Here is a 57,671-nt window from a genome sequence, read left to right on the forward strand (position 1 = left end):
GCGCATGCACCATGCGGTGTTTGGTGCTTTTGTGCACATGGCCAGCATACTTCAGCATGGCTTTATCAAACCACAGGTTATAGACATAGTTCCAGACGGTGGCAATCACTGAGAACACAATGCCCAACAGTCCAATTTTGGCCATGTCGAACCCAAATCCCTGACTCAGCACCAGGGTGATGAGCACCAGCGCAATCAGTTCAAAACCGACGGCATGACGAATTCTGTCCCAATGCGTACGCATACTCTTAACCTCTTAGTGAAAAACGTAACCGGGGGATATACTAAGTTAAATACAGATAGATAAAAGTTAGTTACTATCGTAATAACAGATAGGTTAAGGGTTTTAAATTGGACTTCTCTCTTGAACAGCTCAGGGCATTTGTCACCGCGGCGGAAACGGGGTCGTTTTCGGCCGCGGCCCGCAAGCTGGGTAAAGCGCAGTCGGTTATCAGCACAGCTATCGCTAATCTGGAGACGGATTTCAACCTGATACTGTTTGATCGCAGCGGTAAATGGCCGGTGCTGACACCTAATGGTGACGCCTTACTGGTTAAAGCCAGGCGGGTGCTGGCACAGTGCGGGGAGCTGCAAGTGGCTGCCGACAGTTTTCAGCAGGGGGTGGAGCCCAAGTTAACCCTGGTGGTGGAATCAATGGCGATGATCCCGGCACTGGCAGACACGTTGCAGCAGTTTGAATCCAGCTTTCCGTTCGTGGAGGTAGAAATTCTGACTGTAGGCATGGGCGATGTGGTGAAACTGCTCAATGAAGGCCGGGCACAGCTGGCGCTTATGGTGCAGTTGTCTTTCCTGCATTCTGATATCGCTGTCCATGGCCTGGGACAGATTGATGTCTGGTGTGTGGCGGCCAGTAATCATCCACTGGCGGCACTGCAACAGGTGGATTGGCCGGATCTCAGACAATACCGGCAAATATTACTGACAGGCCGCTATGGTCAGGACAGCGAAGAATGGCGGGTTTCTGATGCTATCTGGCGAACCGAGCACATTCTGTCTGCGCTGGAACTGGTTCAGCGAGGGATCGGCTGGACAGTATTACCCGCTGACATGGTCAGAGACAGAGTGCTGGCCGGGCAGGTCGTCAGACTGGAACCTGCCTTTGAGGCACAGGCATGGAAGCAACCGATAGATCTGGCATGGAGCAGCCGGCATGCTTTGGGTCCGGCGGGCAAAGCGCTGCTGACTATGATGAAAACCATGAAACTGTCCTGACAGAAACTGGACGGCTGAATGGTATCTGCACTGAAAAAGAGGAATGCGCTGACATTTTAAGCTAAACAAAGAAATCTATCTGGCTTGGCCTGCAGTCTTGTGCATTCGGTGGAGTATTTCCCTTTTTATCCTGTAATCCAAAATAACTTCTTGTTTTTGATGTACTATCAGGCAAAAATAACACCCATATCACATCATTCTATCTTATAACCAGGAGGAACACACAATGAGCACATTCAATACTAAATGTCTGCGTCCTGCTGGTGTTAAGGATCACACTTCCCATCAGCACTGAGATCATCGATCTTAGTTACTTTTTACAGTAATACACTCTGTAAATGGGCCGCGGATACGTCTGTCGCGGCTAGTATGTTGTCAGCCTGAAAACGGTCGTATTTGCGTCCCTCCATTTTATCAACCTGGAGAGCACACTTATGCGCCAATCAGTCTATTTACGTTTTGCTGTTTTACTTATCCGTCTTGATTTACACCGTGAAGAAGAAGCATGGCGTCGCGAGCACCGACGTATGCAGGTTCATCTGCCACATTTATCGCCACATATTCTCAAAGATATGGGCATCGACAAAGACCTGCGTGTGGATTCAGCCCTGGTCAGTCTGCGAGTCAGCCGTAAAACACGTCATCTGAGGCGAGCGTTGAGGTGGCGAAGTCTGACGTAATCTCTGGCCTTACTCTGCGGAGTAAGGTCTGAAGAACACTGATAGCCCCCATTTAGATGGGGGCTTTTTTTCAGTTTGGAAAAATAGGGTTAAGGGCAAGGATTCGAATAGGTGATGCCAACTTGTTCTAAGTCTGCCAGGACGTCTGCACTGAGTTCCACCGACAGGCTGTCGATGTTGGCCTCAAGCTGAGACAGGCTGGTTGCACCAATCAGGGTTGAGGCATTAAACGGCTGCTGGTTAACAAAGGCCAGGGCCATTTGCGCCGGATCCAGACCGTGTTTTCTTGCCACTTTGACATAGGCTTCCGTGGCAGCCACACCTTGCGGCGTGAAATAACGGACAAAGCGGTCAAACAGCGAACAGCGGGCACCGTCGGGTTTTTTGCCATTGAGGTACTTACCGCTTAGGGTGCCGAAGGCCATCGGAGAATAAGCCAGTAATTTTACCCCTTCATAATGGCTGATTTCAGCCAGACCTACTTCAAAGCTGCGGTTGAGCAGGTTATAGGGGTTCTGAATGGTCACCACCCGTGGCAGGTCATGCTTCTCAGCCAGGCGCAGGAAAGACATCACACCCCATGGGGTCTCGTTAGACAAGCCGATGTAGCGAATTTTGCCTGCCCGTACCAGTTCAGCCAGTGCCTCAAGTGAGTCTGTCAGCGTGACACCGGTATTGGCGTCGGGATAAGGGTAATTGAGCTTGCCAAAGCAATTGGTTTCTCGCTGGGGCCAGTGCAACTGATACAGATCGATATAGTCTGTTTGCAATCTTTCCAGGCTGTTTTCAACGGCTTCGTGAATATTTCGCCAGTCGAGTGCCATATTGTCGCGGATGTGGGGGACATTACGGGGGCCGGCGACTTTGGTCGCCAGAATCACTTGGTCGCGTTTACCTGATTTCTTCAGCCAGCTGCCGATATAGGCTTCGGTCAGCCCCTGAGTGTCAGCTTTCGGCGGTACCGGATACATTTCAGCGGTATCAATCAGGTTGATACCGCGCTCCAGAGCAAAATCAAGTTGGCTGTGTGCCTCGGCTTCAGTATTTTGCTCACCAAAAGTCATGGTGCCCAGGCCAATCTGGCTGACTTCAAGGTTTGAATGGGGGATCTTATGGTATTTCATTTGCCCTCCTTGGACCGCAAATTCTCCCTGACTATAACCTAGGAAAGGGTTACTGAGAAGCCGCAGTAAAATGAAGCAGTTATCTCATAGGCTGCACAGTCAAACCTTGCTGATACGCGAATGTTCGCACATAGTTAAAACAGTTCCCTTGAAAAGGAGTGATCATGAAACTGTCCCAATTCAGGCACTGGGTAAAGTCACCCGGAGAAGAGGTCCCTAAGTGCGTACTGACCAGTTATGCGGGTCGGGCTGATTATCTTATGGAAGTTGAATATAAACATCATCTTGAGCCATTAAAGGATGACGATGACAACATGCTGCATTTTCAGACTATGGAGCAGGTGAGGGATTTTCTGCGGCCACTTGGGATCAAGTCGATCACATTAAGGACGATTGATCCTCATGATGAATTCTCACTGGATGGTAAACCTGAGTGTTGCCAGGATGACATGACTATCAATGTATAGTCCGCTCTGTTATCAGAGCATAAAGTGGCGTTTGAGCAGTTCGGCGGTGAACTGGGTTTTGAGGTAAAAACCCCGGGGCAAGGTTTTGATCGGGTGGCCGTCTGCGCCGTAAGCATCGGTCTGTACTCTGCTGTTGGCGGCTTTGGGTCTCAGCTGCAGGACTTCACCATGGCGGGCTGTAATCTGCTCCACTTTTCCCAGTACGATCAGTTCCATCAGCTCTTCCCAGTCCTGGCGTAACCGGGCTTCTTCGTCGGCAGATGGACTCCACAACAGAGGAGAGCCGACATGGCGTTCAGTCAGCGGGATTTCACGCTCACCTTCTACGGGGATCCACAGGACCCGGGCGAGTTTGTGCCGGATATGGCTGTTTTCCCAGTTCACGCCCTGCAAGCCAATCAGAGGGGCAACGCAGACAAAGGTGGTTTCCAGTGGTTTGCCCAGATGGCTGATGGGAATAGTTTTGAGTTCAATGCCCAAATTGGCGAAATCAGGGACGGGCTGGCTGCCTGCCGTTGCCCCCAGATGCCATTCCAGCAACTGGCCCACCCAGCCTTTATCCCGGCGCAGATCCGGTGGGGCGATTTGTCCTGCCAGCTCAGCCAGCTCACCCAGAGTAAAGCCGGCCAGCGCCTGTGCCCGGCTGAGGAGTTCTGATTCTGAGTTAGGAGCGGGTTGTCTGGAGATCGTCATTAGGATGAGTAACTTTTCAAAAACGTGGCTATGCATTTTAACACATTTGATGCTTTGTGCTGCTGAATGACTGTCGGCTTGATCAGACTGTTTGCGTAGGATCCTGGGATTAAGATATCCACAGGTACTTTTTTGAACAATGTGTCTACTGTGTGAGCTGGACGTATTCACAGGGTTTTGTGCAGTATTTAAACGCCTTTGCGATGATTATTTGACCATTAATCATCAGAGCGTGTGGATAAAGCCGAGGGTGGTTGATCTTTGACCAGTGGCAATGATCCTCTGGAAAGTCATTTAATCTGTAGCTGTATTTTAAATTCAATATCTACGTAAGTGATTGATTTTTAGTTATTTGTTGTTTTTTGTGCACTAGTGACGCAGTTGTTTGGATCCTGATTTATTGTTGATTAAATGGACAATAGGAGAGCTTCTACACACAACTATCCACAGAAAGCGTGAATAAATGTGGGAGAGGTCTCATTTCTTTGTTTATAACCTCTGAATTCCTCTTAAGTTATCCATAAAGTGAGTGCTAGGTAGGAAAAAACAGTGATTGATGACAATGAATGTTTACCCTGAGGCTAATTCTGTGAAAAAATCACTGTTAATTGATATTTTTACTTGAGGTCGTCCAGTGATTGATGGCGATGGATATCGCCCTAATGTGGGGATAGTTATCTGTAACAGCCATGGCCAGGTATTTTGGGCTCGACGATATGGACAACACTCTTGGCAGTTTCCACAAGGCGGTATTGATGAAGGGGAAACCCCGGAACAGGCCATGTACCGTGAACTGTATGAGGAAGTGGGTCTGACCAAAAAAGACGTCAGGATTCTGGCATCCAGCCGCCATTGGCTGCGATACAAGTTGCCTAAACGTCTGGTAAGGTGGGATTCCAAACCAGTTTGTATCGGACAAAAGCAAAAGTGGTTTTTGCTGAGTCTGGAATGCGATGAGTCTAAGGTGAACATGCAGCGTGGCAGTACACCGGAGTTCGATGGCTGGCGTTGGGTCAGCTACTGGTATCCGGTTCGTCAGGTTGTGTCCTTTAAACGGGACGTTTATCGCCGGGCGCTGAAAGAGTTCGCGGCGATGGCGATGCCTTTCAAGGAGCGCAAGGAACGCAAGTTAAAACGTAAACACAAGCGGAGTTAACCTAGGGAAAGTAACGCTTATGCTGACCCAGCTAAGAGAAATTGTAGAGAAAGTGGCCAGTGCTCCGACATTACTCGAGGCGCTGGATCTGCTGGTCGTCAGTATTTGCCAGGCAATGAAGACTGAGTGCTGCTCAGTCTACATTGTTCACGAACACCGCAAGCAATATATGCTCATGGCTACCCAGGGGCTGACCAAGCCTTCTTATCAGGTCGGGCTTGGGTTTGATGAAGGCCTGGTCGGTCTGGTTGGCCGTCAGGCTGAGCCTGTCAATGTGGCCGATGCGCGCCAGCACCCTAACTTCAAACATATCCCAGGGACCAACGAAGAAACCTTCCGCTCCTTTTTCGGCACACCCATTATCCATCAGCGTAAAGTCCTCGGTGTATTGGTTATCCAGCAACGCGATATGCGTGAATTCACTGAAAGTGAAGAGTCGTTCATGGTGACACTGGCCGCACAGCTGGCGGTAATTCTGGCGCATGCCAAAGCGCAGGGTATGTGGCCAGGCCAGCGTGACGGACTGCATTTAACCGGTTCGGCCGCATCGACCGGGGTTGCCATCGCCAAAGCCTGGTGGGATGACAACCAGCCTCGGTTGGAAGCTGTGTCACCGGCCTCCTGTCTGGACAGAGAGTTTGAACAGGAACGCCTGAGCATTGCCATTGAGATGGCGAGTAATGAATTTCGCCGGTTGCGAAAACGCTTTGACAGCGAGCTGCACAAAGACACCCTGGCGATTTTTGATCTTTTCAGCCACTTGCTCAATGATCCCATGCTGCGTAAGGATCTGTTTTCCAAAGTGGCGGGCGGCGATCAGGCCGAATGGGCCGTCAGGCAGACAGTGGAGGCCTACTCTGTCCGCTTTGCCAATATGAAGGATGATTATCTGCGTGAACGGGCGCACGATATTCGCGAACTTGGCCAGCGCCTGCTGTTTTTCCTCCATAACGAAGAGGGTGTCGAGCACCAGTGGGATGCCCCGATCGTATTGCTGACCCGAGAGCTGACAGCCGCTATGCTGGCCAGTATTCCGCGCGATAAACTGGCCGCTGTGGTGGCTCAGGAAGGTGCCGCCAACTCCCACGCGGCGATCCTTTCCCGGGCACTGGGCATTCCTGCCATCATGGGGGTCGATTTTGTACCGGAGAAAGTCCACAACGCCCTGGTGGTGGTCGACGGTTATCGCGGCGATCTGCTCATTGAACCCAACCGGCAGATTCTGGCCGAATACAAGCGGTTACTGAAAGAAGAAAATGAGCTGACGGCTCTGGTAGAACAAGATCTGGATAAAGCGACGGAAACGAAAGATCAAGAAAGGATCTATCTGCATCTGAATGCCGGATTAAGTGCTGACACCAATATTGCAGTCAATAAAGGGGTCGATGGTGTCGGTCTGTACCGGACTGAAGTGCCATTTCTGCTGCAGCGCAGTTTTCCGTCGGAAGAAGAACAGGCTGCTCAGTACCGCTCAATACTGGCCTCTTACCCGGGTAAATCTGTGGTAATGCGCACCTTAGACATAGGCGGCGATAAACCGTTGCCTTATCTGACCATTGAAGAAGATAATCCTTTCCTTGGCTGGCGCGGTATCCGTTTTACCCTGGATCATCCTGAAATTTTCCTTATTCAGGTCAGGGCCATGCTCAAGGCCAGTATTGGCCTTGATAACATGGACATACTCTTGCCTATGATTTCCGGCATTCCTGAGCTGGATGAATCCAAAGCATTGATTGAACGTGCTTTCAATGAAGTGTCTGTGTACGCTGCCAGCAAAGGACAAGTGCTCAAGCGACCCAGACTGGGCATTATGATCGAAGTCCCGTCGATCTTATATCAGCTGCCGGCCCTGAAAGGGCGGGTCGACTTTATTTCGGTAGGCAGCAACGACTTAACGCAATATTTATTAGCTGTCGACAGGAACAATTCTCGTGTGGCCAGTGTCTATGATACTTTCCATCCGGCAGTCATTCAGGCACTGAAGCACATTCAGGATACCAGCCATGCGTTATCAATCCCGGTGAGCGTGTGTGGCGAACTGGCCGGTGATCCACTCGGCGCCATACTCTTGGTTGGCATGGGATACCGCTCTTTAAGTATGAATACCCGCAACGTTGCCAAAATTAAATATGTCCTTCGGCATGCAACTTTGGCTGATATGAAGCAACTTTCTGATAAGGCGTTACAGGCGACTTTCGGCCATGATGTCAGGCAAATGGCAACAGAGTTTGTCGAACAACGTGGTATGGGTGGCTTCATCCGGGCAGGTAAGTGATGCCGGATATGTTATGGCTGCTCCTGATGTGTCTGGGGCTGGGGGCTGTGGTCGGTCTGCTGGCAGGTTTGCTGGGTATTGGCGGGGGATTATTAATTGTCCCCGCTTTAGTCTGGATGCTACCCCAAACTGGTATTGAACCTGGATTAGTAATGCATATTGCTTTGGCAACCTCGCTGGCCTGTATTGTGCTGACGTCCGGCTCTTCGGCGCGCAGCCATTTGCGGCTGGGGAATGTGGATGTCTCTTTGGTCAGGTTGCTCGCTCCGGGTATGGTGCTGGGGGGCATTGCCGGGAGTGCTGTGGCCGAGTGGGTGCCTGCGGATTGGCTGCCCCGGATATTTGCTGGTATTGTGCTTTTACTGGCGCTGCAAATGCTGCTCTCCTTGAAAGTCACAGGGCGTCATCCTATTCCGGGTCGGGTTGCAATCGCTGGCAGTGGCAGTGTGATTGGTCTGGTGGCCAGTTTAGCGGGGATAGGTGGTGGTTCGCTGATCGTACCTTATCTGAGCTGGTATGGCGTAGAAATGCGCCGTTCTATCGGGACAGCTGCTTTTTGCGGGTCCATTATTGCTATAGCGGGCATGGCCGGATTTATTGTGGCGGGCAGCGGTGATGACAGTTTGCCGCCATACAGTCTGGGCTATGTGTATCTGCCGGCGCTGATCGGTGTGGCTTGCACCTCTGTCCTGACTACTCGATATGGCGCGCGTATGGTCAGTCACTTACCGACTCCGACACTAAAAAAAATCTTTGCCATCTTTTTGTTATTTGTGGGTGGTAAAATGTTGTTTTAACTCGGGTCAGTCACGGGGACTGGCATGAGACTTTTCATTGTGGGTACATGCTGTACCGCCGTGAACTTCTTTATTGATTAACCACGAGTATGTTGAATGAGCCAAGGTTATCTGACATTTCCAAACTTTGACCCAATCCTGTTTCAAATCGGCCCGCTGGCGATCCGCTGGTACGGATTGATGTACCTGCTGGGTTTTGTATTCGCGCTCTGGCTGGCAAACCGTCGTGCAGATAAGCCAGGCAGTGGCTGGACACGAGATCAAGTCAGCGACCTGCTGTTTGTTGGTTTCCTGGGTGTCGTGATCGGCGGCCGTGTGGGCTATGTCCTGTTTTATAACTTCGAAGTGTTCCTGGCCGATCCGCTTTACTTATTTAAAGTCTGGACCGGAGGCATGTCGTTCCATGGTGGTTTGTTAGGCGTCATGACCGCTATGGTCTGGTATGCCCACCGCAATAGCCGGCGTTTCTTCGACGTGGCAGATTTTGTGGCGCCGTTAGTACCGTTTGGCCTGGGCGCTGGCAGGCTCGGAAACTTCATCAATGGTGAGCTCTGGGGCCGGGTAACAGATGCGCCTTGGGGCATGGTTTTCCCGACAGGCGGACCGCTGCCTCGCCATCCTTCTCAGTTATATGAGTTTTTCCTGGAAGGCCTGGTATTGCTGATCATCCTGAATGTCTTTATCCGTAAACCGCGTCCGGCGGGTGCCGTATCCGGGCTATTCCTGCTGGGTTACGGCTCGTTCAGATTCCTGGTTGAATACTGCCGTGAACCCGATGCTCAGCTTGGCCTGTTTGCCGGCTGGATCAGTATGGGGCAGATTCTGTCTCTGCCTATGGTGATAGGCGGTGCACTGCTGATGGTATGGGCCTATAAGCGGGCCGGTAATCACCGTACTGCTTAACAGTCGTATCAGGCAGCCCGTTGGCTGCCTGATTTGTGATTATGGTATGCTTGCAGACAGATTTTCTCCCGCTATTTTGGGTTAACAGAGACATGAAACAGTATTTAGATTTATGCCAGCGGATTATCAGTGAAGGTGAGTGGGTTGCCAATGAACGTACAGGCAAGCGTTGCCTGACGTTGATTAACGCTGATCTGACTTATGATGTTGCCAACAATCAGTTTCCGCTGATCACCACGCGTAAAAGTTACTGGAAAGCGGCGATTGCAGAACTGCTCGGCTATCTGCGAGGCTATGACAGTGCCGCACAGTTTCGTGCGATCGGTTGTAACACTTGGAATGCCAACGCGAATAACAATCAGGCATGGCTGAGTAATCCACACCGCAAAGGTACCGACGACATGGGCCGTGTGTACGGTGTGCAGGGCAGAAGCTGGCGCAAGCCCGATGGCAGCACCCTGGATCAACTGCGGAAAATTGTTGATGATTTGAGCCGTGGCCTCGATGATCGCGGTGAGATACTGACGTTTTATAACCCGGGTGAATTTGAAATGGGCTGCCTGCGTCCGTGTATGCACACTCATACATTTTCGCTGTTGGGTGACAGCCTGTATCTGACCAGCTACCAGCGTTCTTGTGATGTGCCGCTCGGGCTCAATTTTAATCAGATTCAGGTGTATACCCTGCTGGCTCTGATGGCGCAAATCACAGGCCATAAAGCCGGCAAGGCCTACCACAAGATTGTCAATGCGCATATCTATGAAGATCAATTGGCGTTGATGCGAGATGTTCAGCTTAAGCGAGATCCGTATCCATCGCCCCGGTTGGTGATTAACCCAGAGATTAAATCACTGGAAGATCTGGAAACCTGGGTCACTATGGATGATTTTAAAGTAGAAGATTATCAGCACCATGAGCCGATACAGTATCCGTTTTCAGTCTGATAAAAGATAAAACCAGAGCCTCACGAATGTGGGGCTTTTTTATGCCTGAAAGGGCGTTAAAGCTGCTAACGGCCAGCCTGAGTATTCACTCTTGTTGTTGGTGCGATAGGATAGGTGGTTATCATCAGATGAAAAAAATCCCTGCTCGCAGCGAGCAGGGATTTTTTAGTATTCACAAGGCTACTTATGCAGTTAAGGCCAGAATGCTGCCAGGGATAATGATAAAGACCAGTCCCAGATAGGCCGCCACGGTTGATTTGCTTTTCACTGCCAGCTCGCCCAGGTAGATAGCCCCCTTCAGCGGCAGTTCACGCAGGAACGGCAAGCCAAAGATCAGCAGGGTTGCCAGCACATTAAAGCACAGGTGCACCAGCGCAATTTGCAGGGCAAACACGGCATGGTCGCCAGAAATGGCTGTTGCAGCCAGCAGTGCGGTAATACAGGTGCCTATGTTGGCTCCCAGCGTAAATGGATACACATCGCGTACTTTCAGCACTCCGGTACCGACCAGAGGCACCATCAAACTGGTCGTTGTAGAGGACGACTGCACGAGTATGGTTACAATGGAACCTGACACGATACCGTGTACCGGGCCACGGCCAATCGCACTTTTCAGGATGTCACGGGCACGGCCAACCATCAGGCTGCGCATCAGTTTACCCATGACAGTAATTGCCAGGAAGATGAGCGCGATACCAAGCGCAATCATAATGACACCGCCCATGGTGCCCAATGATTCCAGTGGCGCTTTTACGGCGTTCACTGCCGGTTTTGTCAGGGGCTTAATGAAGTCCAGTCCCTTCATACTCATGTCACCGGTCGACATCAGGGGTGAAACCAGCCAGGCCGAAATTTTTTGCAGCAGGCCAAACATCATTTCCAGTGGCAGGAAGATCAGGACGGCCAGCAGATTGAAGAAATCATGTACCGTAGCAGCAGAAAATGCGCGGCGGAATTCATCTTTACAGCGGGCATGGCCCAGACTGACCAGTGTATTGGTCATAGTCGTACCAATATTGGCACCCATCACCATAGGAATCGCGGTTTCAACGGGCAGACCACCAGCAACAAGACCCACTATGATAGAGGTAACTGTACTGGAAGATTGGATGAGAGAAGTGGCTACCAGACCGATCATCAGGCCTGCAACAGGGTGTGAGGCAAATTCAAACAGGGTTTTGGCCTGCTCTCCTACCGACCACTTAAAGCCGCCGCTCACCAGGGAGACCGCGACCAGCAGCAGATAAAGCATGAAAACCAGGTTTGCCCAACGAACCCATCGCATGGAGCTTTGTATTGGCTCAGCTGTGGTGGCTTGGGTAGTCATATTCTGTTCTCCGTGACATTGTGATGTCATTTTGGTGTCAGTTTTTTGAATGTTGCCGCGATAGTAGAGAACGAATATTTCAGAAATATGACACAGCGAAGCCTTTCTGTCATACCAGAGGATTTTGTGGTCAGGAGCAAAGAATGGGATCAGGATCTATCTTTTAATCTATGGGCTTAAGGCTGTGATTTTTTTGATAAAACGTTTATTAGTATTGAAGAGAAGGATGTCGAAAAAAAACAGATAAAAAATTTGCCGGGTGGGTTTTCAGTGTCATAGTGGTGGCAGCTTACTCTGGAAAGTGTGCTGTCACTGACCTGGGATGATAGTTAAATACTGCGGGTATTACGGTGTATTACTGTCAATGGCTCGGTTTTCCCGAGCTGTTGACTCTAAACAAACGATTTCACAGAGATGTCAGTAGGCGTCTACACTGTTTCAACCGCACATCAATAAAAAGTGTGATTTTACAGTGAGTAGTAAGGAGCTGCGGTCAATGACCGATGTAATTCTGAAATTCTTTAAATTAGAGTCTGCCGGCGGCATCTTGCTGATTGTTGCGGCGGCTCTGGCCATGATTATTGCCAACTCGCCTTTGCAGTCAGTGTATGAGGGCGCATTACATACTTATATTGCAGGCCTGTCGGTTGAGCATTGGATTAACGATGGTTTGATGGCGATTTTCTTCCTGGTGATTGGCCTGGAAGTGAAGCGTGAACTGATCGAAGGTGCACTGAATACTAAAGAGAAAGCGATTTTTCCGGCCATCGCCGCATTGGGTGGCATGGTCGCACCGGCTTTAGTGTATGTGCTTTTTAACTATGCCGATCCTGTGGCGATTGGTGGCTGGGCAATCCCAGCTGCGACAGATATCGCATTTGCGTTGGGTATTATGGCCCTCTTGGGTAATCGGGTACCGGTTAGCCTGAAAGTCTTTTTGCTGGCATTAGCAATTATTGATGACCTGGGTGTCATTGTTATCATCGCCTTGTTCTACAGCAGTGATTTGTCTGCCATTGCGCTGGCTGTGGCATTTGCAGCTACCGCCGTGCTCTTTATTATGCATGCCCGTAATGTTACTAACCTGGTCTGGTATATTCTGGTCGGGCTGGTGCTCTGGTTCAGCGTACTGCAGTCGGGCGTGCATGCCACGCTGGCGGGTGTCGTGCTGGGCTTTGCTATCCCACTTCAGGGGCAGAATAAGCAGGGCAAAGAAATCTCGCCGCTCAAGACACTGGAGCATGGATTACATCCGTATGTCGCGTATCTGATATTGCCGCTGTTCGCCTTTGCGAATGCAGGAATTTCGCTGGCAGGCGTATCGGCAGAAGGTCTGACCGCGATGCTGCCACTGGGGATTGCGCTGGGCCTGTTTGTTGGTAAGCCGCTGGGTATTTTTATCGCGAGCTATCTGGCAGTGAGAATGGGGATAGCGCGTTTACCTGAAGGTACAGGCTTTAGTCAGATATTTGCGGTGTCAGTGCTGTGCGGTATCGGTTTTACTATGTCGATATTTATTTCGATGCTGGCATTCAGCGGTGCTGATCTCGAGCTGATTACTTATTCCAAGCTGGGTATTCTGATCGGTTCGACCACCGCAGCTGTTGTCGGCTATATACTGCTGCACCGTTCGCTTCCGGCCGCCAAGGCCGTTAAGGACAGTCAGACATCATCGTGATCCGGGACAGGGAGGTGTTTATGAAAGCATTAATTGTACTGGTATTGGGCCTGAGTTCGGCCGGTGCCTCAGCGGCGGCGGCTGACTACAGTCACTGCCAGCAGCAGCTTGATAATGAGCTGTGCAAAGCCTATCTTACCGGCTTTGCGCAGGGGGTGAATCTGAACCAGGAACGGCAGGACGATACGCCTACCGGTTTTCTGGCCCGGGCGCTGGAGCAACGTGCGGGTGAGCGTTCCCGCCATTTGGTGTCAGCGGAAACAGTGACAGAGATACAGGCGCAATAATCTTTTTCCCGTCCCAAGACTCAGTGTCTTTTCGGATAAAAAACACATAGGATAACCCCAGGCTGACAAGGCCTGGGGTTTTTTATTTGTTGAGTATCGAGGCCTACGACAGTGTCGCACCTGAATTACAATCACCTGTATTATTTCTGGATGGTCTGCAAGCAAGGGTCAGTGACCAAAGCGGCCGATGCATTATTTCTTGCTCCGCAGACAGTGACGGGCCAGATAAGAGCGCTTGAGGAAAGGCTGAACGGAAAGCTGACAAAAAGGGTTGGCCGCAACATTGAGCCCACAGAGCTGGGACAGCTGGTCTTTAAGTACGCCGACAAAATGTTTGATCTCAGTTATGAATTACTGGATATCGTGAATTATACCCAGCGCGAGAATCAGTTGCTGGAAGTCGGGGTCGCGGATGCGCTGTCAAAACGCCTGGTCAGTAAGATTTTGATGGCGGGTATCCCGGAAGATGAGCGCATACATTTGCGCTGCTACGAGTCGACGCATGAAATGCTGCTGGAGCAATTGTCTCAGCATAAGCTGGATATGATTTTGTCTGATTGCCCGGTGGACTCCACACAGAGCCCTGGGTTGTTCAGTAAAAAACTGGGCGAGTCAGGGATGAGCTTTTTCTGTTCGGATGCAGATAAGTCACTCAGTTTTCCTGCCTGCCTTGAAGAGTACAAGCTGCTGGTACCGGGACGCCGTACGGCTATGGGACGTAAACTGCATCATTGGTTTGATCAGCAGGGGATCACGCCCAACATATTGGGTGAGTTTGATGATGCGGCGTTAATGAAAGCGTTCGGCGCGTTTCGAAAATCTATGTTTGTGGCACCTTCGATTTATGCCGAAGAGATCGAACAGTCGCATACCGTACGCGAAGTGAAGCGAGTAAGAGCGATTCGGGAGGAATATTACGTTATTTTTGCAGAACGTATGATCATGCACCCTGCGGTGAAGAAAATTTGCGAAGCCGACTTCAGAAAATTGTTCAAATGACCGCCTTTTTCAGTGATAGAAGTCAATAGATAAATCACTGAAGTTCAAGCGGTGGAAAGATGGAAACCATAAAGTTACATCACAGTGCTCCTCAGGCAGTGTCTTTGCTTAAGGCTATGGCTAATGAGCGGCGGCTGCTGATTTTATGCTACTTGCTGGAAGGAGAGTTGTCGGTTGGAACGATGAGTGACCGTCTGGAATTAAGCCAGTCGGCCTTGTCACAGCACCTTGCCTGGCTAAGGCGCGATGGCCTGGTGGCGACACGTAAAGAGTCGCAGACTGTGTTCTACAGGCTGAGAAGCCAGGAAGTGAAGTCGATGATTCAGCTGTTGCAGCAAATGTACTGCTAGGCACTTATTACCAGCCTGGTACGAGACGTTAAAGTAAATAGCGGATATAAAAAAACCGGCCATAGCCGGTTTTTTTATTGCTGTAGCATCAATGCACTGAAATTACAGAGCGTTGATTTTTGCAGACAGGCGCGCTTTATGACGAGCAGCCTTGTTTTTGTGAACCAGGCCTTTAGTAGCCATACGGTCCATAACAGGTTGCATGTCAGCGAAGGCCTTAACGGCGGCTTCTTTATCGCCTGCTTCAATAGCAGCAACAACTTTTTTGAAGAAAGTGCGCATCATAGAACGACGGCTAGCGTTGTGCTGACGACGTTTTTCAGAAGTGATTGCACGTTTCTTAGCAGATTTGATATTTGCCAAGGGTGTAACTCCCAAATTCTTGGTATGGTGACAATTTAAGGCCGAGGAATATGCCTCTAAAACCGAACAATGTCAAATGATTTGTGCAAATAACAGCCGCGCCATTGAAATTGGCACTTGTGCATTAACACGGTTAATATGGCGGCAGATTCTACCAGCATTTGGCTCTGCAAGTCACCTTTCTGGGCCATCTTTTATGAGGTTTTTTTGTGAGTAAGCGTCTTTTGCGCTCCGGGCTGATTGTCAGCAGTATGACTTTAGTATCTCGCGTCATGGGTTTAGTGCGAGATGTAGTGGTAGCAAACCTGATGGGAGCCGGTGCGGCTGCCGATGTTTTTTTCTTCGCCAATAAGATCCCAAACTTTCTTCGCCGCCTGTTTGCGGAAGGGGCTTTCTCTCAGGCTTTCGTTCCCGTGCTGACCGAAGCTCATGCGGCGGGTGATAAAGATAAGACCCGTGAGCTTATCGCCCGGGTGTCCGGTACGCTGGGGGGCATAGTTACCTTGGTCACCCTTTTGGGCGTATTGGGTTCCGGGGTGATTACAGCCCTGTTTGGAGCAGGTTGGTTTATTGACTGGCTCAATGACGGGCCGGCAGCGCCGAAGTTTGAGCTGGCAAGCTTGTTGCTGAAAATCACTTTTCCTTACCTGTGGTTTATCACTCTGGTCGCTTTGTCGGGGGCCGTCCTCAATACCTTGGGGAAATTTGCCGTTTCTTCGTTTACCCCGGTATTTCTCAATATCTCCATCATTTTGTGTGCCTGGTGGGTATCACCGAATCTGGAACAGCCTGAAATCGGCCTGGCTCTGGGCGTTTTTCTGGGCGGTTTAGTACAGTTTCTGTTTCAGTTACCCTTTCTTTACCGGGAAGGGGTGCTGGTACGTCCACGCTGGGGATGGCGCGATCCCGGCGTGGTGAAAATCCGCACTCTGATGATCCCGGCCTTGTTCGGTGTGTCAGTGAGCCAGATTAACCTGTTGTTTGATACCTTCATCGCCAGCTTTCTGATGACGGGCTCTATCAGTTGGCTGTATTACTCAGACCGGCTGCTTGAATTTCCTTTGGGTCTGTTTGGGATTGCCATTGCGACCGTGATCCTGCCGGCCTTGTCGCGCAAGCATGTGGATCAGAACCGGGAGCATTTTGCCCACACAATGGACTGGGGGGTCAGAATGGTACTTCTGCTCGGTTTGCCTGCTATGCTGGGGCTAATGGTGCTGGCTAAGCCTATGCTGATGGTGCTTTTCATGCGGGGGGAATTTACCCCCAATGATGTCGAGCAGGCGGGCATGTCGCTGCTGGCTTATGCATCTGGCTTGCTGAACTTTATGCTAATCAAGGTGCTAGCGCCTGGTTACTATGCAAGGCAAGACACCCGTACCCCGGTGCGCTATGGTGTTATTGCTATGGTCACCAACATGGTATTCAATGCTATTTTTGCCTATTTCCTAGGTTATGTTGGTCTGGCGCTGGCAACAGCCTTATCAGCACTGGTCAACGCCGCACTTTTGTACCGCGGCCTGCACCGCGCCGGGGTGTACCGTATTTCACGTACTACGTTTGGATTTGTGGTCCGTCTGGTTATTGCCGGTGTGGCTATGGTGGGCGTGCTGTTATGGTTGTCGCCAGATATGGCGCACTGGCTGTCATTGGGTCTGGTTCAGCGTGTGTACTGGCTGACTGGCCTGATAGGGATTGGTGCCGTGACTTACCTGTTATCACTGACAGTGACAGGCGTCCGTTTGCACCACCTGCGTAGCGAAAGCTAAGGTGCGCGATACGGATCATGGCTGGCACGGAATTGCGGCAAAAAAGTACATCTTACGGCGCGCATGGTTTTAACCCTGTTGCGCTCTGGTATATAATCCGTCAGTTTTTGACTTTGGTAATGATTAGCTGCAGATGGAATTGATCCGAGGAATTCATAATATCCGGCCCGGTCACCACGGCTGTGTTCTGACAATTGGCAACTTTGACGGGGTCCATCAGGGCCATCTGGCCGTGCTGCGTCAGGTACTGGAGCAAGCCCGACGATTAGGGGTTCCTTCGACTGTGATGAGTTTCGAGCCTCAGCCTATGGAGCTCTTTGCCAAAGACAAGGCGCCGGCAAGGCTGACTCGCTTTCGCGACAAGTATCAGCAGCTCAGTCATGCAGGCATTGATCGCCTGTTGTGTGTCAATTTCAACGCCCGCTTTGCCGATATGGCGCCGGAAGATTTCGTCCGTCGCTTGTTGGTGGAACAATTGGGTGTTAAGTTTCTGGTTGTTGGTGACGACTTTCGCTTCGGTAAAGGCCGCAGCGGCGATTTTACCATGCTGGAAGCTGCCGGACGTGAATTCGGCTTTGAGGTTGTCAGTACCCAGAGTTACTGTGTGGATACTCAGCGAGTGAGCAGTACGGCAATCCGCGAAGCACTGGCCAGTGATGATCTGGCCTCAGCGGAGGCCATGCTGGGCCGCCCATACAGTATTACCGGCCGGGTGTCACATGGCCAGAAGCTGGGCCGGACCATAGGCTTCCCCACGGCCAATGTGCCGTTGAAGCGCCGGGTTTCACCGGTTTCCGGTGTGTATGCCGTTGAAGTGCTGGGGGTGGCGCAACAGCCATTGCCCGGGGTGGCGAATATCGGCCGCCGGCCGACAGTGAACGGCGAGCGTCAGCAACTGGAAGTCCATTTATTTGATTATCAGTCTGATATTTATGGTTGTCAGATTGAAGTGGTGCTACACCACAAACTACGAGATGAAATTAAATTCGCCTCCTTTGATGCGCTGAAAGCGCAAATCGAGCGTGATGCCCAGACTGCGCGGGTGTGGCTGTCTGAGCATCGTCAACATGTCCAACTTCGCCCAAGTAACGGAATTGAGAATCAATGAGCGACTATAAAGATACCCTGAACCTGCCTGAAACAGGGTTTCCGATGCGAGGCAACCTGGCGCAACGCGAGCCTGCAATGCTTAAGCGTTGGTATGACGAGGATCTCTACGGTGAAATCCGTAAAGCCAAGAAAGGTAAAAAATCTTTCGTACTGCATGACGGCCCTCCATATGCCAATGGTGATATTCATATTGGTCACGCACTGAACAAGATTCTCAAAGACATTATTATCAAGTCAAAGTCGATGTCCGGCTTTGACGCGCCTTACGTGCCAGGCTGGGATTGCCACGGTTTGCCGATCGAGTTAATGGTAGAGAAAAAAGTCGGTAAACCCGGCCATAAAGTCTCTGCCGCCGAGTTCCGCGAAAAATGCCGTGCGTATGCAGCCGGTCAGGTTGAAGGCCAGAAAGAAAGTTTTGTTCGCCTCGGGGTACTGGGTGAGTGGGACAAGCCTTACCGCACTATGGATTTTGCTACCGAAGCCAACATCATTCGTGCCTTGGGCAAAATTGCAGATAACGGCCACCTGCTGAAAGGTTTCAAACCTGTTCACTGGTGTACCGACTGTGGTTCAGCGCTGGCTGAAGCCGAAGTGGAATACAAAAACAAGGTCTCGCCGTCTATTGACGTGAAATTCAAAGCCGTTGATGAAGCTGAGGTGTTAAGCAAGTTTAATCTGGCCAGTGATCACCAGGGGCAGGGTGATGTGTCCATTGTTATCTGGACCACTACGCCTTGGACATTGCCGGCCAACCGTGCGGTAGCCGTCCGTGACGATCTGGAATATGTCCTGATCCAGGTGGAAGGCGAGCAGCCTCAACGTCTGATTGTGGCCGCTGAACTGGCAAAAGATGTGATGGATCGTGCCGGTATCGAGCATTTCCACAATCTGGGCTTCTGTAAGGGCATAGAGCTGGATCTGCTGCGCTTTAACCACCCGTTCTACAGCTTTGATGTGCCTGTGATTCTGGGTGATCACGTGACCACCGAATCCGGTACGGGCTGCGTGCACACAGCGCCTGGCCACGGCCAGGAAGACTTTGTTGTCGGTCAGAAGTACGGCCTGGAAGTGGCAAACCCGGTCGGCAGTAACGGCGTATACCTGCCGGATACCGAACTGTTTGCCGGTCAGCACGTCTTCAAAGCCAACGACGCAGTTGTCGAGACGCTGAAAGAACACGGTGCCTTGCTGCATCATCACTCTTATGAGCACAGCTATCCGCATTGCTGGCGTCACAAGACCCCAATCATCTTCCGTGCCACCCCGCAGTGGTTTATTTCCATGGATCAGAACGGTCTGCGTGCAAAAGCACTGGAAGAAATCAAAGGCGTTCAGTGGATGCCTGAGTGGGGCCAGAGCCGTATCGAGAGCATGGTTGAAGGTCGCCCTGAGTGGTGTATCTCGCGTCAGCGTACCTGGGGCGTACCAATTGCACTTTTCGTCCATAAAGAAACGCAGGAACTGCATCCGGACAGTCTGGCGCTGATTGAAAAAGTGGCCCAGTTGGTGGAAGAAAAAGGCATCCAGGCGTGGTGGGATCTCAACCCTGCCGAGATCATGGGTGAAGTCGATGCTGAGCAATACGAAAAAGTGTTGGACACCCTGGATGTCTGGTTCGACTCCGGTGCCACCCACTATGCCGTGGTTGATAATCGTGAAGAATTCAATGGCAGTTCGGCCGATCTTTACCTGGAAGGTTCTGATCAGCATCGTGGCTGGTTCCAGTCTTCGCTGATTTCATCGGTGGCGATGAAAAACAAGGCCCCTTATCGTCAGGTTCTGACCCACGGTTTCGTGGTTGATGGTCAGGGTCGTAAGATGTCGAAATCTATCGGTAACGTGGTTGCGCCAAAAGATGTTACCAATAAGCTGGGCGCTGATATCCTGCGTCTGTGGGTCGCATCGACTGACTACACCGGCGAAGTGGCGGTGTCAGATGAAATCCTCAAGCGCAGTGCTGATGCTTACCGTCGTATCCGTAATACAGCGCGTTTCTTGCTGGCCAACCTGAGTGGCTTCAACCCGGCCACCGACTGCGTGCCAGCGGAAGAGATGGTTGCGTTGGATCGCTGGGCAGTCGCGCAAGCGAAAGCGGCACAGGATGAAATCATCCAAGCTTACGATGAATACAATCTGCACACAGTGACCCAACGCCTGATGCACTTTTGTTCGATCGAAATGGGCTCTTTCTATCTCGATGTGATCAAAGATCGCCAGTACACCGCCAAGCGTGGTGGTCATGCCCAGCGCAGCTGCCAGACTGCTTTGTACTATATTGTCGAAGCTCTGGTTCGCTGGATGGCGCCTATCATGTCTTTCACCGCCGATGAAATCTGGAATGAGATGCCGGGTGAGCGTGATACCTTTGTCTTCACCGGCGAGTGGTTTGAAGGCCTGTTTGAGCTGTCTGAAAATGATGCTTTCAGCAACGAATTCTGGACTGAGATCCAGGCGGTTCGCGGCGCTGTGAACAAACTGCTGGAAGAAGCGCGTAACGAAAAACGCCTTGGCGGTGCGCTGCAGGCAGAGGTGACGCTGTTTGCCGAACCTGAGCTAGCGGACAAGCTGAACAGTCTGGAAAATGAGCTGCGCTTTGTACTGCTGACTTCTAAAGCCCAGGTGGCGTTGACTGACAGCAAGCCGGCAGAGGCGAAACCGACTGACGTGGCAGGTCTGTCGGTGCTGGTGACAGCATCGGACGCGGCTAAGTGTGATCGCTGCTGGCACCATGTGGCCGATGTCGGCACCATTGCCGGGCATGAAGAAATTTGTGGCCGCTGTGTGACCAACATTGATGGTCAGGGTGAAGAGCGCAAGTTTGCCTGATGAGTAATTTACCTGCTTTGAAGCAATCCGGAATCCGCTGGCTGTGGCTGGCGGTTCTGGTCTTTGCCATCGATATCGGTACTAAGCTGCTGGTGATGGACAGCATGGGTTACGGCTGGCCTAACCGCATTGAAGTCTTGCCCTTCTTTAATCTGCTGTATGTGCATAACTACGGCGCGGCTTTCAGTTTTCTCAGTGATGCCAGCGGCTGGCAGCGCTGGTTGTTTACCGCTATTGCCTTAGGGGTGACTGCGTTACTCATGGTCTGGATGCGCCGCACTCCAGCCAGCCATACTATGGTCAACTCTGCCTATGCGCTGATCATAGGTGGCGCACTCGGTAACCTGTTTGATCGCCTGTACCATGGCTTTGTAGTGGATTTTCTCGATTTCTATATCGGGCAGCACCACTGGCCGGCGTTTAATATTGCCGACTCGGCAATCTGCGTTGGCGCGGGTCTTATCATTCTGGAAGGGTTTCTGGCCGGAAAGACCAAGACCAAAGCAAGCCAGTAAGGCGTTCAGGCTCACGGACCAGGCGCTGCTCGTTGCGATGGGCGGCGCTTTATTGTAAAAAGCGATGGATTTATCCGGTAAGCATGATAATTAAGGCCTGCCGTATCACTCAGTAATTCGTAATCAGGATGTATGTATGTCGGTTATCACGCACAACAGTGAAGTTTTAATGCACTTTTCCATCAAGCTGGAAGACGGCTCTGTCGCTGAGTCTACTCAGTCTATGGGGAAACCGGCTAAGTTTCGTATGGGCGATGGCAGCCTGACTGACAACTTTGAACGTTGCCTGCTTGGCCTGGCGCAGGGCGAGAAAAACCAGTTTGTGCTTGAGCCGGAAGATGCATTCGGTATGCCGAACCCTGACAATATCCATCATGTTGATTTAACCCGCTTTGGCTCTGACGCTCCGGCAGAAGTCGGCGCTATCATTGCATTCAGCGGCCCGGACGGGCAGGATATCCCTGGTGTGATTACCGCTGTGGTCGGTGATTCTGTCACTGTTGATTTCAATCACCCGCTGGCCGGCCAGCGGGTGACCTTTGATGTTGAAGTGGTCGGCATCGAAGGGTAAACCCATATCCGCTCCTGGTCATCTTGAGATCAAGAGTGGAAGGATGAAGGTAAAGAGTCCTCAGATATGAAAATCGTACTTGCTAACCCTCGTGGTTTCTGTGCCGGTGTTGATCGGGCAATCAGTATCGTTGAGCGTGCGCTGGAGCTGTATCAGCCGCCTATTTACGTGCGCCATGAGGTGGTTCACAACCGGTTTGTGGTTGAAGGACTGAAACAGCGTGGGGCCGTCTTTGTCGAAGAGCTGAGCGAAGTGCCGGATGATAATATTGTTATTTTTTCTGCTCACGGAGTGTCTCAGGCCGTTCGTAATGAAGCTAAAGCACGTAAGTTAACCGTGTTTGATGCGACATGCCCTCTGGTCACCAAAGTCCATATGGAAGTGGCCCGCGCCAGTCGCCGCGATATGGAAGTGGTGTTGATCGGCCACGCCGGTCACCCTGAAGTCGAAGGGACTATGGGCCAGTACGCCAGCGATACGGGCGGTATGTACCTGGTTGAAACCCCGGTCGATGTTGACAAGCTGAAAACTGTGGTGAGAGATCCGGGTAACCTGCATTATGTTAGTCAGACGACTTTGTCGGTGGACGAAACCGCAGAGGTCATTGATCGCTTGCGACAGGTCTTTCCGGAGATTCAGGGACCGCGCAAAGATGACATCTGTTATGCAACCCAGAATCGCCAGGATGCCGTGCGTGAAATGGCCGCCAGCGTCGATGTGATGATAGTGGTGGGGTCAAAGAACTCCTCAAACTCCAATCGCCTGCGTGAATTAGCAGAAAAGCTGGGTACCCCAAGCTACCTGACGGACTGTGCCGAAGATGTTGATGCCAACTGGCTGACCGGCAAAACGAGTGTGGGCGTGACTGCGGGCGCCTCTGCGCCGGAAGCGCTGGTCAACCAGATTATCGCGCGAATTCAGGCTCTGGCCGGTGGCGAAGTGGAAGAGCTGAGCGGCCGCGAAGAAAATATGTTTTTTGAAGTGCCGCGCGAATTGCAGGTCAAAAATGTAGGCTGAGCAGCCCGTCGCAGGATTATTTATGGAACCCCGGTTATAACCGGGGTTTTTTTTCACCGTTATACAGGCTAGATTAATGGGCTGTTTATCTTTCATGGTCTTGGCGTGGTGTTGGCCGGTAAACCTGGCCCTGAAAGATAAACAGACCTTCATCTGCTGAATGTTTTAAGGAGAAACAGCTATGGTCAGAATCGCGATTGCCGGTGCGGCAGGGCGAATGGGACGCCAGTTACTGAAAGCGACAGCACAGTCTGGGCAGGCACAGGTGGGTGCGGCGACTGAGCGTCCTCAGAGCAGCTTGATCGGCGTTGATGCCGGTGAGCTGGCGGGTATTGGCAAGCTGGAAGTGGCTGTGGTCGATGATATTGAAAAAGCGATCAATGATTTTGATGTGCTGATTGATTTCACTGCGCCAGTTGCAACACTGGCGAATCTGGCGCTGTGCCAGCGCCATAATAAGAAAATTGTCATTGGGACAACCGGTTTTAGCGAAGAAGAAAAAGCCCGGATCGATGCAGCCGCCAGCCAGATAGCCGTTGTGATGGCCCCCAACTACAGTGTCGGCGTCAACCTGACGTTCAAGCTACTGGAGAAAGCGGCCAAGATCATGGGGGATTACTGTGATATCGAAATCATAGAAGCCCACCACAGACACAAAGTCGACGCGCCTTCCGGCACGGCGCTGGGCATGGGCGAGGCGATTGCCGGCGCAATGGGGAAAAAACTGAGCGATGTTGCTGTCTATGCCCGTGAAGGGATTACCGGTGAGCGCAGCCGTGATGAGATCGGCTTCGCGACGATTCGCGCCGGCGACATTATCGGCGAGCACACGGCTATGTTTGCTGATATTGGCGAGCGGGTCGAAATCACTCACAAAGCGACAGACCGCATGACATTTGCCAACGGTGCAGTCCGCGCGGCGGCTTGGCTGGATAAGCAACCGGCGGGTTTTTATACCATGCAGGATGTGCTTGGCCTGAACGATCTGTAACTCACTTCTGTCACACTGCAGCCGGTTCCGGCTGCAGTGTTCTGCTCAGTTCTCTGTTTTTAGTCTCCTTCATTTTGCATAAATCATCAAACTGAGCGAGAAAGCATTCTTGTTGTGCTCTTCACTGTAAATCCAAGGGTTTGCTTGCTTTTTTGTGTGCTTGTTGCGCCTTAGTCCTTCCCGTGCGGTAAAAGCAGGTGTTATCTTGCATGATTTCTGTGGTTTATCCGTTAGATAATTTATAGTGAGCGTTTGGCTGGCTTGGCAAACGGTTGCCTGAACATGCAGCCCGGAAGGCCGATGGGAAAAGGCAGGAAAAGATATGCTTTCTCTGGTTTGGCGGCTTAAGCGGTCGGAGTGGTCGATATTTAAAATTTAATTTCCCCCTGTTGTTGACAGTTTGGGCATGGATCACTAGAATGCGCGCAATTTGTCAAAATTCGGCTTGACTGGGGTTTTGACTTTCTATGGAATGGGTAAATGCAATTTTATCTGTTTTATTTGCGTTTTTATGAAGATTGGAGGTTGTCTTGAACAAATCGGCGCTGTTAGTCCTTGAAGACGGGACTGTGTTCCACGGCGTATCCATCGGTGCAGATGGTTCGGCCGTTGGTGAAGTTGTTTTCAATACCTCGATGACGGGGTACCAGGAAATTCTCACTGACCCCTCTTACTCTCAACAGATTGTCACTCTTACTTATCCCCACATTGGCAATACCGGAACCAATTCCGAAGACGAAGAATCTACTGCAATCCACGCGCAAGGCCTGGTAATTCGCGACCTCCCTCTTATTGCTTCAAACTTCCGTTCCCAGCAGACATTGTCTGATTATCTGAAATCTCAAAACATTGTTGGTATCGCTGACATTGACACCCGTAAGCTGACCCGTCTGCTGCGTGAGAAAGGCGCGCAGAATGGTTGCATCATGGCGGGTGACAATCTCGACGCGGCGCTGGCGCTGGAAAAAGCCAAAGCCTTTCCTGGCCTGAAAGGGATGGATCTGGCGAAGGTGGTGTCGACCAAAGAAAGCTACAGCTGGGCGCAGGGTTCCTGGACGCTGGAAGGCGGGCTGCCGGAAGCCAAAGAGGCCGGCGAGTTACCTTACCATGTGGTGGCTTATGACTTCGGTGCCAAGCGTAATATCCTGCGCATGCTGGTTGACCGTGGTTGTCGCCTGACGGTTGTTCCGGCAGAAACCTCAGCAGAAGAAGTGCTGGCGATGAATCCGGATGGCGTCTTCCTGTCAAATGGCCCCGGCGACCCGGAGCCTTGTACTTACGCGATTGAAGCGACGAAAACATTTCTGGACAAAGGCCTGCCTGTGTTTGGCATCTGCCTGGGACACCAGATCCTGGCGCTGGCAAGCGGTGCCAAGACAGTGAAAATGAAATTTGGTCACCACGGTGCCAACCACCCGGTTAAAGATCTGGACCGCAATGTTGTGATGATCACCAGCCAGAACCACGGTTTTGCGGCTGATGAAGACACACTGCCAGATAACCTGCGTGCCACCCACAAGTCGCTGTTCGATGGCTCCCTGCAGGGCATCCACCGTACCGACAAGCCGGCTTTCAGCTTCCAGGGTCACCCTGAAGCCAGCCCGGGTCCGCACGATGCGGCACCACTTTTTGACCACTTTATCGACCTGATTAAACAGCACAGCGCCTAAGCCGGAGTAGTAAACGATGCCAAAACGTACTGACATACAAAGTGTTCTGATTCTGGGTGCCGGTCCTATCGTGATTGGCCAGGCGTGTGAGTTCGACTATTCAGGTGCTCAAGCGTGTAAAGCGCTGCGTGAGGAAGGTTACCGCGTTATCCTGGTGAACTCGAACCCGGCCACTATCATGACCGATCCGGAAATGGCGGATGCGACATATATTGAGCCTATCCACTGGGAAGTTGTACGCAAGATCATTGAAAAAGAGCGTCCAGATGCGGTCCTGCCGACTATGGGCGGCCAGACTGCACTGAACTGTGCGCTGGATCTGGAGCGTCACGGCGTACTGGCCGAATTCGGCGTAGAAATGATTGGTGCAACGGCTGATGCGATCGACAAAGCCGAAGACCGTTCACGCTTTGATAAAGCCATGAAGTCGATTGGTCTGGAGTGTCCGCGCGCCGATACCGCGAAAACCATGGAAGAAGCCTACAAAGTCCTCGATATGGTCGGCTTCCCCTGTATCATCCGTCCGTCTTTCACCATGGGTGGTACAGGCGGTGGTATCGCCTATAACAAAGAAGAATTTGAAGAAATTTGTCGCCGTGGTCTGGATTTATCACCGACCAATGAACTGCTGATTGACGAGTCCCTGATTGGCTGGAAAGAGTACGAGATGGAAGTGGTTCGTGATAAGAACGACAACTGCATCATCGTCTGCGCCATTGAAAACTTCGATCCAATGGGTATTCACACCGGTGACTCCATCACAGTTGCGCCTGCCCAGACGCTGACGGACAAAGAATACCAGCTGATGCGTAATGCGTCGCTGGCGGTACTGCGCGAAATCGGCGTGGAAACCGGTGGCTCAAACGTCCAGTTCGGTATTAATCCGAAAGATGGCCGTATGGTTATCATTGAGATGAACCCGCGTGTTTCCCGCTCGTCAGCCCTGGCTTCGAAAGCGACCGGCTTCCCGATTGCCAAAGTGGCCGCCAAGCTGGCGATAGGTTTCACGCTGGATGAGCTGATGAACGACATCACGGGTGGCGCAACACCGGCCTCGTTCGAACCAACCATAGACTACGTTGTTACTAAGATCCCACGCTTCAACTTTGAAAAGTTCGCAGGTGCCAACGATCGTCTGACGACTCAGATGAAATCTGTTGGTGAAGTGATGGCCATCGGCCGTAACCAGCAGGAATCACTGCAAAAAGCACTGCGTGGCCTGGAAGTGGGTGCCAACGGCTTTGATGAAATGGTGGATCTGGACGATCCTGAAGCGCTGACTAAAATTCGCCACGAGCTGAAAGAAGCCGGTGCTGAGCGTATCTGGTATATCGCTGATGCCTTCCGTGCCGGGCTGTCTGTGGATGGCGTCTTTAACCTGACCAATGTCGACCGCTGGTTCCTGGTACAGATCGAAGAGATCGTCCAAATGGAAGCCAAGGTCAAAGAAGATGGTTTTGCGGGTCTGACCGGCGATTTCCTGCGTAAACTGAAGCGCAAAGGCTTCTCGGATGCCCGACTGGCTAAACTGCTGGGTGTGGCTGAGCTGGAAATTCGCAAAGAACGTGACCGTCACGATATTCACCCTGTTTATAAGCGTGTGGATACCTGTGCGGCTGAGTTCTCTTCAGACACAGCTTACATGTACTCGTCTTATGACGAAGAGTGTGAAGCCAACCCGACTGATCGTGACAAGATTATGGTGCTGGGTGGTGGTCCGAACCGTATCGGGCAGGGTATCGAATTCGATTACTGCTGCGTACACGCATCGCTGGCCCTGCGCGAAGACGGTTACGAAACCATCATGGTGAACTGTAACCCTGAGACAGTTTCCACTGATTACGACACCTCGGATCGCCTGTATTTTGAGCCGGTTACGCTGGAAGATGTACTGGCTATCGTGCGTGTCGAGAAGCCTAAAGGTGTCATCGTTCAGTACGGTGGCCAAACGCCGCTCAAACTGGCGCGTGCACTGGAAGCGGCAGGTGTGCCAATTATTGGTACCAGCCCTGATGCGATTGACCGCGCCGAAGACCGTGAACGTTTTCAGGCCGCTGTTGAGCGCCTGGGCCTGAAGCAGCCGGAAAATGCGACAGTAACAGCGATGGAACAGGCTATTGAGAAATCGAAAGATATCGGTTTCCCGTTGGTGGTGCGTCCTTCGTATGTACTGGGCGGTCGTGCGATGGAAATCGTGTACGACGAAAATGACTTGCGCCGTTATTTCAACGAAGCGGTCAGCGTCTCGAACGAATCGCCTGTGCTGCTGGATCGCTTCCTGGATGATGCCACGGAAGTGGATGTGGATGCCATCTGTGACGGCGAGCGTGTGGTGATCGGCGGTATCATGGAGCATATCGAGCAAGCGGGTGTTCACTCCGGTGATTCAGCCTGCTCGCTGCCTGCATATACCCTGAGCCAGGAAATTCAGGATGAAATGCGTCGTCAGGTTGAGAAGCTGGCCTTTGAGTTGGGTGTTCGCGGCCTGATGAATACCCAGTTTGCAGTTAAAGACAACGAAGTGTACCTGATTGAAGTTAACCCTCGTGCCGCACGGACTGTACCTTTTGTCTCCAAAGCAACGGGTGCACCACTGGCGAAAATTGCCGCGCGTGTGATGGCCGGTCAGACACTGGAACAACAAGGTTTCACTAAGGAAATCATTCCTCCTTACTACTCAGTGAAGGAAGTGGTGCTGCCTTTCAACAAGTTCCCGGGTGTCGACCCGCTGCTTGGTCCGGAAATGCGCTCGACCGGCGAAGTGATGGGTGTGGGTGATACGTTCGCAGAAGCTTTCGCCAAGGCTGAACTGGGCTGTGGCAAAGAGCACAGCCGTGAAAATGCCGGCCGCGCACTGCTGTCTGTCCGTAATAATGACAAACGCCGTGTGGTCGACCTGGCTGCTAAGCTGGTGAAGCTGGGTTACGAGCTGGATGCGACCCACGGTACTGCGGTGATTCTGGGCGAAGCGGGGATTAATCCACGCCTGGTGAACAAGGTGCATGAAGGCCGTCCTCATATTCTTGACCGTATCAAGAACAACGAGTACAGCTATATCATCAACACCGCAGAAGGCCGTCAGGCGATTGAAGATTCTAAAGTGTTGCGCCGCGGTGCGTTGCTGGAGAAGGTGAATTACACCACTACCCTGAATGCTGCGTTTGCCACTTGTATGGCACTGACTGCGGATGACCGTAATAAGGTGACGTCAGTGCAAGAGCTTCACGCAAGACTGATCAAGGCTTAACAGCGCCCTGACAAAGCAATAAGAAGCCCGTCGTTGTGAAACGACGGGCTTTTTTTGTGCCATTCTGAATGGCAGCTCGCGGCTCAAGCTTGTATCTGGTTAAAACGATTCATACAGATCTGTATATAACTGACGTTCGAATCTGAAAATTTCCGGCATGACAGCCGGGGCATCTTCTGTTTTTTCTGGTGGCAGATAGTTAGTGACAAACTGAACAAATAATAAAGGTTTGCCGGATTTGGCTGTCATCACGCCGGCTAAATTGAAAGTGCCGTAGAGAGAACCCGATTTAGCGGCCAGTCGACTTTTCAGCGGCTCATGCCGGATACTCTGGCGGTAACGCAGGGTGCCCGATTCGCCAGAAACGGGCAAATTAGCAAGTAAGTTCAGGCTGTCATTATGCTGGTAGATGTAAGTCATTACTTTCATCATATCACTGGCCATGATGCGGTTGTCCCGGGATAAGCCAGAACCGTCGGCCAGCACCGCCCGGCTCAGATCGATACCGGTATGCTCAGCTATGATCTGCTTGATTGCTTCAGTGCCATTGTGAAAACTGCCCGGTTGATCATAGAAGCGCTGCCCCAGGGTTTTGGCAAGGTTATCGGCAATCAGGTTGTCAGAATCTTCCAGCATAATTTTCAGCAATGCCGGTAAGGGTGCAGAGCTGTGACTGGTGATCTGCTGGCCTGTTTGAGTATCATCGCGCAGGATTTCGCCATCAAAAGCTATGCCTCTTCTGTCGAGCTCTTGCAATAGCACATCGCGGACATAGGCCTCGGTATCCACGACCGCAAAATTCAGCGGCAAGGGCTTGTCCCGCTGCGGCAGGCAGCCGTTGAGCTGGTAATGGTTGCCAGGCTGGGTTTGCAGCTCCAAAGAACAGAAGGTGGATTTTTGCTGCGCTTTGCTGACGACTTTGGCAAAGCTGGTGGCACTGACTGGCTGATGGGCAGGGATATGAAGCCGGGTCGGCTGGCCTAGTGGCTGGTCACTGTATAAGGCCGCCTGAACACAGTTGTGTTCCAGAGTGATACTGCTGGCCGGGGCACTGTAACAGACGCCAAGGCTATCCCAGGGCCAGCCGGATGCTTGTTCGTAGCCGGTAAACTGGCTGCCGTTGAGGTAGATATTCCCTTTGATGCGATGTACACCTTTTTGCTTCAAAGCGTGCAGCATAGCAGCAAGATCTCCACGCGATAGCGTTGGATCGCCACTGAAGCGGATAATATAGTGCTCTTTGTTCTGCTCTAGCCGAGTAGTAAAACGAAAGTTTTGATCCAGGTACAGTCTGGCAGCTAAGGCCGTCAGCAGTTTCTGAGTGCTGGCGGGAGCCTGCAATTGTTCAGCACGCTGGCTGAAAATGGCGTTGCCCGTTGCCGGGTCAGTAATAATGAGAGCCAGATCATGCCCTGAGGGGAGTGATGTCATCGCCACATCAGGAGAAAATTCGGCAAATACCGAATGGGATAACACGAGTGCAGCGAGAAATAAGCCAACTTTCTTTTTCATAATGGTGAAGAGCCGTTGTAAACCTAACTGGCAATCATAGGGGGTAAGAGAGCAGAGTGGCAATGAAAGTTCGTTAATATCCTGTAAGATATATTTTCCTATTCCGAATACCATCGTGCTTGTGCAGCAGGGAGCTCAGGCAAAAGCAGCTTCTGGCGGCCGCACTGCGAAATTGTGCAGGGCTGCAAGCAACGTAATATGATGGATAGACAGCGACTAAACCGCAAGCTGTAGACAGAGGTTGCATCCGAGGTCGTGTATTAGGTATCTTGTTAGGCAGAAAAGCCGTTTCTTCTATTCATGCGTTAGCCCAGACTTGTGCTGGGCTGGCTTTTTTTTTGTCCGAAAAGCAATCCTGCTTTTCTGGCGTTTCGAGGTAGATTACTTTATGGAAAAGATCCCAATGACAGTCCGCGGCGAACAGCAGCTGCGTCAAGAGCTGGACGCCTTGATGAAACGTCGTCCACAGATTACAGAGGCCATTGCTGAAGCTCGTGAGCTGGGTGACCTGAAAGAGAATGCGGAGTATCACGCGGCCCGAGAGGAGCAGGGGATCTGTGAAGCACAGATTCGCGATATTGAGTATAAGTTGTCTGTTGCTCAGGTTATTGATGTCACTAAGATGACGAATCACGGAAAAGTGATTTTTGGCTCCACAGTGACTTTGCTGGATGTGAATACTGACGGTGAAGTGACTTACTGCATCGTAGGGGATGATGAAGCTGATATTAAGAAAGGTCTGATTTCGGTTAATTCGCCAATTGCCCGTGGTTTGATTGGTAAACAGGAAGGTGATGAAGTCAGTATTGCCACGCCTGGCGGCCGAAAAGAGTTTGAGATCGAAAAGGTCGAGTACGTTTAATGGTCAGGGCCTGGTGCTTTATTGTTAATAAATGTAACAGCAACCGGGCCTTGAAAAGTAAAAAAGGCCGCGTTGGCGGCCTTTTTTATTTGCGGGGAAGTTCGATTTTCCTGTCTTCCGACTGACGGTACAGCACCAGGATATTACCGATAACCTGTACCTTTTCAGCCTGAGTTTCACGAACGATGGCATCAACAATCAACAGCTTGGTTTCGCGCTCTTCAGCGGCAACCTTCACCTTGATCAGTTCATGGTGGTTCAGGGCCAGTTCGATTTCAGACAGCACGGCTTCAGTCAGGCCGTTGGCGCCCATCAGGACTACAGGCTTGAGGCTGTGAGCAAGGCCTTTCAGGTATTGCTTCTGTTTGGTGCTTAGATTCATGGTGACTCAATATCTATAACAAGGGTTGAAAACAGGGTATTCTAACGCCATCTAGTCAATATGACTAACGTTGTTTCGTTACGCTGGTGTTCCTGCCAACTCTGGGCCACAGTAAAAGTAGTACTGCTGAACCAGAACGGGAACCATCGGCTGTTGGGTTGATTCGCATTGGGTAATGCATGAGTAAAAAGAAACATTCTGCCAGTTCTGGACGCTGGCTGAAGGAACATTTTGATGATAAGTATGTCATGGAAGCCCAGAAAAAGGGTTACCGTTCCCGAGCCATTTTCAAACTGGAGGAAATCCAGAGCAAAGATAAGTTGTTAAAACCAGGGATGACAGTTGTCGATCTGGGTGCTGCACCCGGGGGCTGGTCTCAGTATGCGGCCAGTGTTGTTGGCGATTCAGGGCAAGTGATTGCCTGTGATATTCTGCCAATGGATTCCCTGCCTGGTGTGAGCTTTTTACAGGGCGACTTCCGTGAAGAAGCTGTGCTGGATGCATTACTTGAGCGAATTCAGCCTGATATGGTTGATGTTGTTTTGTCTGACATGGCGCCGAACATGAGCGGCAATCTGGCGTCAGATCAGCCTAGAGCAATGTATCTTGTTGAACTAGCATTAGATATGTGCAGGCAGGTGCTTGCGCCCAATGGAAGTTTTGCGGTAAAAGTTTTCCAGGGCGAAGGCTTCGATCAGTATCTGGCTGAGGTGCGCAGCATGTTCAAGGCAGTTAAAATCCGTAAACCAGACTCATCCAGGGATCGCTCCCGTGAAGTCTATATTGTGGCTACAGGTTATAAACTGTAGTACCCTACATTCATCTTTAAAGTTATCGCGAGGTTAACACCTTGAGTGACATGGCAAAAAACTTGATTTTGTGGTTAGTCATCGCCGTGGTGCTGATGTCTGTTTTTCAGAGCTTCGGTCCGGGAGATAGTGCTGGCCGTCAAGTCGACTATACGACTTTTGTCCGGGAAATCGGTCAGGATCAGATTAGGGAAGTACGGTTCAGTGATCGTGAAATTACGGTATTTAAGCGTGATAACACCCGTTATGTGACTTACTTGCCTGTCCTGAATGATCAGAAATTGCTGGACGATCTGATTAATGCCAACGTAAAAGTGGTTGGGACACCACCGGAAGAGCCGAGCTTACTGGCTTCTATCTTCATATCCTGGTTCCCGATGCTGTTACTGATCGGGGTCTGGATTTTCTTTATGCGCCAGATGCAGGGCGGAGGTGGCAAAGGTGCCATGTCGTTCGGCAAATCTAAAGCACGCATGATGAGTGAAGACCAGATTAAAACAACGTTCAACGACGTTGCCGGCTGCGATGAAGCCAAAGAAGACGTGAAAGAGCTGGTGGATTACCTGCGTGATCCTAGCCGCTTCCAGAAACTGGGTGGTAAAATTCCAACCGGTGTGCTGATGGTAGGTCCTCCTGGTACGGGTAAAACCTTACTGGCCAAAGCCATCGCCGGTGAAGCGAAAGTCCCTTTCTTTACTATCTCTGGTTCTGACTTCGTCGAAATGTTTGTCGGTGTGGGTGCATCCCGTGTCCGTGACATGTTTGAACAGGCTAAGAAAGCGGCACCTTGTATTATTTTCATCGATGAAATTGATGCAGTAGGTCGACAGCGTGGTGCGGGCGTTGGTGGTGGTCACGATGAACGTGAGCAGACACTTAACCAGATGCTGGTGGAAATGGATGGTTTCGAAGGTCACGAAGGTATTATCGTGATTGCAGCTACCAACCGACCAGATGTTCTGGACCCGGCCCTGTTGCGTCCTGGTCGTTTCGACCGTCAGGTCGTTGTCGGTCTGCCCGATGTGCGTGGCCGTGAACAAATCCTGAAAGTGCACATGCGCAAGGTACCGCTGGATGGGGATGTTGAACCATCACTGATTGCCCGTGGTACGCCAGGTTTCTCTGGTGCTGATCTGGCCAACCTGGTGAATGAAGCGGCGCTGTTTGCTGCCCGTGGCAACAAGCGTACTGTGTCTATGGTGGAATTCGAACTGGCGAAAGACAAGATCATGATGGGCGCTGAGCGTAAATCTATGGTGATGTCTGAAGAGCAGAAAGAATCGACTGCTTATCACGAAGCGGGCCATGCCATTATTGGCCGACTGGTACCGGATCATGACCCGGTTTATAAAGTGTCCATTATCCCTCGGGGTCGGGCACTGGGTGTGACCATGTACCTGCCGGAGCAGGATCGCGTCAGCCACTCCAAAGAGTATCTGGAGTCGATGATTTCCAGCCTGTACGGTGGCCGACTGGCAGAAGAGCTGATCTACGGGGTAGAAAAAGTCTCTACCGGTGCATCAAACGACATTGAGCGTGCGACTGATATTGCTCGTAAAATGGTTACTCAGTGGGGCTTCTCGGATAAATTGGGTCCTCTGCTGTACGCGGAAGATGAGGGTGAAGTATTCCTGGGTCGTTCAGTGACTAAGACAAAACACATGTCTGATGATACTGCGCGTACTATTGATACTGAAGTTCGTGCCATTATCGACCGTAACTATGAGCGAGCGCGTGAAATCCTGGCGGGTAATATGGATATTCTTCACTCAATGAAAGATGCATTGATGAAGTATGAGACCATAGATGCGGGTCAGCTTGACGACCTGATGGAGCGTAAATCTGAAATTCGCGCACCAAAAGGCTGGGGTGACAAAGATGACACCCTGAAAGCGGAAGCTCCTGAGTCACAAGACAAAGCCAATGATGCGGCAAGCGACAAGCCGGCTGAGAAGCCTGAGCAGGTTCAGCCACACCACAGCGAAGAAAATGATAAACCGCAGGCCTGATGCCTGGCGGTGAATATAAAACCCCGGGGTGACTCGGGGTTTTTTGTTTCTGCTGTGTCAGATATTCTCAGTTCAGTTGTAAAGAAACAAGCGAGCCTCGGTATAGTATGAGCGCTCCCCCAGTCAGGAGTAATGGGCCTTGTTACTGAAAAGCAAAGAAAAAATATTAGACCTTTCTTATCCTCATGCCATGGGAATCCTCAATTTCACCCCGGATTCATTTTCTGATGGCGGTAAATTCAATCAGTTGGACGACGCCTTAAGACATGTTGAAGACATGCTGGCCGTCGGAACCAGTATCATTGATATTGGCGGTGAATCGACCCGACCCGGTGCGGCCGATGTGTTAGTCGCGGAAGAGCTCGACCGTGTTGTGCCTATTGTGGAAGCAATTGCCCAGCGATTTGATTGCTGGATCTCAGTGGATACCAGTAAAGCGCAAGTAATGACTGAAACCGTCAATGCCGGGGCCGATTTAATTAATGATATTCGCGCACTGCTTGAGCCGGGTGCAATGGAAGCCGCTGCGGCTGCCGGTGTTCCTATTTGTTTAATGCATATGCAGGGCCAACCGCGTACAATGCAACATCAGCCGCATTATGATGACCTGCTGTCAGATGTGAATACGTTTCTTTCGGAGCGCATTCAAGCCTGTGAAAAAGCCGGTATTCGTCGTGATCAACTGTTGCTGGATCCTGGGTACGGTTTTGGTAAAACCCTGGAACACAATTATCAGTTGCTGGCACATTTGGAGCAGTTCCATCAGTTTGGCTTACCGCTGCTGGTAGGAATGTCCAGAAAATCCATGATTTGTAAATTACTGAATAAAACACCTGCGGAAGCACTGGCAGGGAGCCTGGCCTGCGCTGCCATTGCAGCGATGAAAGGCGCCCAGATTATCCGTGTCCATGATACCCGTGAAACACAGGATGTACTGGCTGTCTGCCGTATGACGCTTGAACAGGAAAATAAAGCGCTAGGAGCGAATATTAATGGCTGAACGTAAATATTTCGGCACCGATGGTGTCCGTGGCCGTGTTGGCCAGTCACCCATCACCCCTGAGTTTGTATTGAAACTGGGCTGGGCGGCGGGCCGCGTGTTGTCACAGCAGGGCACTAAAAAAGTCATTATTGGAAAAGACACACGTATTTCCGGTTATATGCTGGAATCTGCACTGGAAGCCGGTTTGGCCGCCGCTGGTTTGCAGGCCGCATTTACCGGGCCAATGCCGACACCTGCCGTGGCCTATCTGACGCGGACATTTCGTGCTGAAGCTGGCATTGTGATTTCGGCCTCTCATAACCCGTATTATGACAACGGTATCAAGTTCTTCTCATCTGAAGGGACCAAACTGCCTGACGCTGTAGAAGCGGCCATCGAAGCTGAAATGGATAAAGAACTGGTCTGTGTCGAATCTGCCAGCCTCGGCAAAGCCTATCGGATTAACGATGCGGCCGGCCGTTACATCGAATTTTGCAAGGGAACGTTTCCATCCCATTTGAGCCTGGAAGGCTATAAGGTTGTTGTCGACTGCGCTCACGGTGCCACTTATCACATTGCGCCGAACGTCTTTCGCGAGCTGGGTGCGGAAGTGATCACACTGGGCTGCGAGCCAAATGGTATTAATATCAACGCCGAGGTCGGGGCTACGGATGTGCGCGCCTTGCAGGCTAAAGTCCTGCAGGAAAAAGCGGATTTCGGTATTGCACTGGACGGTGATGGTGACCGGGTGATCATGGTCGATGAAGACGGTAACAAGGTCGACGGTGACCAGATTGCGTATATCATTGCCCGTGATGCATTGCGTCGTGGCGAGCTAAAAGGGGGCGTCGTAGGTACATTAATGACAAACCTGGGGATGGAGCTGGCGCTGAAAAATCTGGGTATCCCGTTTGTTCGCGCTCAGGTCGGCGATCGCTATGTGATGGAAGAGCTGGTTAAAAACCAGTGGACCATTGGCGCGGAAAACTCTGGCCATGTCATAGTGCTGGACAAAGTGACGACAGGTGACGGCATAGTGGCTGGCCTGCAGGTGATGGCCTCAATTGTCAGCAGTAAATTGTCACTCAAAACCTTGTGTGAAGGGCTGACAATGTTCCCGCAAGTGCTGGAAAATGTCCGTTTCGCTGGCGATTCCAACCCATTGGAATCTGAGGCGGTACTGAGCGCAAAAGCAGCCGCAGAAGCGAAACTCGGTGAGCGTGGTCGCGTATTATTGCGTAAATCTGGTACTGAGCCGCTCATTCGTGTCATGGTTGAAGGTGAAGACGGTACTCTGGTGAGTGATTCGGCCTTGTCGATTGCTGCTGCTGTGAAAGAGTGCTGTTAACAGCTTGCCTTGAAAGGGATTCCGGTTTGTCAGTCTTTAACCGGAATCCTTATCTGAAAACTGTTTATTTATTACACAAGCGATTCATCAATCACTACATTCTGAGAAAAATCGCTTGTCACTCCTGTCGGCATTCGCTAGTATTCCCTCGCTCCTGACAAAGGGGTGCGCTGGCACTGCTGTTGCAAAGCCGGCACAACACTATGGAACATAGGTGGAACCCATGTACGAAATTCTACTTGTGATTTATCTGTTGGCTGCGCTTGGTGTAATTGGCCTGGTTCTGGTTCAACAGGGTAAAGGCGCAGATATGGGAGCCTCATTCGGGGCTGGTGCATCAGGAACTTTGTTCGGTGCCAGCGGCTCTGGTAATTTTTTGACCCGAATGACTGCAATTTTTGCAACTGTATTTTTTGTGATCAGCTTGGTTCTGGGCAATTTAAGCGCAAAACAAGCGGATGCAACAAGTGGCTGGGAAAACTTAAGTGCCCCAGCACAACAAGAACAAGCTGTTGATACAACTGAGCAAGCGCCTGTAAATAGCGATATTCCTCAGTAATTAACAGATTTGCCGAGATGGTGAAATTGGTAGACACGCTAGCATGAGGTGCTAGTGCCGTAAGGTGTAGGGGTTCAAGTCCCCTTCTCGGCACCATTGTTTCCGTTACTTGAAAGAGTAACCACTGAGAGATATAATCGCTCTCAGAATTACGGACGCGGGGTGGAGCAGCTTGGTAGCTCGTCGGGCTCATAACCCGAAGGTCGTCGGTTCAAATCCGGCCCCCGCAACCAACTTGGACGAAGGTTTGAGTTATTTTCTCAGGCCATCGATGGATTGCCGCCCAGATTAAACCGGCGCCATAACCGAGTTTTGAAAGACGACGATTCCCGGAACAGAATCGATTTCGTTTTTCTGCTATAACCTTAAGAGGTTTTAGCTATCAGGGTCCAGAGATAATAAACCCCGTAATTCGGGGTTTTTTATTATCTGAAACATGACCATTCAGGTATCTACTGGGCTTTAATGCCCTTTTTTTGTTTCCAGGGGGTTGTCTTGACCGCTTTAGAGATGCAACTAACTGAACTACTGGACGCGCCAGTTACTGCCTTGGGCTATGAACTGGTGGGTCTGGAGTTTATTCGTGCGGGTGAACATTCCACGTTGCGTGTGTTCATTGACCATGAAAACGGTATCACAGTCGATGATTGTGCCGACGTGAGCCGTCAGATCAGTGCAGTGATGGATGTTGAAGATCCTATTACTGTTGCTTATAACCTGGAGGTTTCTTCCCCGGGTCTGGAACGTCCGCTGTTCAGAGCGGCACATTATGAGCAGTTTATTGGCCACGAGGTCAGCCTGGTCCTGAAAATGGCGATGAACAATCGCCGTAAGTGGAAAGGTGACATTGTTGCCGTTGACGGTGAGCTAGTCACGTTGAACGTGAAAGGCGATGAAGAAACCTTTGCGCTTAGCAATATTGCCAAAGCCAACCTGGTTCCAAAATTCTAACCGCTAAATTGGGGCATTAGAAATGAACAAAGAAATCTTGGCTGTCGTTGAAGCGGTATCCAACGAGAAAGCTGTTCCGCGTGAGCGTATCTTCGAAGCATTGGAGATCGCACTGGCAACAGCAACAAAGAAAAAGTACGAAGCTGAAATTGACGTGCGTGTTGCGATTGATCGTAAAACGGGCGACTTCGATACTTACCGTCGCTGGAAAGCCGTGGATGAAGTAACGGCGCCAACTCTGGAAATGACTCTGGAAGCCGCGCAGTATGACGATGAAACTGTAGAGCTGGGTGATTATGTTGAAGAGCAGATTGATTCTGTAACCTTTGACCGCATCACTACACAAACGGCAAAACAGGTTATCGTACAGAAAGTACGTGAAGCTGAGCGTGCGCAGATCGTTGAACAGTTTATCGATAATGAAGGTGAGCTGATCACCGGCGTGGTGAAGAAAGTCAACCGCGATGCCATTATTGTTGATCTGGGTAACAACGCTGAAGCTGTGATTCTGCGTGAAGACCAGTTGCCACGTGAAAACTTCCGTCCAGGTGACCGCGTACGTGGTCTGCTGTATGCTGTGCGCCCGGAAGCGCGTGGTTTCCAGTTGTTCATGACTCGTTCTAAGCCTGAAATGCTGTCTGAATTGTTCCGCATCGAAGTACCGGAAATCGGTGAAGAGATGATCGAACTGATGGGCGCTGCCCGTGATCCTGGCTCTCGTGCCAAGATTGCAGTGAAAACCAATGACAAACGTATCGATCCTGTCGGTGCTTGTGTTGGTATGCGTGGTGCGCGTGTTCAGGCGGTATCCGGTGAGCTGGGTGGTGAACGTATCGATATCGTACTGTGGGACGAAAACGCCGCTCAGTACGTTATCAATGCTATGGCACCGGCTGAGGTGAGCTCTATCATCGTTGATGAAGACAACCACACCATGGATATCGCGGTTGAGAAAGACAATCTGGCGCAGGCCATCGGTCGTAGCGGTCAAAACGTTCGACTGGCATCTGTCCTGACAGGCTGGGAGCTGAATGTGATGACTGTGGAAGATCTGCAGAAAAAGCACCAGGCCGAAGCGCAGGCGTCGATTGATCTGTTTGTTAAATACCTGGAAATCGATGAAGAATTCTCGATCGTTCTGGTTGAAGAAGGCTTTACCAGCCTGGAAGAAGTAGCCTATGTACCTGTTCAGGAATTAATGTCAATTGACGGCCTGGACGAAGATACGGTTAACGAATTGCGTAACCGTGCGAAAGAAGCACTGACCACTATTGCCCTTGCGCAGGAAGAGTCTTTGGATGGGGTTGAGCCTGCCGAAGACCTGCTGAGCCTGGATGGTATGGAACGCGACCTGGCGTTCAAACTGGCCGCTAAAGGTATCTGTACGCTGGAAGATCTGGCTGACCAAGGTACTGATGACCTACTGGACATCGAAGGCCTGAATGAAACCAGCGCGGGTGAATTGATCATGGCTGCCCGTAATATCTGCTGGTTCAGCGACGAAGCATAATTAATTAGCAAGGGAGGAGCAGCATGTCAGAGGTTTCAATTAAGGCACTTGCCGAAGAAATCGGTACCCCGATTGATCGTTTGCTTCAACAGTTTGCCGATGCTGGTATCAGCAAAAAAGCTGAAGACAGTGTCAACCAACAGGAAAAAGAGTCTCTGTTGAGCCACCTGAAGAAAGAACACGGTGGTAACACTGACGAGGCACCGACCCGCCTGACTCTGCAACGCAAAACCCGTAGCACGCTGAGTGTATCGGGTACAGGCGGAAAGAGTAAAAACATTCAAGTAGAGGTGCGCAAAAAGCGCACCTATGTCAAGCGTTCAGCCCTTGAAGAAGAGCAGCGTGCGGAAGACGCGCGCAAGGCTGAAGAGGACGCTAAGCGTGCTGCAGAAGAAGCGGCGAAGCGCGAAGCTGAAGAGCGTGCTAAACGTGAAGCTGAAGAAAAAGCTCAGCGTGAAGCGGAAGCAAAACGCTTAGCAGAAGAGAAAGCCCAGCAGTCGGAGAAGCAAGCTAATCGTGATGCCGTGGATACCAATCCACGTCAGGCAGAAGAGAAAGCGAAACGCGCTGCTGAGCAACAGGCTAAAAAAGAAGCTGAAGAACTGCAACGCCGCCGGGAAGAGGAAGCCAAGCGTAAAGCCGAGGAAGACAGTCAGCGTCAGCTAGAAGAGGCACGCAAAATGGCAGAAATCAATGAAAAGAACTGGTCGAAAAAGGACCAGGAAACAGGTGCTATGGAACAATCAGACTACCACACGACTACCTCCACCTATGCCCGTGCGGCGGAAGATGAACAAGACCGCCGCGAGGAAGAATCTCGCCGCCGTGCTAAGAAGAAAAAAGCTGCCAGCGGTCCTAAGGGTGATGAGCCGCGTGAGCGTGCGATGCCTCAGCGTGGCGGCCGTAACCAGCGTGGTCGTGGCAAACAGCAAATGAGCAAGCCTACATCAATGCGTCATGGTTTCGACAAAACAGCCACCGTTGCTAAAGCGGATGTTGTGATCGGTGAAACCATAGTGGTTGCTGAACTGGCCAACAAGATGGCGGTGAAAGCGGCTGAAGTCATCAAAGTGATGATGAAGCTTGGCGCTATGGCCACCATCAACCAGGTTATCGATCAGGAAACCGCACAGCTGGTTGCTGAAGAAATGGGCCACAAGGTTATCCTGCGTAAAGAGAACGAGCTCGAAGAAGCCGTACTGTCTGATCGCGACGAAAACCTGGCAGTTGTTCCTCGTGCTCCTGTTGTTACTATCATGGGTCACGTTGACCACGGTAAAACATCTACTCTGGATTACATCCGTAAAGCGCACGTTGCTGCAGGCGAAGCCGGTGGTATTACGCAGCACATTGGTGCATACCACGTTGAAACTGACAACGGTATGATCACCTTCCTGGATACCCCTGGACACGCCGCGTTTACCGCTATGCGTGCCCGTGGTGCTCAGGCAACGGATATCGTTATCCTGGTTGTTGCCGCAGACGATGGCGTTATGCCACAGACAATAGAAGCGATTCAGCATGCCAAAGCGGCAGGCGTTCCTTTGATTGTTGCTGTGAACAAGATCGATAAAGAAGATGCTAACCCAGACAATGTGAAGAACGAGCTGGCACAGTACAATGTTATGCCGGAAGAGTGGGGCGGCGAGAACATGTTTGTTCACATCTCTGCGAAGCAGGGTACGAACATCGATGGTCTGCTGGAAGCGATTCTGCTGCAAGCTGAAGTTCTGGAGCTGAAAGCCGTTTCTGAAGGCATGGCGAAAGGTGTCGTGGTTGAATCCCGCCTGGATAAAGGCCGTGGTCCGGTTGCGACTGTGCTGGTTCAGGAAGGTACGCTACGCAAAGGTGACATCGTACTGTGTGGCCTGGAATATGGTCGCGTGCGTGCTATGCGTGATGAACTGGGCCGTGAAATTGAAGAAGCTGGTCCATCTATCCCGGTTGAGATTCTGGGTCTGTCAGGTGTACCGTCTTCTGGTGACGAAGCGACAGTTGTACGTGATGAACGTAAAGCGCGTGAAGTTGCACTTTACCGTCAAGGTAAGTTCCGCGATGTGAAACTGGCTCGCCAGCAGAAAGCCAAGTTGGAGAATATGTTCTCTAACATGACTGCAGGTGAAGTGGCTGAACTGAATGTTGTGCTGAAAGCTGACGTACAGGGCTCTGTGGAAGCAATTGCCGATTCACTGCGCAAGCTGTCAACTGAAGAAGTGAAAGTGAACATCGTCGGTTCTGGCGTAGGTGGTATCACTGAAACTGACGCCGTACTGGCTGCAGCGTCTAACGCTATTCTGCTTGGCTTCAACGTTCGTGCTGATGCGTCAGCCCGTAAGACTATCGAAGCTGAGAACCTGGATCTGCGCTACTATTCCATCATCTATCAGCTGATTGATGAAGTGAAAGCAGCGATGGGCGGCATGCTGTCCCCTGAGTTCAAGCAGGAAATCATCGGTCTGGCTGAAGTGCGTGATGTGTTCAAGTCACCGAAACTGGGCGCAATTGCAGGTTGTATGGTTACCGAAGGTACCATCAAGCGCAACAACCCAATTCGTGTACTGCGTGATAACATTGTTATTTACGAAGGTGAGCTGGAATCACTGCGTCGCTTTAAAGATGACGTACAAGAAGTGAAGAACGGTTACGAGTGTGGTATCGGCGTGAAGAACTACAATGATGTTCGCGTTGGTGACCAGATTGAAGTTTTCGAAATCGTTGAAATTCAGCGTACGCTGGATTAATCAGGTTGCTCGCTGACCTGGAATAAACACTGGGGAGCTTCGGCTCCCCTTTGTGTCGAGGTAGGCGGCCGACTTTTAGAGAGAGAATCAAATGGCTAAAGAATTCAGCCGTACACAACGTGTTGCTCAGCAGCTGCAAAAAGAGCTGGCAGTGATTCTGCAACGCGAAATTAAAGATCCCCGCATTGGCATGGCGACAATTTCCAGTGTGGAAGTCTCCCGTGATATGGGATACGCCAAAGTTTATGTCACCTTCCTGACTATCGGTGAACAAACACCGGAAGACAGCCTGGAAGCGTTGCGCGAAATGGCACCTTACATTCGTTCACTGCTGGGTAAGCAAATCCGTCTGCGAGTGACACCTGAGTTGAACTTTATTTTCGACCAGTCACTGACCGAAGGCATGCGCATCTCCAACCTGGTAAGCAAGGTTGTTCGTGATGACGAAGCACGCCGCGTTGACGAACCTAAGGATGAAGGTGAGGATAGCTGATGGCGCGTCGTCGTAAAGGGCGTCCGGTAGACGGTGTTCTGCTGCTGGATAAGCCGGGCGGCATCACATCAAATGATGCCCTGCAAAAAGTAAAACGTATCTTTTTTGCGGAAAAAGCAGGCCATACCGGCGCTTTGGATCCGCTTGCGACGGGTATGTTGCCAATCTGCCTGGGGGAAGCCACCAAGTTTTCCCAGTTCCTGCTGGATTCAGATAAGCGTTATCGGGTCATCGCCAAGCTGGGCGAGCGTACCAATACCTCGGATTCGGATGGCGAAGTGGTCGAAACGCGCGAAGTGAAGGTAGACCGTGGCCTGCTGGAACGTTGTATTGCCAAGTTCCGTGGGACAACCAAGCAAATACCGTCTATGTTTTCGGCGCTGAAATATCAGGGACGCCCGTTGTACGAATATGCCCGTGAAGGCAAAGAAGTACCCCGTGAAGCCCGCGATATCACAGTGTATGAAATCTCACTGCTGCGCTTTAGCGACAACGAAGTTGAGATGGAAGTCCATTGCTCGAAAGGCACTTATATCCGCACTATCGTTGATGATCTGGGCGAGATGCTGGGCTGCGGAGCACATGTCACTTATCTGCGCCGTATCGGTGTCTCTAAGTACCCGTTGGACAAAATGGTTACGCTAGAGCAGCTCGAAGCGCTGCTGGAGCAGGCCAGAGAGCAGGATATTCAGCCGAAAGAGCTGCTGGATCCGCTGCTGTTGCCAACAGACTCGGCAGTACAGGATTTACCGGAAGTGAACTTACTGCCGGGTGTCGCCAGTTATGTACTCCATGGCCAGCCAGTTCAGGCCGGTCGTGTTCCTGATGCAGGCACATTGGTTCGGCTGACGGCTGGTGAGCAACGTGATTTTATCGGTGTGGGTGAAATCAATGCCGAAAACATGGTTGCGCCTAAGCGTGTGCTGGCCAATCGTGACAAGGCTGACGAAGAAAAATAAGCCGCTCAGCGGCCTGTCTGGTGAATCATATTCCGCTTGCGGCCTTCCGGACAGGTGCGTATAATTCGCGGCTCGGGTGCCGGCTGAATCAGAGATTGGCTGGCACAAATTTTACTATTTTGTATTAGGAATGAGTTATGTCTCTGAATGCAGAAACTAAAGCAACTATCGTTGCTGAATACGCGCAAGGCGCAAACGACACGGGTTCACCTGAAGTTCAGGTTGCACTGCTGACTGCACAGATCAACCACCTGCAAGGTCACTTTGCAGAGCACAAAGGCGATCACCACAGCCGTCGTGGTCTGCTGCGCATGGTTTCTCGTCGTCGTAAGCTGCTGGACTACCTGAAAGGCAAAGATCTGGGTCGTTACCAGTCTCTGATCGAGCGTCTGGGTCTGCGTCGCTAAGATTGCTGGAAGAAAGGAGCCGATTGGCTCCTTTCTTTTTTGCATCTGTCGGTCGGAGATGCCAATCTCTGACTGGAAAGTTGTTTTAAAACGGTACTGAATAGCGTTCACGAGTCGTTTTCGTCGACCTAGAGGTCGCGGCTATTGACAGAGGCTGCCCAAATCGGCTTTTGCCATTAGTCGCGATGCGTGAAATGTGCTTAAAGTACCCCACTTCACATGACGCTTTTTGCTGTGTCGGATATACTTACAGACGCAAATAGAAAAGCAGATCAATATTTTAAGGAAATTCACGTGAATCCTATCGTTAAAACCTTCCAGTACGGCAACCATACCGTAACACTGGAAACCGGTGTGATGGCGCGTCAGGCTACTGCCGCTGTAATGGCTAGCATGGATGACACTTCCGTCTTCGTTTCTGTTGTGGGCAAAAAAGAAGCGGTAGAAGGCCAGGACTTTTTCCCTCTGACTGTTAACTACCAGGAGCGTACTTACGCTGCCGGTAAAATCCCGGGTGGTTTCTTCAAACGTGAAGGCCGTCCTTCTGAAAATGAAACCCTGACAGCCCGTCTGGTTGACCGTCCAATCCGTCCGTTGTTCCCTGATGCGTTCAAAAACGAAGTACAGGTGATTGCGACTGTGGTTTCTGTTAACCCGGACGTTAACCCAGATATCGTGACCATGATTGGTACCTCTGCCGCTCTGGCTATCTCAGGTATTCCTTTCAACGGTCCAATCGGTGCAGCCCGTGTGGGTTACATCAATGACCAGCTTGTGCTGAACCCAAGTAACAAAGAACTGGCTGAGAGCCGTTTGGATCTGGTTGTTGCCGGTACAGATAACGCAGTTCTGATGGTTGAATCAGAAGCAGACCGCCTGACTGAAGAGCAAATGCTGCAAGCGGTTGTTTTTGGTCATGACCAGCAACAAACTGTGATCAACGCCATCAAAGAATTCGCTGCAGAAGTGGCAACCCCGGCGTGGGATTGGGTGGCTCCGGCTGTTAACACCGAGCTGAAAGCACGCGTGGCTGAAAAAGCAGAAGGTCGTCTGACAGAAGCTTACCAAATCACTGAAAAGATGGCGCGTTACGAGAAAGTGGGCACCATCAAAGCTGACGTGGTAGCTGAACTGCTGGCAGAAGATGCAGCACTGGATGAGCGCGAAGTCCGCGATATGCTGGGCTCTCTGGAGAAGAACGTGGTTCGCAGCCGCATCATTGCCGGTAACCCGCGTATTGATGGCCGTGAAAAAGACATGGTTCGTGCTCTGGACGTTCGTACTGGTGTACTGCCACGTACTCACGGTTCATCACTGTTTACCCGTGGTGAAACGCAGGCGTTGGTTTCTGCCACTCTGGGTACGCAGCGTGACGCGCAGATCCTGGACGAGCTGACCGGTGAGCGTAAAGAACACTTCCTGCTGCACTACAACTTCCCTCCATACTGTGTAGGTGAAACTGGCTTTGTGGGTTCGCCTAAGCGTCGTGAAATCGGCCACGGTAAACTGGCTAAGCGTGGTATCAAGGCAGTAATGCCATCGGTTGACGAGTTCCCGTACACTGTACGTGTGGTATCTGAGATCACTGAATCAAACGGTTCGTCTTCTATGGCGTCTGTATGTGGTACCTCTCTGGCTCTGATGGATGCCGGTGTGCCAATCAAAGCTTCTGTAGCGGGTATCGCTATGGGTCTGGTGAAAGAAGGCGACGATTTCGTGGTTCTGTCTGATATTCTGGGCGATGAAGATCACCTGGGTGACATGGACTTTAAAGTGGCCGGTACTAACGACGGTATTACTGCACTGCAGATGGATATCAAGATCGAAGGTATTACTAAAGAGATCATGCAGATTGCTCTGAATCAGGCTAAAGGCGCCCGTATTCACATCCTGGGTGTGATGGATCAGGCTATCAGCACTGCCCGCGATGACATTTCTCAGTTTGCTCCTCGTATCCACACGATGAAGATCAACCCAGAGAAGATCAAAGATGTGATCGGTAAAGGTGGTGCGGTAATTCGTCAGCTGACTGAAGAAACCGGTACAACGATTGAAATCGAAGACGACGGCACAGTGAAAATTGCAGCAACCGAAGGGACTGCTGCGAAAGAAGCGATTCGCCGTATCGAAGAAATCACCGCAGACGTTGAAGTTGGCCGCATCTATACTGGTAAAGTAGTGCGAATTGTTGATTTTGGTGCTTTTGTTTCTGTTATCGGTACAAAAGAAGGCCTGGTACACATTTCTCAAATCGCTCAGGAGCGTGTTGAGAAGGTTTCTGATTACCTGCAAATGGGTCAGGAAGTACAGGTCAAAGTGCTGGAAATCGACCGTCAGGGCCGCATCCGTCTGAGCATGAAGGAAGCACAACCTGAGCAGGCACCAGCCGCTGGTGAAGATGCTTAATCCATCAGGATAAGCCTGTCTTCATTAAGTAATAAAAGTGGGGCTGTGACAGCCCCTTTTTTATACCAATGAACTATCAAAACCGAATCGCTACCTTTGGCTCATCAAGTGTTGATGGGCGGCAACGGGTTCGCACGGGCAGGGGAGAATGGCATTGTTTGCAAAGAGGTGTAAGTACGTAGCCATTGCGATGGCCGTTATGTTGGCTGGGTGTTCTACGAGTACCTATTCCAGCTGGGAGCAGCCGTTGATTGCGGTCCCGCTGCAGCCAACCATACAGCAACAAATCCAGTTGGCGCGTATTGATCAGCTGTTGGGACGCAGTGATCTTAACGATGAAACCCGTTCGCAGATCTACTATGAGCGCGGGCTGCTTCATGATGGCATTGGCCTGCGTGATCTGGCCCGGCTGGACTTTAACCAGTCGCTGTCTCTGTATCCTGCACAGCCTGATATTTTTAATATTCTTGGGGTGTATTTTACTCAGAGTGCGCATTTTGACGCGGCCTACGAGGCATTTGATTCTGCACTGGAACTGGATGTCAGCCATCCGTTTGCACAGCGAAACCGCGGTATCGCGCTGTATTATGGCGGTCGTTTTGACTTAGCCAAACAGGATTTACTGGCGCATTATCAGCAGGATCCCAATGATCCTTACCGTGCTATCTGGCTGTATATGGTTGAGCTGGAATCAGAGCCGGACAAAGCCAAACAGAGTCTGCAGAACCGGTTTGACCGGGCAGAACGCGAAGACTGGGGCTGGAACATTGCCGGTATGCTGCTTGGCGGCGAATCGGAACAACAGCTTCTCGATGGCATAGTGACAAACAGTGAAACCAATGAACAGATGGCGGAGCGTTTAACCGAGAGCTACTTCTACATGGCCAAGCGTTATCAGCATAACAACCAGTATGCGGAAGCTGTTCAGCTGTACAAACTGGCTTTAGCTGGCAATGTCTACGAGTTTGTTGAGCACAGGTTTGCGACTCTGGAACTCAATCGTTTACTGGCGAGTTTGCAGGGCGAAGAGGATACCATCGGCGGCGTAGGCGATGAACTTTAAGCCGCCCAGTCGCTGAGTTAAGAAAATACTGGCCAGCTGCAATCACTATAGTGTTAGAAAGAGTGCTTTGCAGGTGGCGGTTATGTTCAGGCGTTATATCGCTTTCACGTTAATGGCAATGGTGGCAGTCAGCGTAGCCAAAGCACAGCAGCTCGACTATGTCTACTCGGTATCCACGCCGGGTGAAGGCCGTCTGGTGACTGTCGACAATTACTGGTTGCTGGCATTCAGCCATACCTACGACATTCGCTTACCTGAGCATGTCAGCCAGGGTGAAAAAGTGATGATTGAGATTAAGCAGGATGATAGCTGGCAGGCTGAAGCATTTACAGTTACAGCGATCAGCATTTTTCAGGATTTGTGTCGATTACACCGTCAGCATCCCAGCCAGGATGGCCGTTTTCCGTCAGATGCCATCTATATTCAGCCTTGCCGCAGCGAATAACAGTATAAAATAATTAAGAAAACCGGCTAATAACAACGCCCCGTATTATTCGGGGCGTTGTTGATCTGGGGCTGTCAGACCAGGCCGGTACTGAGGTGTACCACTATGACAGTAAAGGCCGCCATCAGCGGAATCGCCATAGTTACCACGGCAATATCACCATAGCTCTGTCTGTGAGTCAGGCGACAAACCGCCAGCAAAGTAATCACAGCACCACAGTGCGGCAGTGTATCCAGCCCGCCTGCAGCCAGCAAGATCACGCGATGCAGCACTTCAGGGTTTATTCCGGTACTCAGGAAATCATTACCCAGCAGAGCCAGCACCATACCTGTGCCGCCTGACGACGAACCAATAATACCGGCAAGACTGGTCGAGGTGAGCGCCACTTTGAACAGATCCGGAATATCAATGGCGGCAATACCGGCTTTGATAATCACAAAGGCCGACAGGGCAGTAATCACTGCACCATAGCCTACCTCAGAAGCTGTGTTGAAAATGGGTAGCAGAGAGCCCACCGAACCGTCGAAGACGTGCTTGTTGGTATCAAACAGGTAGCGGCGATAGCTCACCAGCATGAAGATAATGGCGATAGCCAGCGCGATGATCACAGGCCAGGTACCGTTGATCCGTGTATCCAGGGTTTCATATTCGGCAATCACAGCGGGTGATTTGAAGTAAATATTGGTCAGTACAAAGTTGATGACGAACACCATCAGAATCGGAACCAGTGCCATCAACACGCTCGGTGTTGCTGTGCTGTCATCCAGATCTTTATCACTTTCATCATGGTCACCGTAATTTTCACCTGTCGCAATGGCCTTCTGGGCGCGGTATTTGATCCACAATACTCCCAGCACCAGCATCATAGTACCGGCCAGCAAGCCCAAGGCCGGTGCCGCGTAAATAGTGGTGCCGAACGGTATGGTTGGCATGGTGTTCAGGTACTGCGGCGTGCCCGGCAACGCCGTCATGGTAAAGGTGAAAGCACCCAGAGTGATCGCCGCAGGCAGCAGGCGCTTAGGAATGCCGGCCGCGCGGAAAGTGGCTGCACCAATCGGATACATGGCAAAGACCACCACAAAGAGTGACACGCCGCCGTACGTCAGCAAAGCGGTAGCCAGCACGACAGACAATATCGCGTGTTTGGTACCCAGATGCTGAATGATAAAACGAGATAAAGCACGGGCGGCACCCGATGCGCCCATCAGCTTGCCAAAGATTGCCCCGGCGATGAAGATGGGGAAGTACAGTTTGATGTAATTGGCTGCGGCAGGCATAAAGACATTAGACAGTGCATACAAAAAAGGGAAATCGCTGGTAAGCAGTGCAGCGGCCATGGCTAAAATGGGGGCGAGGATCAGAACTGACACGCCTCGGTAGGCAAAGTACATCAAACCCACAAGCGTGAGCAGTATCACGGCAACATCCATATTCTCTCTCCGTTTCATGGTTATAGTTGTAACAGGTCGTTAACATCCTAGACCTCTCAGTCGTGATTGAAAACATCACTGGTCGGTCCAATTTTTATATTCAGTGGTAAAGTGCGAGCCGCATCATGCTATACCAGGTGTAAATCGCAGCCCCTGTTTTAATTGATAATGATATTTTTTATTTATTTCAATATTTTATCACGTGTTTGTGGCTGGTTGTGGCCAGTTTCGAAAAACACAATTTCATCTGTAGCTATTAAAGCAAGGGGATGGGATTCATACACTTCAGGCAATTGCACGGTAAAAGGAAGTTGCGCATGGCAGTTACCCAACTTACGGCTGAAGAAGCCGCGGCATGGATCACCGACGGACAGTCCGTCATGCTGGGGGGATTTATCGGTTCCGTGGTACCAGAGTCGATCATCAGGGCCTTGGGTGAACGCTACGACAGCGAAACCTCACCCCGTGATCTGACATTGATCTTTGCAGCCGGTCAGGGAGACGGACAAGGACGGGCGGCGAATCATCTGGCCAGGCCGGGCATGGTTAAGCGGGTGATTGGCGGCCACTGGGGTCTGGTGCCCGACCTGCAAAAGCTGGCCCTGAGCAATGAGATTGAGGCGTACAACCTGCCACAGGGGGTGATTTCACACCTCTTGCGCGATACGGCAGCAGGTAAGCCCGGGACGGTGACAACAACTGGGCTGGGAACCTTTGTCGATCCCCGGCTTGAAGGCGGCAAGATTAATGCGATAACCCGCGACGATCTGGTGTCTGTGCTGGAGATCAATGGTGAAGAATACCTGTTCTACCAGCGTCTGCCGGTGGATATGGCGATTTTGCGCGGCACAACGGCAGATGACAACGGCAATATCACGATGGAAGATGAGTGTCTGGTGGTGGAAAATCTGGCCGCAGCGCAGGCAGCCCGTAATCAGGGCGGCAAAGTGGTCGTGCAGGTCAAACGGCTGGTGCCGGCCGGTACACTCGATCCTCATAGCATCAAAATTCCGGGCATTTTTGTCGACGCTATTGTGCTTTGCAATGATGAAGCGGAACACATGCAGACCTTTGCCACCCGTTTCAATCCCGATTTTGTCGGACGGGCAGGTTCAGGCGAACATCAGGTAGAGCACCGGGATAGTCTGCCGGAACAACTGGATGCCAAAACCCTTATTGCCCGCCGCGCCGTGCAGGAGCTGACGCCCGGCGCTGTACTGAATCTGGGGATTGGCGTGCCTGAGTACATTGCAATTGTTGCCGGTAAGCTGGGCATCCTGGATACCATGACTCTCACCGTCGAGCCCGGCGCTATCGGCGGTCTGCCGGCCAGCGGGCTGGATTTTGGTGCCAGCAGGCACCCGCAGGCCATCATTACTCAGGATCAGATGTTCGATTTTTATGATGGCGGCGGGATCGATCAGGCCTTTCTCGGCCTGGCACAGTGCTCTGCCCGCGGCGATATCAATGTGTCCCGTTTTGGCGATAAATTGCCGGGCTGTGGTGGTTTTATCAACATCAGTCAGCATGCTAAGTCTCTGTTTTTCTGTGGCACTTTTACAGCCGCTGGGTTGGAGATCGCCGTCAGGAACGGCGAGCTGCATATTCTGAAGGAAGGGCGTCAGAGTAAGTTTGTTGAGACAGCTGAACAGATTACGTTTTCCGCTTCACGGGCCATCCAGACCAGGCAACCGGTGCGCTATATTACTGAACGTGCCGTGTTCCGGCTTGAACCGCAAGGTCTGGTGCTGGAAGAAATTGCGCCAGGCGTGGATCTTGAGCGTGATATTCTGGCGCATATGTCATTCACTCCGGTGATTGATCCCGGTCTGAGCTTGATGTCAGCAGAGATATTTTCTCCTCAGTTCGGGCAGAAAACCGTTTAAATAGCGGGATGTGGATCATAAGACTGTGAAGCGAGCTGTAAGACGAGGTGCCGGTGTTAGTTCAGCCAGGATTGCGCAGGCATTATTGAGGCTCATTAACCCCGGTCCTTGCCTGAAAAACGGGGTCGGGTGGGAGTTCAAACCATAAGGAATGTGCTATGACCCAGTCACTGGTCGGGATTAATCCTCGCCAGCAACAATTAGATAAAATCGTGTTTTTCTGTTCCGTTATTCAGCATGGCTCGTTTCGCGAGGCTGCGGAAGTGTGGGGCATTTCCGCGGCGGCGGCCAGCCGATGGGTAAAGGAGCTGGAAGGGCTGATGGCCGTCGAGTTGATCAAGCGCAGTACCCGCCAACTTGTACCGACGGATGCCGGAGAGATGCTGTACCGTCGTTTTTCTTCCCTGTTGCCGGAAATTGATACCATCTGCGCTGAAGTGGGCAGTATGGCAGATGAACAGCGGGGAATTATCAGTATCTCATCGACACCGCTGTACGCCAGTTATTATCTGCGTGAAATCATTGCGGAATACATGGAAATGCATCCCCAGGTGAACTTTCGTTTGTTTATTGAAGCAGGGGAGACAGATCCGTTACATGTGGATTTTATTATCCGGGCCAAAGCGACTAACCGGGAAACCGAAGAGAAAGATTCTTTGCTGATCCGCCGGTTGTTGCTCAGTGAACCGCTATACGCCTGCGCGTCGCCAGGCTATCTGGCACGGTGCGGTAAACCAATGGAACCGGAAGATTTAAGAGATCACCGCTGCCTGTATGCCAGTTCACTGGTTGGAGGCAATCGCTGGTATTTCCGTTTAAATGGTATTAACCGCGCTGTGGCTATCAGCGATGCGCTGGAATGTGATAACAGTGAGATACTGCGCGATATGGCAATCAGAGGAGCCGGTGTTGCCTACTTGCCGCATTCTGTGATTAAGGACGCTCTGGCCTCAGGCGCATTAACTGTGCTACTGACTGATTATGTTGCCAGCCAGTTTGACATCAATCTGTACTTTCGCCCCAGGCATCCAATGCCTGCTCGCTGTCAGGCGTTCAAGGATTACCTGCTGCGCAGGACAGAAGAGATTGTGGCACAGCAAGTATGATGGCTGTGCAGCAGGCTTAAAATCTGCCGCGGAAGTTTTTCATCAGTATGGTTTCCAGATCATTTTTCGGCAGCGGGCGGAAAAAGTGAAAGCCCTGGATGTAATCACAATTGAGATTGGATAGCAGGGCGGCCTGCTGGCGCGTTTCTACGCCTTCAGCGACGACACTCATATTCAGCGACTTACCCAGATTGATGATGTTTTCGATCAGGGTCAGTTGCTTAGGCACAGTCTCCAGATCTTTGATAAATGCCCGGTCGATTTTGAGCTCGTCCAGCGGGAATCGGGCCAGATAAGACAAAGAGGAGTAGCCGGTCCCAAAATCATCAATCGATAGGGCAAAACCGAGTTTTTTGATGGCGTTCAACATTTGTATGGTGTGTTCGTTTTCTCCCAGCATGGCACTTTCAGTCAGTTCAAAAGTGATATCATCCGGGTTGACACCTGTGGCTCGCTGCAAGTCTGAGACATACTGAATCAGGTTGGGATTACCAAATTGCTGGGGTGACAGGTTGATAGCCACCCGGCCCTGAAGGATCCCCTGTCTTTTCCAGTATTTAACTGTGGTGAAGACTTCTTTCATCACAACCTGGCCGAGCTGTTCGATCAGGCCTGAGCGTTCAGCAACCGGAATAAACTGGGCCGGGCTGATGTAACCTTCAATAGGGTGTTTCCAGCGCACCAGGGCTTCGGCACCGTGAATGGAGAAATCCCTCGCACTGACTTTGGGCTGATACCAGACTTCCAGCCCTTTATTCTGTAGGGCTTTCTGCAGTTCAATTTCCAGCCACAACCGCATTCTTGCTTCTTTGTTCATGGTCTCGTCAAAGGTGACCAGACGGTTACGCCCGCGATTCTTGGCTTCATACATAGCGGTATCGGCATGCTGCAGCAGTAAACGTGCATCACTGCCGTTGCCCGGGTAGTTCACCATCCCGATCGAACAGGCCAGATGCTTGCTGAAGTGCATCAGGTCGAAGGGTTGATTGACCAGGGCAATAATCTTTTTCGAGACCTGTTCGCCAATTTCCGCATGGATGGGACCGGGCAGCAGAATGCCGAATTCATCGCCACCCAGATGACCTATCACAGCGTTCTCCGGCAACAACTGACGCAGGCGTTGGGAGATTTCCTGCAGCACCCGATCGCCAATGTGATGCCCCAGCGAATCGTTGATGTTTTTGAAATTATCTATGTCCAGATACAGCATGACTAACGGGGTCTGCCGGTTGATCATCTGTTCCAGACGACGGCTGAATCCGTGGCGGTTATACAAACCTGTCAGCGGGTCGGTATGAATCAGCTGTTCCACCTGTTCGGGTTGGACTTGTTGTGTCTGTGGCTGTCTCAGGACAACCAGACTGGCGGGTGAGCCAACGACCAGGGTGTCTTTCAGGGTCAGCGTCAGTACATTTTCAACCTGACACCGTTGACTGGTCAGGCAATGGTAGGCTTTGCCGTTGCTGAGTTCGGCCAGTTGCTCACCAAAAGGGCGGTTGTTTCTGCTGTCTATTAATAGCTGCCCTAAATCTTCCCCTGTCATGTCATCCGGCGAAGCAAACCCCAGTAACTGAGCGGCCATTGGGTTAGCGGACAACACTTGATTTCTTTCGATCAGCAGGCAGCCATCAGACATGAGCTGGCTGAGCTGGTTAAAGTGGTCTTCATGTTCAGCCACGGCATTGGCAAGGTGTAAGCGTTCAGAGGTATCAATCGCATGCAGAGCCAGGCCGGTAATTTCGCCGCTATCATCGCGCAGTGGTGACACACTGAAATGCAGGCAGGTATGATGCCTGTGTTCATCAAGAATCACATCCCCTTCCACGTATTCGCCGTTCAGGGCGCGTTCGTAATATGGCTGCAGGGTGTGGTAAAAGGTCTCGCCGAGGATTTCGCTATCACGGTGCCCCACCAGTTCTTCCCGGCTGAGGCCGCTGAGCTGACAGTAGTGTTGATTGACCGCGACATAGTGGTGTTGCTTGTCCAGAATGGCGAACAGGAATGGGCTATTGCCTGTCAGTTGAAAAAACCAATTGTTGATGAATTCAGTCGGCATGGCGAAATTGTCTGTTACTGCTGACATCGCTCGGATGTCCCTTTCTGGGTAAGTCGTACCCGTAATATAACGTCAGAAAATGTCTGATTGTCAAAAATTCCTATTTTCATGAGAAAATTTTGATTTGAAATGTAAAAAAATGGATTTATTGACACTGGTTACAAAAAACTGGCCGGCGAAAACGAGACGTATGCATCTAAAATAATGTTTTAAAAGCAGATTACCTCAGCGAATAATCTTTGCATTTTATTGACGAGAAGAAGAAAAGTCCCGTTGGAAAGGCATGACATTGATTATTCATCTGCATCTCTGCGACACAAATACGAATCAGCAAAATATTGACTGACCTGATTCCAGGCGGACGGTTGTAGTGTCAGCAGGGAAGCTATCATTACTATGAATCTGTGCTGATATCCTTTTTCAGCCTCTGTGCTGTGTCTGGCGAGAAAGAGGTTGTGATCACACTAGCCTGGCCGCAAAATAGGGCCGGCTAAATGTGGCGGATACCCGCTACATCCAATGACGGTCTGACGACTGTTTCTTCGAGGATAACTATGCTGATTCGAACTGAAGTGCCGGCGGACATTCTGACTATTGATGCCTTGCTGCGACACACATTTGATACTGAAGCGGAAGCAGATTTGGTCATGACCCTGCGTGAAAATGGTCATATGACGTTATCGCTGGTGGCATGCAATGATGATGGTGAAGTGGTTGGTCATATCTTTTTCAGTCCGGTCACTGTCAGCGGACAGGATTTAGGGTGGCAAGGGCTGGCACCTTTGGTGGTGAAAGCCGAATACCGCGGGCAGGGGATCGGCCAGACACTGATGCGTGAAAGTGCAGAAATACTGGCAGAGCTGGGTTACCCAGTGGTGGTGGTGCTGGGGGATCACAGCTATTACCGTAAAGCCGGTTATGTGACGGCGGCGGAGCATGGCTTGCGCTGCACCTGGCCTGTGCCGGAAGAGGCTTTCATGGTTCAGGAACTGCTGCCATCCACCCTGAGCGGTCATCGTGGCCTGGTTGAATACAGCGCCCCATTTTCCGCGCTCCCGGCCTAACAGAACATCAAAAGCGGTAAACACATCATGCAACAAAGAAACATGCAATTATTGCAGGAAATGGGACTGACGAACTGGCAAATCAGAAAACCTGAGTGTTTTCCTGACTGGGTTCAGTCTGTGATTGATTTACCCGAAACCTGTCAATTGCTGTTTGTGACCGCAGATGAGTTGGATGAACACGATGCCTGGTTGTTCGGCAATATTCTGCGCAGCATGAAGCTGACCCCGGAGCAGGCATTAACTCTGCCACCACATGCTTTGTCTGAGCTGGGTGAGCATCATCTGACCTGGTGCTGGTTTGCCGGTTGCCAGGGCGTTGAGCCGTCCGATTGCCAGATTCTGCACTCAGCGTCACTGTGTCAGATGCATGATAACCCTGCCAGCAAGAAAGCATTGTGGCAGCAGATCTGTGCCTTCAATGATTGAATTCCTGCCTATGACAGCTGCGCACCTTGATGACGTGTGGGCTATTGAGCAACGTTCACACCCGTTTCCCTGGACAGAAAGCCAGATCAGAGAAACGCCATCCCGTATTGCTCTGAATCTGGTGATGCGGGTTGACGGCAAGGTCGCGGGCTACTGTTTTGGCCAGTCTGTGGCCGGTGAAGTGAGCCTGTTTAATATTGCTGTTGATCCTGAGTGGCAGGGGCAAGGGCTGGGCCGTCAGTTGCTGGCGGCGTTTGTGGCTGCCGCCCAAGCGGAAGGCGGGCAGGACATCTGGCTCGAAGTGCGGGCCGGCAATACCAGGGCCAGTCAGTTATACCTGGCCAATGGTTTTGAGCTGGTCAGTCGCCGGCAAGACTATTACCGGGCCGACAGCAGTGTCAGTGCTAACGGCCGCGAAGACGCGCTGATCATGAAAGCGAAGATCTGACGTTACAGAGCGGACGGCTCCTTATACTCAGACAGGGAGTCTGCCAGGCTAATAAAAGCACTCAGATAATCAATATCCAAATCCGTTTCCCTGACCCCCAGGTGAATGTGCTTGTGAATGCCACTTTCGCCCAGCCGCACAGCAACGATCGGCATTTTCTCTTCATATTCTTTGGCCAGCCATTTAGGGAGTGCCGCGACACCGCGTCCGGCCGCTACCATCTGCAGCATAATGTCAGTCGTTTCAATCAGCTTATGTTTACGGGGGCTGCATTTAGCGGGTGTCAGAAACTGGCTATACACATCCAGCCTGCTTTGCTCTACCGGGTAGGTGATCAGGGTTTGATCCAGCAGCATGTCCGGCGCTATGTATTCCTCGTTAGCCAGCGGGCTTTGCGCGCTGACCACCAGCACCTGCTCATAATCAAACACGGGAATGTAGCGGATACCGGGCCGGAGTAGCGGATCGGGCGTGACCAGGACATCGATTTCATACCCGAACAGCGCGCCTAAACCGCCGAACTGGAACTTCTGTTTCACGTCCACATCGACATCCGGCCAGCCTTGCAGGTAGGGATGGACCACTTTGAGCAGCCACTGATAGCAGGGGTGGCACTCCATACCAATCCGCAGTGTGCCCCGCTGGCCGGAAGCGAACTGCTGCATCTGCACTTCCGCATGTTCAAATTGCGGTAACACCCGCTCCGCCAGCCGTAACAGATAAAACCCCGCCTGGGTAAAGTGCAGGCTGCGGCCTGATTTGCTCCAGACTGGCGTCCCTATTTGCTGCTCCAGTTTTTTCATGCTGTGGCTCAGCGCCGAC

At 51.3% G+C, this 57,671-nt stretch carries 51 protein-coding genes and 2 tRNA genes (2 of these 53 running past the window's edge); 43 read left to right on the forward strand and 10 right to left on the reverse strand.

The features are described from left to right. Nucleotides 1-244 carry the 5' portion of a PACE efflux transporter gene (locus L6J37_RS00995; protein ID WP_192015554.1) on the reverse strand. 182 nt of this gene lie to the left of the window's left edge, so only the first 244 of its 426 coding nucleotides appear in the window; the start codon lies at nucleotides 242-244; its stop codon lies beyond the left edge, outside the window. Nucleotides 245-351: 107 nt separating this feature from the next. On the opposite strand from L6J37_RS00995, the gene L6J37_RS01000 reads away from it, so the two are divergent. Both L6J37_RS01000 and L6J37_RS01005 read left to right on the forward strand, forming a co-directional pair. After that, a complete protein-coding gene (locus L6J37_RS01000; protein WP_218383393.1) occupies nucleotides 352-1,233 on the forward strand; it encodes a LysR family transcriptional regulator in 882 nt (293 codons plus the stop codon). 434 nt (nucleotides 1,234-1,667) lie between these two features. Beyond that, nucleotides 1,668-1,913, forward strand: coding sequence for a hypothetical protein (locus tag L6J37_RS01005; protein ID WP_192015556.1), 246 nt, complete (start codon nucleotides 1,668-1,670; stop codon nucleotides 1,911-1,913). Between the two features lie 89 nt (nucleotides 1,914-2,002). Here the strand turns inward: L6J37_RS01005 and L6J37_RS01010 are convergent, their stop codons facing one another. After that, the gene (locus tag L6J37_RS01010) at nucleotides 2,003-3,037 is read right to left on the reverse strand and encodes an NADP(H)-dependent aldo-keto reductase (protein ID WP_192015557.1); all 1,035 of its coding nucleotides are present in this window, start codon (nucleotides 3,035-3,037) and stop codon (nucleotides 2,003-2,005) included. Between the two features lie 164 nt (nucleotides 3,038-3,201). On the opposite strand from L6J37_RS01010, the gene L6J37_RS01015 reads away from it, so the two are divergent. Further along, nucleotides 3,202-3,504: a DUF6482 family protein gene (locus tag L6J37_RS01015; RefSeq protein WP_192015558.1), complete on the forward strand. Its 303-nt coding sequence runs from the start codon at nucleotides 3,202-3,204 to the stop codon at nucleotides 3,502-3,504. A 12-nt stretch (nucleotides 3,505-3,516) separates the two neighbouring features. Here the strand turns inward: L6J37_RS01015 and mutH are convergent, their stop codons facing one another. Next, nucleotides 3,517-4,197, reverse strand: a complete 681-nt coding sequence (mutH, locus tag L6J37_RS01020; protein ID WP_218383391.1) for a DNA mismatch repair endonuclease MutH — start codon at nucleotides 4,195-4,197, stop codon at nucleotides 3,517-3,519. 634 nt (nucleotides 4,198-4,831) lie between these two features. Between mutH and rppH the strand changes: the two genes are divergently transcribed. From rppH to L6J37_RS01045, 5 genes are all read left to right on the forward strand, one after another. Further along, nucleotides 4,832-5,353, forward strand: coding sequence for an RNA pyrophosphohydrolase (gene rppH, locus L6J37_RS01025; RefSeq protein WP_192015560.1), 522 nt, complete (start codon nucleotides 4,832-4,834; stop codon nucleotides 5,351-5,353). 19 nt (nucleotides 5,354-5,372) lie between these two features. Then, a complete protein-coding gene (ptsP, locus tag L6J37_RS01030; RefSeq protein ID WP_237793822.1) occupies nucleotides 5,373-7,628 on the forward strand; it encodes a phosphoenolpyruvate--protein phosphotransferase in 2,256 nt (751 codons plus the stop codon). An 8-nt stretch (nucleotides 7,629-7,636) separates the two neighbouring features. Beyond that, nucleotides 7,637-8,425, forward strand: a complete 789-nt coding sequence (locus tag L6J37_RS01035; protein WP_370630663.1) for a sulfite exporter TauE/SafE family protein — start codon at nucleotides 7,637-7,639, stop codon at nucleotides 8,423-8,425. A 96-nt stretch (nucleotides 8,426-8,521) separates the two neighbouring features. Beyond that, nucleotides 8,522-9,328, forward strand: a complete 807-nt coding sequence (gene lgt / locus L6J37_RS01040) for a prolipoprotein diacylglyceryl transferase (RefSeq protein WP_192015563.1) — start codon at nucleotides 8,522-8,524, stop codon at nucleotides 9,326-9,328. A gap of 92 nt (nucleotides 9,329-9,420) precedes the next feature. After that, the gene (locus L6J37_RS01045) at nucleotides 9,421-10,272 is read left to right on the forward strand and encodes a thymidylate synthase (protein ID WP_192015564.1); all 852 of its coding nucleotides are present in this window, start codon (nucleotides 9,421-9,423) and stop codon (nucleotides 10,270-10,272) included. A gap of 184 nt (nucleotides 10,273-10,456) precedes the next feature. Here L6J37_RS01045 and L6J37_RS01050 read toward each other — a convergent pair whose 3' ends face one another. Beyond that, nucleotides 10,457-11,599, reverse strand: coding sequence for a Na/Pi symporter (locus tag L6J37_RS01050; protein WP_192015565.1), 1,143 nt, complete (start codon nucleotides 11,597-11,599; stop codon nucleotides 10,457-10,459). 496 nt (nucleotides 11,600-12,095) lie between these two features. Between L6J37_RS01050 and nhaA the strand changes: the two genes are divergently transcribed. The 4 genes from nhaA (at nucleotide 12,096) to L6J37_RS01070 (ending at nucleotide 14,913) form a co-directional block, all read left to right on the forward strand. Beyond that, entirely contained in the window at nucleotides 12,096-13,277 is a 1,182-nt protein-coding gene (gene nhaA / locus L6J37_RS01055; RefSeq protein WP_192015566.1) for a Na+/H+ antiporter NhaA, read from the forward strand. Nucleotides 13,278-13,297: 20 nt separating this feature from the next. After that, nucleotides 13,298-13,564 (forward strand): hypothetical protein, encoded by a 267-nt coding sequence (locus L6J37_RS01060; RefSeq protein ID WP_237793824.1) that lies wholly within the window; start codon nucleotides 13,298-13,300, stop codon nucleotides 13,562-13,564. Nucleotides 13,565-13,675: 111 nt separating this feature from the next. Continuing rightward, nucleotides 13,676-14,563, forward strand: a complete 888-nt coding sequence (gene nhaR, locus L6J37_RS01065; RefSeq protein WP_192015568.1) for a transcriptional activator NhaR — start codon at nucleotides 13,676-13,678, stop codon at nucleotides 14,561-14,563. Nucleotides 14,564-14,622: 59 nt separating this feature from the next. Continuing rightward, the gene (locus L6J37_RS01070) at nucleotides 14,623-14,913 is read left to right on the forward strand and encodes an ArsR/SmtB family transcription factor (protein ID WP_192015569.1); all 291 of its coding nucleotides are present in this window, start codon (nucleotides 14,623-14,625) and stop codon (nucleotides 14,911-14,913) included. Nucleotides 14,914-15,015: 102 nt separating this feature from the next. Here L6J37_RS01070 and rpsT read toward each other — a convergent pair whose 3' ends face one another. Next, nucleotides 15,016-15,276: a 30S ribosomal protein S20 gene (rpsT, locus tag L6J37_RS01075; protein ID WP_027253088.1), complete on the reverse strand. Its 261-nt coding sequence runs from the start codon at nucleotides 15,274-15,276 to the stop codon at nucleotides 15,016-15,018. Nucleotides 15,277-15,485: 209 nt separating this feature from the next. On the opposite strand from rpsT, the gene murJ reads away from it, so the two are divergent. The 9 genes from murJ (at nucleotide 15,486) to carB (ending at nucleotide 28,992) form a co-directional block, all read left to right on the forward strand. Further along, complete coding sequence (gene murJ, locus L6J37_RS01080; RefSeq protein WP_192015570.1) at nucleotides 15,486-17,045, forward strand: murein biosynthesis integral membrane protein MurJ; 1,560 nt, start codon at nucleotides 15,486-15,488, stop codon at nucleotides 17,043-17,045. 133 nt (nucleotides 17,046-17,178) lie between these two features. Then, nucleotides 17,179-18,153: a bifunctional riboflavin kinase/FAD synthetase gene (gene ribF / locus L6J37_RS01085; protein WP_237793825.1), complete on the forward strand. Its 975-nt coding sequence runs from the start codon at nucleotides 17,179-17,181 to the stop codon at nucleotides 18,151-18,153. After that, entirely contained in the window at nucleotides 18,150-20,981 is a 2,832-nt protein-coding gene (gene ileS / locus L6J37_RS01090) for an isoleucine--tRNA ligase (RefSeq protein WP_192015572.1), read from the forward strand. Before ribF ends, ileS begins: the two co-directional genes overlap by 4 nt. Beyond that, on the forward strand, nucleotides 20,981-21,496 hold the full coding sequence (lspA, locus tag L6J37_RS01095; protein ID WP_218383385.1) for a signal peptidase II: 516 nt from the start codon (nucleotides 20,981-20,983) through the stop codon (nucleotides 21,494-21,496). Before ileS ends, lspA begins: the two co-directional genes overlap by 1 nt. A gap of 136 nt (nucleotides 21,497-21,632) precedes the next feature. Next, the gene (fkpB, locus tag L6J37_RS01100; RefSeq protein WP_192015574.1) at nucleotides 21,633-22,067 is read left to right on the forward strand and encodes an FKBP-type peptidyl-prolyl cis-trans isomerase; all 435 of its coding nucleotides are present in this window, start codon (nucleotides 21,633-21,635) and stop codon (nucleotides 22,065-22,067) included. A gap of 66 nt (nucleotides 22,068-22,133) precedes the next feature. Continuing rightward, nucleotides 22,134-23,084: a 4-hydroxy-3-methylbut-2-enyl diphosphate reductase gene (gene ispH, locus L6J37_RS01105; protein ID WP_192015575.1), complete on the forward strand. Its 951-nt coding sequence runs from the start codon at nucleotides 22,134-22,136 to the stop codon at nucleotides 23,082-23,084. A 181-nt stretch (nucleotides 23,085-23,265) separates the two neighbouring features. Then, a complete protein-coding gene (gene dapB / locus L6J37_RS01110; RefSeq protein ID WP_218383383.1) occupies nucleotides 23,266-24,075 on the forward strand; it encodes a 4-hydroxy-tetrahydrodipicolinate reductase in 810 nt (269 codons plus the stop codon). Nucleotides 24,076-24,605: 530 nt separating this feature from the next. Continuing rightward, a complete protein-coding gene (carA, locus tag L6J37_RS01115; RefSeq protein ID WP_192015576.1) occupies nucleotides 24,606-25,745 on the forward strand; it encodes a glutamine-hydrolyzing carbamoyl-phosphate synthase small subunit in 1,140 nt (379 codons plus the stop codon). A 16-nt stretch (nucleotides 25,746-25,761) separates the two neighbouring features. After that, nucleotides 25,762-28,992 (forward strand): carbamoyl-phosphate synthase large subunit, encoded by a 3,231-nt coding sequence (carB, locus tag L6J37_RS01120; protein ID WP_237793826.1) that lies wholly within the window; start codon nucleotides 25,762-25,764, stop codon nucleotides 28,990-28,992. A 99-nt stretch (nucleotides 28,993-29,091) separates the two neighbouring features. On the opposite strand, the gene dacB is transcribed toward carB, so the two are convergent. Continuing rightward, nucleotides 29,092-30,504, reverse strand: a complete 1,413-nt coding sequence (gene dacB, locus L6J37_RS01125; RefSeq protein WP_237793827.1) for a serine-type D-Ala-D-Ala carboxypeptidase — start codon at nucleotides 30,502-30,504, stop codon at nucleotides 29,092-29,094. Between the two features lie 388 nt (nucleotides 30,505-30,892). On the opposite strand from dacB, the gene greA reads away from it, so the two are divergent. After that, nucleotides 30,893-31,366 carry a transcription elongation factor GreA gene (greA, locus tag L6J37_RS01130; protein ID WP_192015579.1) on the forward strand — a complete coding sequence of 158 codons (474 nt, stop codon included), beginning with the start codon at nucleotides 30,893-30,895 and terminating at the stop codon, nucleotides 31,364-31,366. Nucleotides 31,367-31,451: 85 nt separating this feature from the next. Here greA and yhbY read toward each other — a convergent pair whose 3' ends face one another. After that, a complete protein-coding gene (gene yhbY, locus L6J37_RS01135) occupies nucleotides 31,452-31,748 on the reverse strand; it encodes a ribosome assembly RNA-binding protein YhbY (RefSeq protein WP_027253076.1) in 297 nt (98 codons plus the stop codon). Between the two features lie 179 nt (nucleotides 31,749-31,927). On the opposite strand from yhbY, the gene rlmE reads away from it, so the two are divergent. The 16 genes from rlmE to L6J37_RS01215 all read left to right on the forward strand — a co-directional run bounded on the left by rlmE (nucleotide 31,928) and on the right by L6J37_RS01215 (nucleotide 48,430). After that, the gene (rlmE, locus tag L6J37_RS01140; protein WP_027253075.1) at nucleotides 31,928-32,557 is read left to right on the forward strand and encodes a 23S rRNA (uridine(2552)-2'-O)-methyltransferase RlmE; all 630 of its coding nucleotides are present in this window, start codon (nucleotides 31,928-31,930) and stop codon (nucleotides 32,555-32,557) included. A gap of 50 nt (nucleotides 32,558-32,607) precedes the next feature. After that, nucleotides 32,608-34,566 (forward strand): ATP-dependent zinc metalloprotease FtsH, encoded by a 1,959-nt coding sequence (gene ftsH / locus L6J37_RS01145; protein WP_192015580.1) that lies wholly within the window; start codon nucleotides 32,608-32,610, stop codon nucleotides 34,564-34,566. A gap of 139 nt (nucleotides 34,567-34,705) precedes the next feature. Next, complete coding sequence (gene folP, locus L6J37_RS01150) at nucleotides 34,706-35,566, forward strand: dihydropteroate synthase (protein ID WP_218383369.1); 861 nt, start codon at nucleotides 34,706-34,708, stop codon at nucleotides 35,564-35,566. Beyond that, entirely contained in the window at nucleotides 35,559-36,896 is a 1,338-nt protein-coding gene (gene glmM / locus L6J37_RS01155; RefSeq protein ID WP_192015582.1) for a phosphoglucosamine mutase, read from the forward strand. The genes folP and glmM overlap by 8 nt, the downstream gene beginning before the upstream one ends. Before the next feature lie 223 nt (nucleotides 36,897-37,119). Further along, nucleotides 37,120-37,455 carry a preprotein translocase subunit SecG gene (secG, locus tag L6J37_RS01160; protein WP_192015583.1) on the forward strand — a complete coding sequence of 112 codons (336 nt, stop codon included), beginning with the start codon at nucleotides 37,120-37,122 and terminating at the stop codon, nucleotides 37,453-37,455. A gap of 11 nt (nucleotides 37,456-37,466) precedes the next feature. After that, nucleotides 37,467-37,551 (forward strand) — tRNA-Leu (locus L6J37_RS01165). Nucleotides 37,552-37,611: 60 nt separating this feature from the next. Then, nucleotides 37,612-37,688, forward strand: a tRNA-Met gene (locus tag L6J37_RS01170). A 262-nt stretch (nucleotides 37,689-37,950) separates the two neighbouring features. Continuing rightward, nucleotides 37,951-38,406, forward strand: a complete 456-nt coding sequence (gene rimP / locus L6J37_RS01175; RefSeq protein WP_192015584.1) for a ribosome maturation factor RimP — start codon at nucleotides 37,951-37,953, stop codon at nucleotides 38,404-38,406. Nucleotides 38,407-38,428: 22 nt separating this feature from the next. Beyond that, nucleotides 38,429-39,916 carry a transcription termination factor NusA gene (gene nusA / locus L6J37_RS01180; protein ID WP_192015585.1) on the forward strand — a complete coding sequence of 496 codons (1,488 nt, stop codon included), beginning with the start codon at nucleotides 38,429-38,431 and terminating at the stop codon, nucleotides 39,914-39,916. Nucleotides 39,917-39,939: 23 nt separating this feature from the next. Continuing rightward, the gene (gene infB, locus L6J37_RS01185; RefSeq protein WP_192015586.1) at nucleotides 39,940-42,657 is read left to right on the forward strand and encodes a translation initiation factor IF-2; all 2,718 of its coding nucleotides are present in this window, start codon (nucleotides 39,940-39,942) and stop codon (nucleotides 42,655-42,657) included. 91 nt (nucleotides 42,658-42,748) lie between these two features. Then, on the forward strand, nucleotides 42,749-43,150 hold the full coding sequence (gene rbfA / locus L6J37_RS01190) for a 30S ribosome-binding factor RbfA (RefSeq protein WP_192015587.1): 402 nt from the start codon (nucleotides 42,749-42,751) through the stop codon (nucleotides 43,148-43,150). Next, nucleotides 43,150-44,109: a tRNA pseudouridine(55) synthase TruB gene (gene truB / locus L6J37_RS01195; RefSeq protein ID WP_192015588.1), complete on the forward strand. Its 960-nt coding sequence runs from the start codon at nucleotides 43,150-43,152 to the stop codon at nucleotides 44,107-44,109. The genes rbfA and truB overlap by 1 nt, the downstream gene beginning before the upstream one ends. A gap of 137 nt (nucleotides 44,110-44,246) precedes the next feature. Further along, entirely contained in the window at nucleotides 44,247-44,516 is a 270-nt protein-coding gene (gene rpsO / locus L6J37_RS01200; RefSeq protein ID WP_027253065.1) for a 30S ribosomal protein S15, read from the forward strand. Nucleotides 44,517-44,810: 294 nt separating this feature from the next. After that, on the forward strand, nucleotides 44,811-46,922 hold the full coding sequence (gene pnp / locus L6J37_RS01205) for a polyribonucleotide nucleotidyltransferase (RefSeq protein WP_192015589.1): 2,112 nt from the start codon (nucleotides 44,811-44,813) through the stop codon (nucleotides 46,920-46,922). A 148-nt stretch (nucleotides 46,923-47,070) separates the two neighbouring features. Beyond that, the gene (nlpI, locus tag L6J37_RS01210) at nucleotides 47,071-47,985 is read left to right on the forward strand and encodes a lipoprotein NlpI (protein ID WP_192015590.1); all 915 of its coding nucleotides are present in this window, start codon (nucleotides 47,071-47,073) and stop codon (nucleotides 47,983-47,985) included. An 82-nt stretch (nucleotides 47,986-48,067) separates the two neighbouring features. After that, complete coding sequence (locus L6J37_RS01215) at nucleotides 48,068-48,430, forward strand: hypothetical protein (protein ID WP_237793828.1); 363 nt, start codon at nucleotides 48,068-48,070, stop codon at nucleotides 48,428-48,430. Between the two features lie 74 nt (nucleotides 48,431-48,504). Here the strand turns inward: L6J37_RS01215 and L6J37_RS01220 are convergent, their stop codons facing one another. Then, on the reverse strand, nucleotides 48,505-49,860 hold the full coding sequence (locus tag L6J37_RS01220) for a GntP family permease (RefSeq protein WP_237793829.1): 1,356 nt from the start codon (nucleotides 49,858-49,860) through the stop codon (nucleotides 48,505-48,507). 317 nt (nucleotides 49,861-50,177) lie between these two features. Here L6J37_RS01220 and L6J37_RS01225 point away from each other — a divergent pair, with 317 nt between their 5' ends. Then, nucleotides 50,178-51,746, forward strand: coding sequence for an acyl CoA:acetate/3-ketoacid CoA transferase (locus L6J37_RS01225; RefSeq protein WP_237793830.1), 1,569 nt, complete (start codon nucleotides 50,178-50,180; stop codon nucleotides 51,744-51,746). 158 nt (nucleotides 51,747-51,904) lie between these two features. Then, the gene (locus L6J37_RS01230; protein ID WP_192015594.1) at nucleotides 51,905-52,852 is read left to right on the forward strand and encodes a LysR family transcriptional regulator; all 948 of its coding nucleotides are present in this window, start codon (nucleotides 51,905-51,907) and stop codon (nucleotides 52,850-52,852) included. A gap of 16 nt (nucleotides 52,853-52,868) precedes the next feature. Here L6J37_RS01230 and L6J37_RS01235 read toward each other — a convergent pair whose 3' ends face one another. Next, a complete protein-coding gene (locus tag L6J37_RS01235; protein WP_192015679.1) occupies nucleotides 52,869-54,908 on the reverse strand; it encodes a putative bifunctional diguanylate cyclase/phosphodiesterase in 2,040 nt (679 codons plus the stop codon). A 554-nt stretch (nucleotides 54,909-55,462) separates the two neighbouring features. Here L6J37_RS01235 and L6J37_RS01240 point away from each other — a divergent pair. Genes L6J37_RS01240 through rimI form a run of 3 tightly spaced genes read left to right on the forward strand, consistent with a single transcriptional unit; the run spans nucleotide 55,463 to nucleotide 56,849 of the window. Further along, nucleotides 55,463-55,972, forward strand: a complete 510-nt coding sequence (locus L6J37_RS01240) for a GNAT family N-acetyltransferase (RefSeq protein WP_237793832.1) — start codon at nucleotides 55,463-55,465, stop codon at nucleotides 55,970-55,972. A gap of 27 nt (nucleotides 55,973-55,999) precedes the next feature. Beyond that, complete coding sequence (locus L6J37_RS01245; RefSeq protein WP_218383357.1) at nucleotides 56,000-56,401, forward strand: DNA polymerase III subunit psi; 402 nt, start codon at nucleotides 56,000-56,002, stop codon at nucleotides 56,399-56,401. Beyond that, complete coding sequence (gene rimI, locus L6J37_RS01250) at nucleotides 56,394-56,849, forward strand: ribosomal protein S18-alanine N-acetyltransferase (RefSeq protein WP_237794026.1); 456 nt, start codon at nucleotides 56,394-56,396, stop codon at nucleotides 56,847-56,849. The genes L6J37_RS01245 and rimI overlap by 8 nt, the downstream gene beginning before the upstream one ends. Before the next feature lie 2 nt (nucleotides 56,850-56,851). Here rimI and L6J37_RS01255 read toward each other — a convergent pair whose 3' ends face one another. Continuing rightward, nucleotides 56,852-57,671: the 3' portion of a LysR family transcriptional regulator gene (locus L6J37_RS01255; RefSeq protein WP_218383355.1), read on the reverse strand. It continues 89 nt past the right edge of the window; the window shows 820 of its 909 coding nt (coding positions 90-909); the start codon falls outside the window, past its right edge; it ends in the stop codon at nucleotides 56,852-56,854.

The organism is Photobacterium sp. WH77, from assembly GCF_022014395.1.
Classification (GTDB): Bacteria; Pseudomonadota; Gammaproteobacteria; order Enterobacterales; family Vibrionaceae; genus Photobacterium; species Photobacterium arenosum.

What these genes read in the sequence shown, in the direction of transcription:
- nlpI (WP_192015590.1), top strand. Translation starts at nt 47,071, where the DNA reads ATGGCATTGTTTGCAAAGAGGTGTAAGTACGTAGCCATTGCGATGGCC.
- L6J37_RS01215 (WP_237793828.1), top strand. Translation starts at nt 48,068, where the DNA reads ATGTTCAGGCGTTATATCGCTTTCACGTTAATGGCAATGGTGGCAGTC.
- ftsH (WP_192015580.1), top strand. Translation starts at nt 32,608, where the DNA reads ATGGCAAAAAACTTGATTTTGTGGTTAGTCATCGCCGTGGTGCTGATG.
- infB (WP_192015586.1), top strand. Translation starts at nt 39,940, where the DNA reads ATGTCAGAGGTTTCAATTAAGGCACTTGCCGAAGAAATCGGTACCCCG.
- L6J37_RS01010 (WP_192015557.1), bottom strand. Translation starts at nt 3,037, where the DNA reads ATGAAATACCATAAGATCCCCCATTCAAACCTTGAAGTCAGCCAGATT.
- L6J37_RS01240 (WP_237793832.1), top strand. Translation starts at nt 55,463, where the DNA reads ATGCTGATTCGAACTGAAGTGCCGGCGGACATTCTGACTATTGATGCC.
- rimI (WP_237794026.1), top strand. Translation starts at nt 56,394, where the DNA reads ATGATTGAATTCCTGCCTATGACAGCTGCGCACCTTGATGACGTGTGG.
- L6J37_RS01235 (WP_192015679.1), bottom strand. Translation starts at nt 54,908, where the DNA reads ATGCCGACTGAATTCATCAACAATTGGTTTTTTCAACTGACAGGCAAT.
- L6J37_RS01045 (WP_192015564.1), top strand. Translation starts at nt 9,421, where the DNA reads ATGAAACAGTATTTAGATTTATGCCAGCGGATTATCAGTGAAGGTGAG.
- L6J37_RS01005 (WP_192015556.1), top strand. Translation starts at nt 1,668, where the DNA reads ATGCGCCAATCAGTCTATTTACGTTTTGCTGTTTTACTTATCCGTCTT.
- L6J37_RS01035 (WP_370630663.1), top strand. Translation starts at nt 7,637, where the DNA reads ATGTTATGGCTGCTCCTGATGTGTCTGGGGCTGGGGGCTGTGGTCGGT.
- lgt (WP_192015563.1), top strand. Translation starts at nt 8,522, where the DNA reads ATGAGCCAAGGTTATCTGACATTTCCAAACTTTGACCCAATCCTGTTT.
- mutH (WP_218383391.1), bottom strand. Translation starts at nt 4,197, where the DNA reads ATGACGATCTCCAGACAACCCGCTCCTAACTCAGAATCAGAACTCCTC.
- rbfA (WP_192015587.1), top strand. Translation starts at nt 42,749, where the DNA reads ATGGCTAAAGAATTCAGCCGTACACAACGTGTTGCTCAGCAGCTGCAA.
- nhaA (WP_192015566.1), top strand. Translation starts at nt 12,096, where the DNA reads ATGACCGATGTAATTCTGAAATTCTTTAAATTAGAGTCTGCCGGCGGC.
- L6J37_RS01070 (WP_192015569.1), top strand. Translation starts at nt 14,623, where the DNA reads ATGGAAACCATAAAGTTACATCACAGTGCTCCTCAGGCAGTGTCTTTG.
- L6J37_RS01060 (WP_237793824.1), top strand. Translation starts at nt 13,298, where the DNA reads ATGAAAGCATTAATTGTACTGGTATTGGGCCTGAGTTCGGCCGGTGCC.
- fkpB (WP_192015574.1), top strand. Translation starts at nt 21,633, where the DNA reads ATGTCGGTTATCACGCACAACAGTGAAGTTTTAATGCACTTTTCCATC.
- L6J37_RS01225 (WP_237793830.1), top strand. Translation starts at nt 50,178, where the DNA reads ATGGCAGTTACCCAACTTACGGCTGAAGAAGCCGCGGCATGGATCACC.
- truB (WP_192015588.1), top strand. Translation starts at nt 43,150, where the DNA reads ATGGCGCGTCGTCGTAAAGGGCGTCCGGTAGACGGTGTTCTGCTGCTG.
- L6J37_RS01015 (WP_192015558.1), top strand. Translation starts at nt 3,202, where the DNA reads ATGAAACTGTCCCAATTCAGGCACTGGGTAAAGTCACCCGGAGAAGAG.
- dapB (WP_218383383.1), top strand. Translation starts at nt 23,266, where the DNA reads ATGGTCAGAATCGCGATTGCCGGTGCGGCAGGGCGAATGGGACGCCAG.
- rlmE (WP_027253075.1), top strand. Translation starts at nt 31,928, where the DNA reads ATGAGTAAAAAGAAACATTCTGCCAGTTCTGGACGCTGGCTGAAGGAA.
- L6J37_RS01220 (WP_237793829.1), bottom strand. Translation starts at nt 49,860, where the DNA reads ATGGATGTTGCCGTGATACTGCTCACGCTTGTGGGTTTGATGTACTTT.
- L6J37_RS01245 (WP_218383357.1), top strand. Translation starts at nt 56,000, where the DNA reads ATGCAACAAAGAAACATGCAATTATTGCAGGAAATGGGACTGACGAAC.
- carB (WP_237793826.1), top strand. Translation starts at nt 25,762, where the DNA reads ATGCCAAAACGTACTGACATACAAAGTGTTCTGATTCTGGGTGCCGGT.
- rpsO (WP_027253065.1), top strand. Translation starts at nt 44,247, where the DNA reads ATGTCTCTGAATGCAGAAACTAAAGCAACTATCGTTGCTGAATACGCG.
- nusA (WP_192015585.1), top strand. Translation starts at nt 38,429, where the DNA reads ATGAACAAAGAAATCTTGGCTGTCGTTGAAGCGGTATCCAACGAGAAA.
- L6J37_RS01230 (WP_192015594.1), top strand. Translation starts at nt 51,905, where the DNA reads ATGACCCAGTCACTGGTCGGGATTAATCCTCGCCAGCAACAATTAGAT.
- L6J37_RS01050 (WP_192015565.1), bottom strand. Translation starts at nt 11,599, where the DNA reads ATGACTACCCAAGCCACCACAGCTGAGCCAATACAAAGCTCCATGCGA.
- dacB (WP_237793827.1), bottom strand. Translation starts at nt 30,504, where the DNA reads ATGAAAAAGAAAGTTGGCTTATTTCTCGCTGCACTCGTGTTATCCCAT.
- yhbY (WP_027253076.1), bottom strand. Translation starts at nt 31,748, where the DNA reads ATGAATCTAAGCACCAAACAGAAGCAATACCTGAAAGGCCTTGCTCAC.
- glmM (WP_192015582.1), top strand. Translation starts at nt 35,559, where the DNA reads ATGGCTGAACGTAAATATTTCGGCACCGATGGTGTCCGTGGCCGTGTT.
- ribF (WP_237793825.1), top strand. Translation starts at nt 17,179, where the DNA reads ATGGAATTGATCCGAGGAATTCATAATATCCGGCCCGGTCACCACGGC.
- secG (WP_192015583.1), top strand. Translation starts at nt 37,120, where the DNA reads ATGTACGAAATTCTACTTGTGATTTATCTGTTGGCTGCGCTTGGTGTA.
- ileS (WP_192015572.1), top strand. Translation starts at nt 18,150, where the DNA reads ATGAGCGACTATAAAGATACCCTGAACCTGCCTGAAACAGGGTTTCCG.
- greA (WP_192015579.1), top strand. Translation starts at nt 30,893, where the DNA reads ATGGAAAAGATCCCAATGACAGTCCGCGGCGAACAGCAGCTGCGTCAA.
- ptsP (WP_237793822.1), top strand. Translation starts at nt 5,373, where the DNA reads ATGCTGACCCAGCTAAGAGAAATTGTAGAGAAAGTGGCCAGTGCTCCG.
- ispH (WP_192015575.1), top strand. Translation starts at nt 22,134, where the DNA reads ATGAAAATCGTACTTGCTAACCCTCGTGGTTTCTGTGCCGGTGTTGAT.
- lspA (WP_218383385.1), top strand. Translation starts at nt 20,981, where the DNA reads ATGAGTAATTTACCTGCTTTGAAGCAATCCGGAATCCGCTGGCTGTGG.